At 67.3% G+C, this 57671-nt stretch carries 43 protein-coding genes and 1 tRNA gene (2 of these 44 running past the window's edge); 22 read left to right on the forward strand and 22 right to left on the reverse strand.

The annotated features are described in order from the left end of the window. Window positions 1-1280: the 5' portion of a dolichyl-phosphate-mannose--protein mannosyltransferase gene (locus AC3A4Z_RS09625; protein ID WP_498711380.1), read on the reverse strand. Its footprint begins 448 nt before the window's first position; 1280 of the gene's 1728 nt are visible here — the first part of the coding sequence; the start codon lies at window positions 1278-1280; its stop codon lies off the left edge, out of view. Between the two features lie 45 nt (window positions 1281-1325). On the opposite strand from AC3A4Z_RS09625, the gene rsmI reads away from it, so the two are divergent. Further along, window positions 1326-2264 (forward strand): 16S rRNA (cytidine(1402)-2'-O)-methyltransferase, encoded by a 939-nt coding sequence (gene rsmI, locus AC3A4Z_RS09630; protein WP_498711381.1) that lies wholly within the window; start codon window positions 1326-1328, stop codon window positions 2262-2264. A gap of 184 nt (window positions 2265-2448) precedes the next feature. After that, window positions 2449-3948, forward strand: a complete 1500-nt coding sequence (locus AC3A4Z_RS09635; RefSeq protein WP_142061812.1) for an NAD-dependent succinate-semialdehyde dehydrogenase — start codon at window positions 2449-2451, stop codon at window positions 3946-3948. Between the two features lie 66 nt (window positions 3949-4014). Here AC3A4Z_RS09635 and AC3A4Z_RS09640 read toward each other — a convergent pair whose 3' ends face one another. Genes AC3A4Z_RS09640 through AC3A4Z_RS09650 form a run of 3 tightly spaced genes read right to left on the reverse strand, consistent with a single transcriptional unit; the run spans window position 4015 to window position 9060 of the window. Continuing rightward, a complete protein-coding gene (locus tag AC3A4Z_RS09640; RefSeq protein ID WP_498711382.1) occupies window positions 4015-6510 on the reverse strand; it encodes a transglutaminase TgpA family protein in 2496 nt (831 codons plus the stop codon). Beyond that, on the reverse strand, window positions 6507-7925 hold the full coding sequence (locus AC3A4Z_RS09645; RefSeq protein WP_498711383.1) for a DUF58 domain-containing protein: 1419 nt from the start codon (window positions 7923-7925) through the stop codon (window positions 6507-6509). The genes AC3A4Z_RS09640 and AC3A4Z_RS09645 overlap by 4 nt, the downstream gene beginning before the upstream one ends. 10 nt (window positions 7926-7935) lie before the next feature. Then, a complete protein-coding gene (locus AC3A4Z_RS09650; protein ID WP_498711384.1) occupies window positions 7936-9060 on the reverse strand; it encodes an AAA family ATPase in 1125 nt (374 codons plus the stop codon). Between the two features lie 164 nt (window positions 9061-9224). Here AC3A4Z_RS09650 and AC3A4Z_RS09655 point away from each other — a divergent pair, with 164 nt between their 5' ends. The 14 genes from AC3A4Z_RS09655 to sufU all read left to right on the forward strand — a co-directional run bounded on the left by AC3A4Z_RS09655 (window position 9225) and on the right by sufU (window position 27470). Beyond that, window positions 9225-10130 carry a TatD family hydrolase gene (locus AC3A4Z_RS09655; RefSeq protein ID WP_498711385.1) on the forward strand — a complete coding sequence of 302 codons (906 nt, stop codon included), beginning with the start codon at window positions 9225-9227 and terminating at the stop codon, window positions 10128-10130. A gap of 281 nt (window positions 10131-10411) precedes the next feature. Continuing rightward, window positions 10412-11584: a resuscitation-promoting factor gene (locus tag AC3A4Z_RS09660; RefSeq protein ID WP_498711386.1), complete on the forward strand. Its 1173-nt coding sequence runs from the start codon at window positions 10412-10414 to the stop codon at window positions 11582-11584. A gap of 122 nt (window positions 11585-11706) precedes the next feature. Next, entirely contained in the window at window positions 11707-12579 is an 873-nt protein-coding gene (gene rsmA, locus AC3A4Z_RS09665; protein WP_498711387.1) for a 16S rRNA (adenine(1518)-N(6)/adenine(1519)-N(6))-dimethyltransferase RsmA, read from the forward strand. Continuing rightward, complete coding sequence (locus tag AC3A4Z_RS09670; RefSeq protein ID WP_498711388.1) at window positions 12576-13538, forward strand: 4-(cytidine 5'-diphospho)-2-C-methyl-D-erythritol kinase; 963 nt, start codon at window positions 12576-12578, stop codon at window positions 13536-13538. The genes rsmA and AC3A4Z_RS09670 overlap by 4 nt, the downstream gene beginning before the upstream one ends. Window positions 13539-13573: 35 nt before the next feature. Further along, a complete protein-coding gene (locus tag AC3A4Z_RS09675) occupies window positions 13574-15406 on the forward strand; it encodes an ABC-F family ATP-binding cassette domain-containing protein (protein WP_498711389.1) in 1833 nt (610 codons plus the stop codon). Between the two features lie 84 nt (window positions 15407-15490). Then, window positions 15491-15562, forward strand: a tRNA-Gln gene (locus tag AC3A4Z_RS09680). A 106-nt stretch (window positions 15563-15668) separates the two neighbouring features. Continuing rightward, a complete protein-coding gene (glmU, locus tag AC3A4Z_RS09685; protein ID WP_498711390.1) occupies window positions 15669-17150 on the forward strand; it encodes a bifunctional UDP-N-acetylglucosamine diphosphorylase/glucosamine-1-phosphate N-acetyltransferase GlmU in 1482 nt (493 codons plus the stop codon). Continuing rightward, window positions 17150-18130 (forward strand): ribose-phosphate diphosphokinase, encoded by a 981-nt coding sequence (locus AC3A4Z_RS09690; RefSeq protein WP_050055844.1) that lies wholly within the window; start codon window positions 17150-17152, stop codon window positions 18128-18130. The genes glmU and AC3A4Z_RS09690 overlap by 1 nt, the downstream gene beginning before the upstream one ends. A gap of 240 nt (window positions 18131-18370) precedes the next feature. After that, window positions 18371-18967, forward strand: a complete 597-nt coding sequence (locus AC3A4Z_RS09695) for a 50S ribosomal protein L25/general stress protein Ctc (protein WP_493970403.1) — start codon at window positions 18371-18373, stop codon at window positions 18965-18967. A gap of 85 nt (window positions 18968-19052) precedes the next feature. After that, complete coding sequence (pth, locus tag AC3A4Z_RS09700; protein WP_498711391.1) at window positions 19053-19643, forward strand: aminoacyl-tRNA hydrolase; 591 nt, start codon at window positions 19053-19055, stop codon at window positions 19641-19643. Window positions 19644-19766: 123 nt separating this feature from the next. Next, a complete protein-coding gene (locus AC3A4Z_RS09705) occupies window positions 19767-22502 on the forward strand; it encodes a helix-turn-helix transcriptional regulator (protein ID WP_498711392.1) in 2736 nt (911 codons plus the stop codon). A gap of 52 nt (window positions 22503-22554) precedes the next feature. Then, a complete protein-coding gene (locus AC3A4Z_RS09710; RefSeq protein WP_498711433.1) occupies window positions 22555-25158 on the forward strand; it encodes a helix-turn-helix transcriptional regulator in 2604 nt (867 codons plus the stop codon). A 512-nt stretch (window positions 25159-25670) separates the two neighbouring features. After that, a complete protein-coding gene (locus tag AC3A4Z_RS09715; RefSeq protein WP_498711393.1) occupies window positions 25671-26996 on the forward strand; it encodes a cysteine desulfurase in 1326 nt (441 codons plus the stop codon). 24 nt (window positions 26997-27020) lie between these two features. After that, window positions 27021-27470, forward strand: coding sequence for a Fe-S cluster assembly sulfur transfer protein SufU (gene sufU, locus AC3A4Z_RS09720; protein ID WP_493970407.1), 450 nt, complete (start codon window positions 27021-27023; stop codon window positions 27468-27470). 101 nt (window positions 27471-27571) lie between these two features. Here the strand turns inward: sufU and AC3A4Z_RS09725 are convergent, their stop codons facing one another. Genes AC3A4Z_RS09725 through AC3A4Z_RS09735 form a run of 3 tightly spaced genes read right to left on the reverse strand, consistent with a single transcriptional unit; the run spans window position 27572 to window position 29853 of the window. Next, a complete protein-coding gene (locus AC3A4Z_RS09725) occupies window positions 27572-27793 on the reverse strand; it encodes an SCO4848 family membrane protein (RefSeq protein WP_498711394.1) in 222 nt (73 codons plus the stop codon). Window positions 27794-27797: 4 nt separating this feature from the next. Beyond that, complete coding sequence (locus AC3A4Z_RS09730; protein ID WP_493970408.1) at window positions 27798-28295, reverse strand: DUF2505 family protein; 498 nt, start codon at window positions 28293-28295, stop codon at window positions 27798-27800. Window positions 28296-28338: 43 nt separating this feature from the next. After that, the gene (locus tag AC3A4Z_RS09735) at window positions 28339-29853 is read right to left on the reverse strand and encodes an SDR family oxidoreductase (protein WP_498711395.1); all 1515 of its coding nucleotides are present in this window, start codon (window positions 29851-29853) and stop codon (window positions 28339-28341) included. 180 nt (window positions 29854-30033) lie between these two features. Between AC3A4Z_RS09735 and mfd the strand changes: the two genes are divergently transcribed. Further along, the gene (gene mfd / locus AC3A4Z_RS09740) at window positions 30034-33738 is read left to right on the forward strand and encodes a transcription-repair coupling factor (protein ID WP_498711396.1); all 3705 of its coding nucleotides are present in this window, start codon (window positions 30034-30036) and stop codon (window positions 33736-33738) included. A gap of 6 nt (window positions 33739-33744) precedes the next feature. Further along, window positions 33745-34557, forward strand: coding sequence for a metal-dependent hydrolase (locus AC3A4Z_RS09745; RefSeq protein WP_498711397.1), 813 nt, complete (start codon window positions 33745-33747; stop codon window positions 34555-34557). Between the two features lie 118 nt (window positions 34558-34675). On the opposite strand, the gene AC3A4Z_RS09750 is transcribed toward AC3A4Z_RS09745, so the two are convergent. From AC3A4Z_RS09750 to nirB, 6 genes are all read right to left on the reverse strand, one after another. Next, window positions 34676-34939 (reverse strand): hypothetical protein, encoded by a 264-nt coding sequence (locus tag AC3A4Z_RS09750; RefSeq protein WP_307610689.1) that lies wholly within the window; start codon window positions 34937-34939, stop codon window positions 34676-34678. A gap of 51 nt (window positions 34940-34990) precedes the next feature. Next, window positions 34991-35716: a deoxyribose-phosphate aldolase gene (gene deoC / locus AC3A4Z_RS09755; protein WP_498711398.1), complete on the reverse strand. Its 726-nt coding sequence runs from the start codon at window positions 35714-35716 to the stop codon at window positions 34991-34993. Window positions 35717-35839: 123 nt separating this feature from the next. Then, on the reverse strand, window positions 35840-36706 hold the full coding sequence (locus AC3A4Z_RS09760; RefSeq protein WP_498711399.1) for an FAD-dependent oxidoreductase: 867 nt from the start codon (window positions 36704-36706) through the stop codon (window positions 35840-35842). A gap of 212 nt (window positions 36707-36918) precedes the next feature. Further along, window positions 36919-38067, reverse strand: coding sequence for a uroporphyrinogen-III synthase (locus AC3A4Z_RS09765; protein ID WP_498711400.1), 1149 nt, complete (start codon window positions 38065-38067; stop codon window positions 36919-36921). 14 nt (window positions 38068-38081) lie between these two features. Next, window positions 38082-39116 (reverse strand): uroporphyrinogen-III C-methyltransferase, encoded by a 1035-nt coding sequence (gene cobA, locus AC3A4Z_RS09770; protein ID WP_498711401.1) that lies wholly within the window; start codon window positions 39114-39116, stop codon window positions 38082-38084. Window positions 39117-39118: 2 nt separating this feature from the next. Beyond that, window positions 39119-41749: a nitrite reductase large subunit NirB gene (gene nirB, locus AC3A4Z_RS09775; RefSeq protein WP_498711402.1), complete on the reverse strand. Its 2631-nt coding sequence runs from the start codon at window positions 41747-41749 to the stop codon at window positions 39119-39121. Window positions 41750-42018: 269 nt separating this feature from the next. Here nirB and nirD point away from each other — a divergent pair, with 269 nt between their 5' ends. Next, window positions 42019-42405, forward strand: coding sequence for a nitrite reductase small subunit NirD (nirD, locus tag AC3A4Z_RS09780; protein ID WP_498711403.1), 387 nt, complete (start codon window positions 42019-42021; stop codon window positions 42403-42405). Between the two features lie 89 nt (window positions 42406-42494). On the opposite strand, the gene AC3A4Z_RS09785 is transcribed toward nirD, so the two are convergent. Next, on the reverse strand, window positions 42495-44258 hold the full coding sequence (locus AC3A4Z_RS09785; RefSeq protein WP_498711404.1) for a phospho-sugar mutase: 1764 nt from the start codon (window positions 44256-44258) through the stop codon (window positions 42495-42497). Between the two features lie 102 nt (window positions 44259-44360). Then, on the reverse strand, window positions 44361-45179 hold the full coding sequence (locus AC3A4Z_RS09790; protein WP_498711405.1) for a purine-nucleoside phosphorylase: 819 nt from the start codon (window positions 45177-45179) through the stop codon (window positions 44361-44363). A 105-nt stretch (window positions 45180-45284) separates the two neighbouring features. On the opposite strand from AC3A4Z_RS09790, the gene AC3A4Z_RS09795 reads away from it, so the two are divergent. Next, window positions 45285-46700: an NAD(P)H-quinone dehydrogenase gene (locus AC3A4Z_RS09795; protein WP_498711406.1), complete on the forward strand. Its 1416-nt coding sequence runs from the start codon at window positions 45285-45287 to the stop codon at window positions 46698-46700. A gap of 151 nt (window positions 46701-46851) precedes the next feature. Further along, on the forward strand, window positions 46852-47037 hold the full coding sequence (locus AC3A4Z_RS09800) for a PspC domain-containing protein (protein WP_498711407.1): 186 nt from the start codon (window positions 46852-46854) through the stop codon (window positions 47035-47037). A 40-nt stretch (window positions 47038-47077) separates the two neighbouring features. On the opposite strand, the gene AC3A4Z_RS09805 is transcribed toward AC3A4Z_RS09800, so the two are convergent. The 3 genes from AC3A4Z_RS09805 to AC3A4Z_RS09815 are packed head-to-tail and all read right to left on the reverse strand — an operon-like array spanning window position 47078 to window position 52321. Further along, window positions 47078-48634, reverse strand: a complete 1557-nt coding sequence (locus tag AC3A4Z_RS09805; protein ID WP_498711408.1) for an FAD-dependent oxidoreductase — start codon at window positions 48632-48634, stop codon at window positions 47078-47080. Beyond that, window positions 48631-50850 carry a molybdopterin oxidoreductase family protein gene (locus tag AC3A4Z_RS09810; RefSeq protein WP_498711409.1) on the reverse strand — a complete coding sequence of 740 codons (2220 nt, stop codon included), beginning with the start codon at window positions 50848-50850 and terminating at the stop codon, window positions 48631-48633. Before AC3A4Z_RS09810 ends, AC3A4Z_RS09805 begins: the two co-directional genes overlap by 4 nt. A 1-nt stretch (window position 50851) precedes the next feature. Continuing rightward, window positions 50852-52321, reverse strand: coding sequence for an MFS transporter (locus AC3A4Z_RS09815; RefSeq protein ID WP_498711410.1), 1470 nt, complete (start codon window positions 52319-52321; stop codon window positions 50852-50854). 275 nt (window positions 52322-52596) lie between these two features. Here AC3A4Z_RS09815 and AC3A4Z_RS09820 point away from each other — a divergent pair, with 275 nt between their 5' ends. Beyond that, a complete protein-coding gene (locus AC3A4Z_RS09820) occupies window positions 52597-54009 on the forward strand; it encodes an MFS transporter (RefSeq protein ID WP_498711411.1) in 1413 nt (470 codons plus the stop codon). Window positions 54010-54149: 140 nt separating this feature from the next. Here the strand turns inward: AC3A4Z_RS09820 and AC3A4Z_RS09825 are convergent, their stop codons facing one another. From AC3A4Z_RS09825 to AC3A4Z_RS09840, 4 genes are all read right to left on the reverse strand, one after another. Continuing rightward, window positions 54150-54881, reverse strand: a complete 732-nt coding sequence (locus tag AC3A4Z_RS09825) for a glutamine amidotransferase (RefSeq protein ID WP_498711412.1) — start codon at window positions 54879-54881, stop codon at window positions 54150-54152. Window positions 54882-54963: 82 nt separating this feature from the next. Further along, complete coding sequence (locus AC3A4Z_RS09830; RefSeq protein ID WP_498711413.1) at window positions 54964-55404, reverse strand: YybH family protein; 441 nt, start codon at window positions 55402-55404, stop codon at window positions 54964-54966. A 15-nt stretch (window positions 55405-55419) separates the two neighbouring features. After that, entirely contained in the window at window positions 55420-57231 is a 1812-nt protein-coding gene (locus AC3A4Z_RS09835) for an acetyl/propionyl/methylcrotonyl-CoA carboxylase subunit alpha (protein ID WP_498711414.1), read from the reverse strand. A 129-nt stretch (window positions 57232-57360) separates the two neighbouring features. After that, window positions 57361-57671, reverse strand: partial view of a Maf family protein gene (locus AC3A4Z_RS09840; RefSeq protein WP_498711415.1) — the final stretch only. It continues 334 nt past the right edge of the window; 311 of the gene's 645 nt are visible here — the last part of the coding sequence; its start codon lies beyond the right edge, outside the window; it ends in the stop codon at window positions 57361-57363.

Genomic DNA, 57671 nt, shown 5'->3' on the forward strand with positions numbered 1-57671 from the left:
GGGGATTCATAGAAGAACGACGTCGGCCGGCCCATCACCAGCCAGCTCCAGGCGCTTGCCTCGTAGGGATGTTCCGAGCCCAGGCCCTGGTGGAACTTGTACGCCTCGAGGTGGTAGTGCGCGAGGGAACGGACGGAATCCGGCAGCCACCCCCATTCCGCCGAAGGGTTGCTTTGCGCCCAGCGGCGGAAGTAGGCGTCATCAGACCGGAACCAGCCCGCCCAGCTCACCGCATAGGTGACGGCGGCAACCGGAACCATGCTCAGGAACGCCGGAATACCGTCCTTGATGATGCCGCCGCTGATCCAGCCGCGGATCCCCGCGACCCGGCGCGCGCTCAGGTCCCACAGCACGGTCAGGATGCCGAAGCCGGCCAGGAAGAACAGGCCGGACCACTTGGTGCCCACTGCGAGCCCCAGGCAGAGCCCTGCGGCGATCCGCCACCAGCGGATTCCCAGCCAGGGCCCGGACAACAGCTCCGCCGGAGTTGGACGCCCCCCGCTGGCCTCCGCCGCCCGGGCAACCCGGGCGGCCAGCCGGCGTCGTCCGTCATCCCGGTCCAGCAGCAGGGCGCCGAAAGCCGCGAGGACCCAAAACATCAGGAAGATGTCCAGCAGCGACGTCCGCGACATCACCAGATGGTGGCCGTCCACGGCCAGCAGGAGCCCGGCGGCCCCCGCCAGTGGAAGGGATCCGAAAAGTTTCAGTGCGATGAGGGACAGAAGCAGGATGGACAGGGTGCCTGTCAGGGCGGCGGAGAAGCGCCAGCCGAAGGAACTGTCCGGGCCGAAGATCCCCATGCCGGCGGCGATCATCCACTTTCCCACCGGGGGATGGACCACATATTCGGGAGAACCCAGGAGCACGCCCGGGTTGCCGGCGTTGAAGGAATCGTTGGCTTTGTCCGGCCACGCCCGTTCGTAGCCGCTGACCAGGTATGAGTAGGCATCCTTGACGTAGTACGTCTCGTCGAAGACCAGCTTGTGCGGGGTCTCCAGGCGGATGAACCGCAGCACACCGCCCGCGACGGCCGTCAGGACCGGAACCAGCAGGAACCACAGCCTCAGCGACGGCGGATAGTCCCGCCATTGCTGCCGGCCGCCCAGCAGGCGGGCGCGGAGGGACTCAACAGTAAATGCCTCGGCCGGCCGGATGATCCAGGGCCGGGCCGGGACGGCTCCCGGCTGGCCTCCGGCTGCTGGAGTGCTTGTACTGGACGCCCCAGGTGTGGCGTGTCCGGCCCCGGCTGGCCGCGTCGAGGTCTGCGTCACGAGCCCCATGCTACCTTTTGCGGCCGGCAGTGCCCGCAGCAGTAGGCTGGTGGCGTGGACCCTAACCCCAGACCCTTCCCTGATTCCGGCACTGTAACCTCCAGCCAGGCTGGTGGAGAGCCCGCCGAGGACGGGGGAGCGGCCGCGGCGCCAGGGCAGGCGGCCGGGCGGATCGTGCTCGCAGCCACGCCCATCGGCAACACCGGTGATGCCTCCGCCCGGCTGGTGGAACTGCTGGGCACGGCGGACATTGTTGCCGCCGAGGATACCCGCCGGCTGCACCGCCTGGTGCAGAGCCTGGGGGTCACCGTGGCCGGCCGCGTCATCAGCTACCACGAACACAACGAGGCCGCCAAGACTGCTGAGCTCCTCGACCAGGTCAAGGCAGGCAAGACCCTGGTGATGGTCACCGATGCGGGAATGCCGTCCGTGTCCGACCCCGGCTTCCGGCTGGTCGAAGGTGCCGTGTCCGCCGGCCTCACCGTTACCGCCGTTCCGGGACCCTCGGCGGTGCTGACGGCGCTGGCGTTGTCCGGCCTGCCCACCGACCGTTTCTGCTTTGAAGGGTTCCTGCCGCGGAAGGCCGGCGAAAGGGCTTCGCGTCTGGCCGACCTTGCCCAGGAGCGGCGCACCATGGTGTTCTTCGAAGCGCCGCACCGGCTCGAAGCGATGCTGCGCGCCCTGCGGGAACGTTTTGGACCTGAGCGGCGCGTCGCCGTCTGCCGCGAACTGACCAAAACCTACGAGGAAGTGATCCGCGGTTCCCTGGGCGAACTCCTGCAGTGGGCCGAAAGCACCGAGGTCCGGGGTGAGATTGCCGTTGTCCTGGCAGGCGCACCCGAGCAGGCCGCCGGAACACCGGAGGACCACGTGGCCGCGGTTAATGAACTGGTGGCGCAGGGCATCCGGCTGAAGGAGGCCGTGGCCGCCGTCGCCGAGGATGTCCGGGTGAGCAAACGGGAGCTTTATTCAGCGGTTTTGGCCGCCCGCTAAGCACGCCTCGTTCAACGACGAAACGGCTGTGCAGGTGCACAGCCGTTTCGTCGTCGAGTAGTGCGTAAAGGCGTAGACCGGGCGGAAGCCCGGCAGTAGTCTGGCAACTAATCAGCCCGTATCACCGCGGCCATTCCGGCCGCTTGCCCGTGGCTGCAACAACCCTACTGACGAGGGAGTCATCGTGACTGTCACTGCACAGCCGGCCGTTTCCGCAGAACGCGAAAGCGCCCTTTTGGCCTCTGTTCCCACCGGCCTGCTTATCAATGGTGAGTGGCGGGCTGCCGCTTCCGGCAAGACCTTCGACGTCGAAGATCCGGCCACGGGCAAGGTGCTGTTGAGCATTGCCGACGCCGGGCCTGAAGATGGTGCCGCGGCCCTGGACGCCGCTGCTGCCGCGCAGGAGTCCTGGGCGAAGGTCCCGCCGCGCGAACGCGGTGAAATCCTGCGCCGCGCCTTTGACCTGGTCACCGAGCGCGCTGAGGACTTCGCGCTTTTGATGACCATGGAAATGGGCAAGCCCCTGGCCGAGGCCCGCGGTGAGGTGACCTATGGTGCCGAGTTCCTGCGCTGGTTCTCCGAGGAGGCTGTCCGTGCTTTCGGCCGCTACTCGGTCTCCCCGGACGGCAAGTCCCGGCTGCTGGTCACCAAGAAGCCCGTGGGTCCCTGCCTGCTGATCACCCCGTGGAACTTCCCGCTGGCCATGGCCACCCGCAAGATCGCCCCCGCAGTCGCCGCAGGCTGCACCATGGTGCTGAAGTCCGCGAACCTCACGCCGCTGACCTCCCAGCTGTTCGCCGCCGTCATGATGGAAGCCGGCCTGCCCGCCGGCGTCCTGAACGTCATCCCCACCTCCACGGCCGGCGCCACCACTGGCCCGCTGATCAAGGACTCCCGGCTCCGCAAGCTCTCCTTCACCGGCTCCACCGAGGTGGGCCGCCGCCTGCTCTCCGACGCCTCCGAGACCGTGCTGCGCACCTCCATGGAGCTCGGCGGGAACGCCCCGTTCGTCGTCTTTGAAGACGCCGACCTGGACGCCGCCGTCGCCGGCGCCATGCTCGCCAAACTGCGGAACATGGGCGAGGCCTGCACCGCGGCCAACCGGTTCATCGTGCACGAATCGGTCGCTGCCGAGTTTGCGGAGAAGTTCGCCGCGAAGATGCGGGAGATGACCACCGCCAGGGGCACCGAGCCGGAATCCAAGGTGGGTCCGCTGATCGATGCCAAGAGCCGGGATAAGGTCCACGAACTGGTCTCCGACGCCGTTGCCTCCGGCGCCACGGCCGTTGTGGGCGGCGGACCGGTGGAGGGCCCGGGCTACTTCTACCAGCCCACCATTCTCTCCGGCGTCACCGAGGGCACCCGGATCCTGTCCGAGGAGATCTTCGGGCCTGTCGCCCCGATCACCACCTTCAGCAGCGAAGACGACGCCGTACGGCTGGCCAACAACACCGAATACGGGCTCGTGGCCTACGTCTTCACCAAGGACCTGAACCGCGGCATCCGGATGGGCGAAAAACTCGAAACCGGCATGCTGGGCCTGAACGCCGGCGTCATCTCCAACGCCGCCGCACCCTTCGGCGGCGTCAAGCAGTCCGGCCTGGGCCGCGAAGGCGGCCTCGAAGGCATCGAGGAATACCTCTACACCCAGTACATCGGCATCGCCGATCCCTACGCCGGGTAGCCTTCGCCCTCCGGTGAAAGCCGCCGCCTGCCCTGGAACAGCAATGCCCGCATCGGAACTCCTGCCCTAGGAGTGTCCGGACCAGCGAGCTGACCAGGTGCGCGCGGCGGCTTTCGCGTTCTTGCCTGCTGCTACGGCAGCACCAAAGGCGATCCTGAAAGGTGTACCAAGCAGGCGTCCCAGCCGGGCAACAACCGACGGCGGCAGCCAGACGGCGCGGAGGCGGCGAAGAGCGCCGGCGTTGCCGCGCAAGGCTGTTTCGAGGGCGGCGACGCGGGCACCTGCCACCTGGCCGGCCCGGGACGCCTTCCTATCAATGTCCGCCGGATCCGCCTCGGGGACACCCTCCACCAGGGGCGGACCGTACTTTTGGCGTTCGAAGTCTGACGTCAACGCGGCCGCGGCCGAGTGGGCGGCGTCGTCCATTCCGCCCGGATCCCCCAGCAAAGCGGAACCCCGGAGCCGGGCCGAGTAGGCCCGCGGCGTTTCGCTCGGCTCGGGCGGCAGGCCGTAGTCCGTCCCCAGGTCCACCATTTCGCTCCATGCCAGCGGCACGGCAGCGGCCGGATCAGCCGCCCTGAGCCGCCGCGCCCGGATCGCTGCCCGGACCAGGCGGGGCGAGGCGGCGAGCAGCGCGGCACCCAGGAGCGCTCCCGCACCCAACAGCCAGGGCAGGAGCTGGGATCCGGTGTCAGCGGTTCCGCCCGCGCCCGGACCGGGCAGCGGGGCGGCGCTCGGCGCCGGGGCCGGGGCGGGGGTGGCGTCCGGGACCAGGTCGTCGTTGTTTTCGATCGAGCCGGGGGCTGAGGCGGTGGAACTTTCGGTGGCATAGTCCGGCACCACGCCGCGGGACGGCGTTGGTTCGAACGGGACCCAGCCCAGGCCCTGGAAGTAGAGCTCCGGCCAGGCGTGGGCATCGCGCGCATCCACCTCATATTCGGGCAGGGCGCCCTGGCCGGCCACGGACACCGTGGCACCGGTCAGCCTGCCCGGCGCATACCCCACGGCGATCCGGCTGGGGATCCCTTCAAGCCGGGCCATCACGGCCATGGCCGAAGCGTAGTGGATGCAGTACCCGCTCTTCTGCTCCAGGAAGTCGGCAAGGACCGAGAGTCCGTTCCCGTCATAACCGCCCTGCACGGGGGACTGCAGCGAGTAGGTGAATTGGGCGGACCGCAGGTACTTCTGGATGGCCATCGCCTTGTCATACGGCGAGGCGCCCGAACCGGCCACGGTGTCCGCCGTGGTCCGGACGATGTCCGGAACGTTGCCTGGGATCCTGGTGAAGTCGTCCGCGATGCCCTGCACAGGAGCTGAAGACGTGGCCAGCAGCCCGGCGGTCAGCTTCGGAACCGTGGACGTGACCAGGTACTCCTGCCGGCGTGAGGTGGTGTCGGTCCCCTTGATGCTCAAGGTGGCAGGATCCCAGGTCCACCGCCCCTGAAGCCCGCGCACGGACTCTGGGGCGTACGGAACCGGAAGGTAGGGGCTGGTGAACGTTCCGGTATCTATGGCTGTAACCAGCTGCTGCTCGTCGGACACGGTGTAGCCGGGGTCGATCAGGTTGCCCAGCGGGCGACGGGAGGCGTTGCGGTCGTCGGGGCCCCAGGAGTCGCCGTCGAAATTGTCCACTGTGACAGAGCGCAGGTACAGCGGGGCGGGGGAATTGGTGGCATAGCTGATGCGGCCGCTGCCGGCAGGGGTGCGCAGGCTGTTGCCCAGCGTGATCATCGGGTTCAGGCCGGTGGACGTGCCCCAGGGGTTGATCCGCGAGCCTTGCGGGAAGGTGCCCTGGTCAAATCCGGGGATGGCCAGCGGCAGCACCAGGGTGGCGGCCACCGCCACGGCGCCGGTGAGGACAGCCCTCCGCCCCTGGCCGGGGTTGCGCGCCGAATCCGCCGGAGTCCGCGCGTCCGGAACGTACCACTGGCTGCAGGCCAGGATCATCAGGTAGCCCGCAACGGTGGCAGCGAATCCCCAGAAGCCCACGCTTTGGGGTTTGATCATCGCCGGCACCACCAGGATGGCCAGCAGGCCCACTCCGGTGGCTGCCGGCATCCCGAGCGGGACGGCCAGCGCGTCCACCAGGATCACGGCCAGGCCCAGGACGGCGCAGATCACCATCACGATGCCCACGTTGGGCGCCACGGGAGCGGTTTCGGAGAGCACGGTTTCGCTGGCGCGGCGGATCAGCCGGTCAAGTTCCGCGAGGCTGCCGGCCGTGGGAATGATGCCCGCGAAACTGGTGCTGCGGAAGAACGTCAGGGTCAGGATGGCGCCGAGGGAAAGGAAACCGCCGGCAGTCACCAGCAGCGGCTGCGCCCGGACCGCACGCAGCACGGCGAGGGTGAGGCTGACGACCAGGACGGTGGTGAAAACGGGCCAGTACCAGGCCCAGCCCCGCAACACTCCGTTCAGCGACAGGGCAGCCCCGGCCACTGCCAGGGCGATGGCCGCAGCCATCACCCACGGGTAGGCGCCTACGCGGGCGCGTCCTGCCGGGGTTCCTGCCGCCGGCTGCTGCTGGCCGGTTCCGGGTTTCCTGGCGGGTGCGATGGTCATCGGGCCACCCCCGCTCCGCGCCGGACCTCCGCAGCCGGTGGTTCCGGTACGTCAAGGTCCTGGTCGAACTGGTTCCAGGCGGCAGCCACGGAGACGCTTGGTGCCACCGCCGCAGCCCGCCAGCCTCCCTGCCGGAGCTTCTCCAGGGCATCCTCGAACTCCGCCGGGCGCTCCGCCACCAGGATGGCAAAGGCGTTGGTGCCGTAGCCTGCGGCGGGGGCAAGGGACAGCGCCTCCAGTGCGGAGATCCTGCCCAGGACGGCAATGACCGGGCCCCGCATGCGGTGGGCGGAGAGCTTGTCCATGAGGTTGTCATCAAAAGGCGGGGGTCCTGCCTCCTGGCCGTGCGATTCCCTGCTGCCGAAAAAGTCCCTGCGCGTGGCGTCCCCGCGCTGGTGGTGGGGGCCCGTGAGCTGGATGGCGGCGAGGCTCTCGGCGATGGACTGGAGCCCGGAGGCTCCGCTGTACTCTTCCAGCTCCGGCTCGGGAGCCGACGGCGAACGCAGAAAAGCCGGTTCCCCGCGTGCATCCAGGAGACGCAGGGCGTAATTGCGTTCGGAAAGGTGGGCGCTGATGGACATGGCGGCCACCACGGCCCACTCGAAGGTTTCGCTGCTGACCATCGTGTGGCCGTCCTGGGCGGCGCCGGAGCCGCCGGAGAACGCACCGAACCGGTGATCCAGGATGATAGTGGCCTCCGGCGTGGTGACGGATTCCTCCTGCCGCACCATCAGCTCGCCGTGGCGCGCGGTGGCCGCCCAGTGCACCCGGCGCATCGGGTCCCCGTGGCGGTATTCGCGGGTCATCACATCGTCATCGCTGGGATTGGCCCGGATCCGCGTGGCCGTGACGCCGTCGTTGCCCCGGGCACCCGCCAGTCCCGTCAGCGGAAGGACGACGGCGGCGGGCGTCACGGTGAGGGTGTCGCCGTCGTCAATGGCCTGCCTGTGCAGCGACAGGCCGAACGGGTCGGTGAACTCCGCCGTCACTGGTCCGATCAGGAACTGGCCGCGCTGGGCGGAGCGCAGGCGGTACTCGTACCTGCTGGTGCCGCCGCTGGCAGAGCGCGAGGGGAACCGGAAGGCGGGCGACTCGCCAAACCTTGGCGGCAGCCGTTCCTCCATGGTGGCGCGGCCGGTTGCTGCTCCGGTCCGTGCCACCGCAAGTCTGACCGTGGTGGGCGCGGACGTTTCCACCGGGGAGGGATTGAATTCGCGGTAAACCTGGAAGCGGGGTTTCACCAGCCGGATTCCGGCGAGGGAAACCAGCGGAAGGACAAAGAGGAGCACAGCCAGGCTCAACAGGTCCCTGCGGCCCATGACCTGCGCAGCGGCAAGTGCTGCTGCCCCTGCGGCCAGCATTCCCCAGCCGCGTTGGGTGAAGAGGTGTCGGGGCAGTCGGTCCGGCAGTGCCATGGAAGTCCGCCTAGTGGTTCCTGCTCATGCCTGCCACGGGGACACTCCGGCCGGCAGGCGCGGAAGCCCTGGCCCCGGTATCCGCCTGCTTCTGGGCCACGGGCAGCCGGGACAGGATGCCGCGCAGGACGCTGTGTGCCGTTTCCCCTGCACCCGCCGCCTTCCGGTCCAGGATGATCCGGTGCGCCAGGACAGCTTCGGCAACATCCACAACGTCGTCCGGCAGGACGAAATCGCGGCCGTCCAAAGCCGCTGTCGCCTTTGCGGCGCGCAGCAGCTGCAGCATGGACCGGGGGCTGGCGCCGAGGCGAAGAAGGGGGCTTTCCCGGGTGGCCCGGCCCACGGACACGGTATATTCCTTGACCGCCTGCGAGACGTAGACCTGCTGGACGGTGGCGATCATGGCAGCCACGTCGGCGGTGCTCACCACAGGCGACACTTTGGCCAGCGGGGAAGCCGACTGGTGGGTCTCGAGCATCTCGATCTCAGCCTCCTTGTCCGGGTAGCCCATGGAGATCCGCGCCATAAAGCGGTCCCGCTGGGCCTCGGGCAGGGGATACGTTCCCTCCATCTCGATGGGATTCTGCGTGGCCACCACCATGAACGGCTCGTCCAGCCGGTAGGAATTGCCGTCCACCGTCACCTGGTGCTCCTCCATGCACTCCAGCAGCGCCGACTGCGTCTTCGCTGATGCCCGGTTGATCTCGTCGCCAATAACAATGTTGGCGAAGACCGCACCGGGCCGGAACTCAAAGAGCCTGGAGGACTGGTTGTAGATGGACACGCCCGTTACGTCGGAAGGAAGCAGGTCCGGGGTGAACTGGATCCGGTTGACAGTGCAGTCGATGGTCCGGGCCAGCGTTTTTGCCAGGAGTGTCTTGCCGACGCCCGGCACGTCCTCCAGCAGCAGGTGGCCCTGGGCGAGCAGTACCGTCAATGCGAGCTTCGCGGCGTCCGATTTGCCGTCGATCACCGTATTAACAGTCGTCAGGATCCGCTGGCTTGCATCGTGAAAGGAGGGGGCATCCATGGCAGCGGTCCGGTGGCCGTTCAGGTGGCTGACCGGCTCTGCGACTCCCGCCAGGTTGCGGTTCGCAGCGCTCACATCGTTGGCAGTGCGTCGGTGGGATTCCATCGGCAACCTTTCAGCCCGGGGTACTCCTGGACGGGACAGCTGGCCCTGCCTTCGCCCGTCGGTGGGCGTCCGCATGTGTTCGTACCAGACTACTAACACAACTGCCGCAGCAGACAGAGAGTTCCAACAAATATGGGGCCCCACTGTCGGTTTAGGCTTGATGGATGTGCAATCCGCTGATCCCTGCCGCCTACCGTGCTCCCGGCGCCGCCAGTGCACCGGAATCCGGAAGTTCCCGGCAGCGGGATTTTCCTCCCGCTCCTGAGCCCTTGCCGGTGCCCGTTATGGACAACCACACGCACCTCGACTTTCCGGACGGACAGGCGCCGGTGGGGGTCAAGGAAGCACTCGACGCCGCTGCGGCGGTAGGTGTCCAGGGTGCCGTGCAGGTGGGCTGCGACCTGGAATCATCCCGGTTCACGGTCCAGGCGGTGGACCTCGATGAGCGGCTGCTGGGGGCCGTGGCACTTCACCCCAACGATGCTCCCCTCTACGCGGCACGGGGCCAGTTGGAAGAGGCACTGGCGGAAATCGAACAACTGGCCGCCCATCCCCGGATCCGCGCCATCGGCGAAACCGGCCTTGACTTCTTCCGCACCGAGGGGGAGGGTCTGGCCCACCAGCGCTATTCCTTCCGCCGCCATATCGACATCGCCAAGCGGCTGGACCTCACCCTGCAGATTCATGACCGCGACGCCCACAGCGACGTGGTGCAGGTCCTCAAGGAAGAAGGAGCCCCGGAACGGGTGGTTTTCCACTGTTTTTCCGGGGACGAGGAACTGGCGGCCACCTGCAACCGGGAAGGCTGGTATATGTCTTTTGCCGGGACCCTGACGTTCAAGAACGCGGCGAACCTGCGGGCCGCGCTCGCGGTCGCCGACCCCGGACTCCTCCTGGTGGAAACGGACTCCCCGTTCCTGACTCCGCATCCCCACAGGGGGAAGCCCAACGCCAGCTACATGGTTCCCTACACGGTCCGCGCGATGGCTGAATTGACAAACCGGGACCTTGCGGGGCTGTGTGCCGGAATCAGTGAAAATACCGTGCGCGCCTACGGGAAATGGGATTAAGAACACGTTACCTGTCGCAGGCGAACCGAATACCTGGTATGCAAATTTCTTGGCGGCTTTATAACGCTACGGTTACAGTGGGAAACTACTAGCCGGGGTCGGGGAAGGCCACCGGGTAAATTCACCCTTTCTGCAGCAGGATCTGCCGGGCTTCTCCCGGCCTGTCCGCTGCGCAGGGTGTGGCGGCGCAACGGTGCCCGGACTACTCCTCTTTGAGGCGGTGCCCGGGCATTTTATTGCGCTCTCCCCGTGCCCGGACGGAGCTAAAGTTACGGGCAATCGTGGTCAAGTTCTTCACAACGGACGGCAAGTTCAGCTTTTTCAAGGTTGGAACCCAGCTTCTGGTGCTGTGTGCGCTGGTGGTCGGGCTCGTAGCCTTCGTGGGCAATAACAAAACCATCACGCTCAACGTTGATGGCAAGGTAACTTCCGTCCAAACCTTCGGTGGCACAGTGGGGCAGGTCGTCAAAAGCGCCAACCTTGAACTGAAGCCGGCGGACCGGGTTTCCCCGGCCATCGACTCCACCGTCCAGAACGGCACGGTTATCAACGTCAACCAGGCCAAGGAAGTCAAAGTCAGCCTGGACGGCGCCGAAAAAACGGTGAACACCACCGCCCAGGACGTTGAAGGACTCGTCACGGAACTCGGTGTCGCAAGCGCCTCTTCCGTCTCGGTCCCCAAAGACGCCCAGCTCGCAGTGGCAGGCTCTTTCGTTTCGATCTCCACTCCCAAGGCCGTGAGCATCGTCGCCGACGGCAAGGTGCAGACCGCCACTACCACCGCCGCTACCGTGGGCAACGTCCTGGAAGACGCCGGCCTGACCCTCGGAGCCAATGACCGGTCATCCCAGCCGGCCAACGCCCACGTGGTCAACAACATGGTGATCAAGGTTTCCCGGGTTGACACCGGCCAGACCGCCGTGGCCACCGAGGACGTCCCCTTCAAGACCGAAACCGTCGAAAGCGCCGAGCTTTTGAAGGGTGAAAAGGAAGTCACCCAGGCCGGTTCAGCCGGCAAGCTGGAGAAGACCTTCAAGCTGGTCCTGGTGGACGGCCGCGAAGCGTCCCGCACCCTGGTCACCGAGTCCGTCACTGCACAGCCCGTGACCGAGAAGATCACCGTGGGCACCAAGCCCAAGCCGGTGGCCCAGGCCGCGCCCGCCGCCCCCACTGCCGGTGCCAGCACCGGTGCCGCCGCCCCGGCGATGATGAACGAGGCCATGTGGGACAAGATCGCCCAGTGCGAATCAGGCGGAAACTGGTCCATCAACACCGGCAACGGCTACTACGGCGGCCTCCAGTTCAACATCCAGACCTGGATCGGAGCAGGCGGCGGCGCGTACGCCCCGAACGCCAGCCTCGCCTCCAAGGCCCAGCAGATCGACATCGCCAACCGCGTTTACGCACAGCGCGGCCTGCAGCCCTGGGGCTGCGGCTGGGCTGCCAGCAGCTGACGCAAGGCACAGCTGAACCACACCGCCTGACGGCCGGGCCCGGATCTTCCGGGCCCGGCCGCGGCCTTTAACCGCGTCTTGGCCGGGCAGGGCGGCAGCGGCATGCGGGATAGGATACCTAGGTGACTGAACCCATCCCCGCCGCGCCCGCACCGCTGTTTGGTGCCTCCGACATACGCCGGCTGGCGGAAGAGATCGGTATCCGCCCCACCAAGACCCTCGGCCAGAACTTTGTGATTGACGGCAACACTATCCGCAGGATCGTGGCCGCTGCCGGTGTTGGACCGGACGAGACAGTGCTGGAAGTGGGGCCCGGCCTCGGGTCGCTGACCCTGGGCCTGCTGGACGCGGCCGCCGCAGTGGTGGCGGTGGAGATTGACCCCGTACTGGCGGCGAAGCTCCCGGAAACCGTCAAGGAATGGCGCCCGGCCGCCGTCGGCAGCTTCCACCTGGTCCAGGCAGACGCGATGAAGGTGACCGAACTCCCCGTCCAGCCCACCGCGCTGGTGGCCAACCTGCCGTACAACGTGGCCGTGCCCGTGGTGCTGCACCTCCTGCAGCATTTCCCCAGCCTCCAGCACGGCCTGGTAATGGTCCAGGACGAAGTGGCTGACCGGCTGGCAGCCGTGCCGGGGTCCAAGATCTACGGCGTTCCGTCCGTGAAGGCCGCCTGGTACAGCCACATGCGCAAAGCCGGCGTCATCGGCATGAACGTCTTCTGGCCCGCACCCAAGATCCACTCCGGGCTGGTGTCCTTCACCCGGCATGAGCCGCCCGCCACCACCGCCACCCGCGAGCAGGTCTTCGCCGTGGTGGACGCCGCCTTCGCGCAGCGCCGCAAGACCCTCCGCGCAGCCCTTGCCGGCTGGGCCGGCAGCGCCCCGGAGGCGGAGCGCTGCCTCGTTGCAGCCGGCGTCGACCCCACCGCCCGTGGTGAAGTGATCGACATTGCAGACTTTGCGAGGATCGCCGAAGCACGCGAGGCCCGCCCGTGAACGCCCTCCCGGGACGCTTCGCCGCCAGGACGGTCCGGGCCAAGGCGCCCGGCAAGGTGAACGTCTCCCTGGACGTCGGTCCGCTCCGGCCGGACGGCTACCATTCGGTGGCCAGCGTCTACCTCGCCGTGTCCCTGTACGAGGAGGTCACGGCCACCAGCACCGAAACGCCGGGGATCACCGTCAGCCTCAGCCCGGACAGCACACTTGACCTGGACGCCGTCCACATCCCCCTGGACCAGAACAACCTGGCGTACAAGGCGGCGGCCATCATGGCTGACGTCTCCGAGCGCCCAACAGGAGTCCACCTGGAGATCACCAAACGCGTGCCGGTGGCAGGCGGCATGGGCGGCGGCTCAGCGGACGCCGCCGCGACGCTCCTGGCCTGCGATGCACTCTGGAACAGCGGCCTCTCCCGCGAGGAACTCGCCCACCTGGCCGCCGAGCTCGGCGCCGACGTCCCCTTCTCCCTGCTGGGCGGAACCGCCGTTGGCCTTGGGGTGGGCGACGAACTTTCCCCGGCCCTGGCCAAGGCGCAGACGGACTGGGTCCTGGTCACGGCGGACTACGGACTTCCCACGCCGGAGGTGTACCGGACGTTGGACCGGCTGCGGGCCGCGGAAGGCATCGACGGCGCCGAACCCACCGGCGTGGATCCGCAGGTCCTCACCGCCCTCCGCAGCGGGGACGCGGAAGCGCTGAGCCGGGTCCTGGTGAACGACCTCCAGCGGGCCGCCATCGAACTGGCCCCCTCATTGCGCGATACGCTGGGAATCGGCGAAGCGCACGGTGCCGTTGCAGGCATCGTCTCAGGTTCGGGCCCCACCGTGGCCCTGCTGGCCGATGATCCCGTTGCCGCCGAGGGCCTGGCGGAAAACCTGCGGCGCTACGGCCTGACGGCCCTTGCCGTGCACGGCCCCGTTCCCGGGGCGCGCATCATCTCCGACACCCTTCTCTAAGACGTACAGTTCCCGGCAGCAGAAAGCAGTTCCCTTTGGCACACCTTCTTGGCGGCGAGAACCTCACCGTCGCGTACGCAACCCGCACCGTCCTGGACGGCATCACCCTCGGGCTTGAGGAGGGCGACCGGATTGGCATGGTGGGACGGAACGGCGACGGCAAGTCCACCCTGATGCGCCTTCTGGCGCTGCGGTCCACCCCCGACTCCGGCAGGGTCACCAAGCGCGGCGATGTCAACGTGGGGTACCTGGACCAAAGCGACGTGCTCGACGGCGACCTGACAGTGGGTGCCGCGATCGTGGGTGACCAGGCGGATTACGAATGGGCGCGGAACCCGCAGATCCGCGAGATCATGGGCGGGCTGGTGTCCGACGTCGACTGGCACGCCAACGTTCACGCCCTGTCCGGCGGGCAGAAGCGGCGCGTGGCACTGGCCAAGCTCCTGATTGAGGACCATGACGTCATCATGCTGGACGAGCCCACCAACCACCTGGACGTGGAAGGCGTCGCCTGGCTGTCCCGGCACCTGAAGACGCGCTGGCGGGCGAACCAGGGGGCCTTCCTGGTGGTCACCCACGACCGCTGGTTCCTGGACGAGGTCTGCAACAAAACCTGGGAAGTCCATGACGGCGTCGTGGACCCCTTCGAGGGCGGTTACGCGGCCTACGTGCTGGCCCGCGCCGAGCGGGACCGCGCGGCCTCGGTAATGGAAAGCAAACGCCAGCAGCTGGTCAAGAAGGAACTCGCGTGGCTGCGCCGTGGTGCCCCGGCGCGGACCGCCAAGCCGAAGTTCCGGATTGAAGCGGCGAATGCCCTCATCGCCGATGTCCCTGAGCCCAGGGACTCCACCGCCCTGAGCAAGATGGCCACCGCCCGCCTCGGCAAGGACGTGCTGGACCTGGAGAACGTCTCGCTGGACTTCCTCGGCGGCAGCGAAGGGCAAAAACTCTTTGACAACATCACCCTCCGCCTTGCGCCGGGCGAGCGGCTGGGGCTGGTGGGTGTCAATGGTGCAGGCAAGACCACACTGTTGAAACTGCTCAACGGCCAGATCGAGCCGACGTCCGGCAAACTCAAGCGCGGCAAGACCGTGGTCACCGCTGTGCTGACCCAGGAGGTCAAAGAGCTCGACGACGTCTCGGACCTGCGCGTGATCGAGGTCATCGAACGTGAGAAGCGATCCTTCAACGTGGGCGGCAAGGAGTTTTCGGCGGGCCAGCTCGTGGAGCAGCTTGGCTTCACCAACGAAAAGCAGTGGACCCCGGTCAAGGACCTCTCCGGCGGTGAGCGGCGCCGCCTCCAGCTGCTGCGCCTGCTGGTAGGGGAGCCGAACGTGCTGATGCTTGATGAGCCCACCAACGACCTCGACACCGATACCTTGGCGGCCGTGGAGGACGTCCTGGACGGCTGGCCGGGAACACTTGTGGTGGTGAGCCACGACCGCTACCTGCTGGAGCGGGTTACCGACCACCAGATGGCACTGCTCGGCGACGGCAAGATCCGCGCCCTGCCACGCGGTGTGGACCAGTACCTGGAACTCAGGGAAGCCACCCTGGCCGGCTCAACTATCACCGGCGGCGGCAACCCCGTCACCGGCGCAGGCTCCGGAACGGGCGCCGCAGCCGCTCCCGCCGGGCCTTCCGAAGCACAAAAACGCGACGCCCGGAAAGCACTGAACAGAATCGAGCGGCAGCTCAACAAGCTGGAACAGCAGGAAAAGAAGCTCCACGACCAGATGGTGAAGAGCACAGAGAAGTCCGATTTCGACGCCCTGGCCGAACAAAACAGGCAGCTTAAGGACCTCGCCGACGAAAAGGACGCCCTCGAACTCGAATGGCTGGAAGCCTCCGAGGTCCTGGGCGAATAGGCCGCCACGGGTGCCGTGTCGCGCGGCGCCCCGAACCCGTGGCAAAATAGGGACTTGTGCCCGGGGCTTAGGCCCACGGCACGGTCCGCTCTGGTGTAACGGCAGCACCCCGGCCTTTGGAGCCGTGGAGTATAGGTTCGAATCCTATGGGCGGAACTGCTGTGCCAGGAGCTTCAGTAGCATCACCATCGGTGCCCCCGCCGGCTGGAGGCCGGGCGGGCACCCGCAAGCGCCAGCGTAACCAAGCAAGGAGAGCCCGTACGTGATCCCCGAGAAAACCGGTCCGGCCGCAGTCATCGTTCTGGCGGCAGGCGCCGGTACCCGGATGAAATCGCGTACCCCCAAGATCCTGCATGAGATCGGCGGCCGGTCCATGGTGGCCCACGCCCTCCTGGCCGCCCGCAGCATCAACCCCCGCCAGCTTGCCGTGGTGGTCCGCCACGAACGCGACCTGGTGGCACGCCACCTCGCGGACGTCGATCCGGCCGCCGTCATTGTGGACCAGGACGAGATCCCCGGCACCGGCCGTGCAGTGGAGGTGGCCCTGCAGGCCCTCGACGCCGAGCAGAAGCTCACCGGAACCGTGGTGGTGACCTACGGCGACGTGCCGCTTCTCTCCGGCGCCCTGCTGGCCGAACTCGTGTCCGCCCATGAACGCGACGCCAACGCCGTCACCGTCCTCACCGCGGTCCTGGACGACGCCACCGGCTACGGCCGGATCCTCCGCGGCGAGGACGGCACCGTCACCGGCATCCGCGAACACAAGGACGCCTCCGACGCCGAGCGCCTCATCCGCGAAGTCAACTCAGGGATCTACGCCTTTGACGCCGCCGTCCTCCGCGACGCGCTGGCCCACGTCACCACAGACAACTCGCAGGGCGAAAAGTACCTCACCGATGTCCTGGCCCTGGCCCGGCAGTCCGGCGGCCGCGTGGCCGCCGTGGTCACAGCGGACCGCTGGCAGGTGGAGGGCGCGAACGACCGCGTCCAGCTCGCCGCCCTTGGCGCCGAACTGAACCGCCGCGTGGTGGAAGCCTGGATGCGCGCCGGCGTCACCGTGGTGGATCCGTCCACCACCTGGATCGATTCCACCGTGACCCTGGACGAGGACGTCCGGCTCCTGCCCAACATCCAGCTGCACGGCTCCACGAGCGTGGCCCGGGACGCCGTGGTGGGCCCGGACACCACGCTGACTGACGTCACGGTGGGTGAGGGCGCCAAGGTTGTCCGCACCCACGGTTCCGGCGCGGTGATCGGCCCGGACGCCGCCGTCGGCCCCTTTACGTACCTCCGCCCCGGCACCGTCCTGGGCGAGAGCGGCAAGATCGGCGCGTTCTACGAGACCAAGAACGTCACCATCGGGCGCGGCTCAAAGCTGTCCCACCTCGGCTACGCCGGCGACGCCGAGATCGGCGAGGACACCAACATCGGCTGCGGAAACATCACTGCCAATTACGACGGCGAGAAGAAGCACCGCACGGTCATCGGCTCAGGCGTCAGGACCGGCTCCAACACAGTCTTTGTTGCCCCGGTCACCGTGGGGGACGGCGCGTACAGCGGCGCCGGCGCGGTGATACGCAAGGACGTTCCGGCGGGCGCGCTCGCCCTGACAGTGGCGGCGCAGCGCAACACCGAGGGCTGGGTCCCGGCCAACCGGCCCGGAACCCGCTCCGCCGAACTGGCCCAGGCAGCCACCACAAATTCCTCAAGTACCCCGGCATCTACAGAAGAGGGCAAGCAATAATGAGCGAAATTACGGCGCGCGGCGAAAAGAAGCTGGTGCTGGCCACCGGCCGTGCCCACCCCGAGCTGGCCCGGGAGATCGCCAAGGAGCTGGGCACTGAGCTGCTGCCGGTGGACGCCTACGACTTCGCCAACGGCGAGATCTATGTGCGCGCCGGCGAAAGCGTCCGCGGAACCGACGCCTTCGTTATCCAGGCGCACCCGGCCCCGCTGAACAACTGGCTGATGGAACAGCTGATCATGATCGACTCGCTGAAGCGGGCCTCCGCCAAGCGCATCACCGTTGTTTCCCCCTTCTACCCGTACGCCCGGCAGGACAAAAAGGGCCGCGGCCGCGAGCCCATCTCGGCCCGCCTGGTGGCAGACCTCTACAAGACCGCCGGTGCGGACCGCATCATGAGCGTGGACCTGCACACCTCCCAGATCCAGGGCTTCTTTGACGGCCCCGTGGACCACCTGATGGCTATCCCGCTGCTGGCCGATTACATCCGGACCCGCGTGGACGCCGAGAACATCACCGTGGTTTCGCCGGACACGGGCCGCGTCCGGGTAGCCGAGCAGTGGGCTGAGCGCCTGGGCGGCGCCCCGCTGGCGTTCGTGCACAAGAGCCGGGACCTGACCGTCCCCAACCAGGCCGTTTCAAAGACAGTGGTGGGCCAGATCGAAGGCCGCACCTGCGTCCTGATCGACGACATGATCGACACCGGCGGAACCATCTCCGGCGCGGTCAACGTGCTGAAGAACGCCGGAGCCAAGGACGTCATCATCGCTGCCACGCACGCGGTCTTCTCCGAGCCGGCCGCCCAGCGGCTCTCGGAGTCCGGCGCCCGTGAGGTTGTGGTCACCAACACCCTCCCGCTCTCCTCCGCGCAGCGCTTCCCGCAGCTGACGGTGCTGTCCATCGCGCCGCTGATCGCCCGCGCCGTCCGCGAAGTGTTCGACGACGGCTCCGTCACCAGCCTGTTCGACGGCAAGGCCTGACCGCAACCACCGGCGCCGGACCGTTTTAAGGAATCTGGTCCGGCGCTGGTAGACTCTTCAGCGATACCTTGGCGAGGGAGAGCCCCGGTAACCGCACGTGCGGGAACCGGACCGCAGTCTCCGTTATCGACTGGGTCTGAATCTCCCTTCGAAGTGGGCGGCCTCCGGGCCGCCTGGCGTTGAAGGTCGCAACAGACCTCCGCCCTTGCTGAACACCGTTTAGTTTTCAAGGAGATATCCATGTCTGAGCAGAAGCTCGCAGCAGAAGTACGCACCGAATTCGGCAAGGGCTACGCCCGCCGCGCCCGGATGAACAACCAGATCCCCGCCGTCATCTACGGCCACGGCGCAGAGCCCATCCACATCACCCTCCCGGCCAAGGCAACCACCCTGGCTGTCCGCACCGCCAACGCCCTGCTGTCCCTGGACATCAACGGCGAAGGCCACCTGGCCCTGGTGAAGGACGTCCAGCGCGACCCGATCAAGCAGATCATCGAGCACATCGACCTGCTGACCGTCCGCCAGGGCGAGAAGGTCACCGTTGACATCCCCGTCCACGTTGTTGGCGAAGTTGCCCCCGGCAACGCCTACAACCAGGAACTGACCGTCATCTCGCTCGAGGCCGAGGCAACCCACCTGCCCACCGCCGTCGAGGTTGACATCGAAGGCCGCACCGCCGGACAGCACATCCACGCTTCCGACCTGGTCCTGCCCAAGGGAGCAGTCCTGCTGGCCGACGCTGAGGCACTTGTGGTACACATCTCCGAGGCTACCGAGGTCTCCGAGGAAGAGGCCTCGGCCGACACCACTGAAGGCTCCTCGGTCGCAGCTGAGTAGTCTCCTCCTTTTTTCTGTGGCCGGGTCCCTCTGGGGCCTGGCCACAGCCGTATCACGCCCAACCTGCCCAACTTAGGATGGACCCATGACTGACACCTGGCTGATCGTCGGCCTCGGAAACCCCGGCGCCCAGTATCAAGGCAACCGGCATAACGTCGGCCAGATGGTGCTTGACGAACTCGCCGGGCGGGTGGGGGCGGCTTTCAAGACCCACAAATCGCGGGCCCAGGTGGTGGAGGGGCGGCTTGGAATCGGCGGCCCCCGCGTGGTGCTGGCCAAACCGATGAGCTACATGAACGTTTCAGGCGGCCCGGTCTCGGCCCTGGCCAATTTCTACGGCATCGAACCGGATCACGTGGTAGCAGTCCACGACGAAATCGACATCCCCTTCAACACGGTCAAGCTCAAGATTGGCGGGGGAGAAGGCGGCCACAACGGGCTGCGCGACATCTCCAAAGCGCTCGGCACCAAGGACTACTACCGTGTCCGCGTAGGAGTGGGCCGGCCGCCCGGCCGGATGGACACCGCCGACTTCGTGCTGCGGGATTTCGGTACTGCCGAGCTCAAAGAGCTGCCCTTCCTCCTGGATGAGGCCGCTGATGCTGTGGAGTTGCTGGTGCGGGACGGGCTGCTGCAGGCGCAGCAGAAATTCCATCCTGCCAAGGCCGGGCAATAACAACACAAAAAACTTAAAGTCGCCCGGACCTGTTTCCTTGTCTGTCCCACGAGGTACTCTGTCTCCAAGGCGGGGGAGCAATGGGGCTACATCCCGCTATCAGGGGACGTAGGGGATAAGTTCATGTCAATCGAGCCACTCAGCTGGGGACGTGGGTCAACACCTCCGGGCGCTGGGCTGCAGAAGGAAACCTCCGGGATACCCGAAGGTCAGCATTGGTCTGCCCCTGCCCGCAGCGCAAACCTTGAATCCGTCCGGGCAGCGCTGACCACCGAAAATTCCCTCGGCGTTGTGATCACCGGCGGCCGCGGCGTGGGGAAGTCGTCACTGGCCCGGGCTGCCGTGGCTGACCTTGGCCCCGATGCCTGGTCCCTTCAACTCCGCAGCGGCCCGGCCGGCGCCAACACGCCCTACGGTTGCCTCTCCTTCCTGCTGGCCCGCCTCCCACAGGCCTACATGGGCTCACCCACGGCCATCCTGCGCGGCATCACGTCGCTGATCCGGAGCGATGCCGCCGGACGGCCCTGCGTCATTACCCTTGATACTTCCGGAAGCATCGACGACATGAGCGCCGGGGTGCTCCTGAACGTACTCCTGACCGGGACCGCCAGGATCATCGCCGTAGCACCGAAGATCAGCGACCTTCCGCCGGACTTCCACTGGCTGCTCACTGACCGGCGTCTCACCGAGGTCCGGCTGAGCAACCTGAACGAGTTGCAGACCCGGCAGGTGCTGTTGTCCCTGCTGGGCCACCGGGTCTCCGCCTCGTTGGTCAACACGTACCACCACACGGTGGGCGGCAACCCGCTGCTGCTGAAGGCACTGGTCACCGAGCAAAAACTCTCCGGAAACCTGGTCCTGTCCGACTCCGTCTGGACCCTCCGCGACAAAGTGGTGCTCGACGGCGCCGCCAGCCTTGATGACATCGTCCGCTCGCGCTGGTCAAGGGAGACTCCGGAAACGCGGGAAGTCATCGAAATGCTCTCCTGTGCCCGGCGGGTGGAACTCTCCAGGCTCACGGCCATCTACAGTTCCGACGTAGTGGCTGACATGGAGGACGGGGGCCTGCTGGAGATCGACGACTCCGACCACCGCTGGGTGTCCTTGCGGGAGAAATACATCGGCGATGTGGTGCGCTCCTGGTTGAGTATTGCCCGGCGGCGTGAGCTCCGCAGCGAGCTGCTCGGCGGGACGGAACCCGATCCCGCGGAGATGACAGTCGACGAGCTGATGGCCTTCGCCGCCTGGACCCATGAATGCGAAGCCGAGCTCAGCCCTGCCCTTGCCCTCGCCGCCGCTGAAGCTGCCGTCCAGCTTTTTGACCCCCGCTTCGCCCTGGCCTACGCGGACATGCTCAAGAGGACGGACGCACAGTGGGTGCCTGCCCAGCGGCACAAAGCCGCCGCATACCTTCAGCTCGACCTCCCCGTCCAGGCCCTGGCAGCCCTGGATGACATCTCGCAGCCCGAACTGGACAGCGTGGGCGTCGAAGAATACGCGCAGGTCGTTGCGGCCAAGGCCCGCGTTATGCTGTGGCTGCCGGAGCACGCAGGCAAAGTTCCTGACCTTCTTGCCGACGCACGGGAAAGGCTGGATTCGGCCGGGAGCCAGGCCGCCTGGCCGCACCCGGCAGTATGTGCGGCAAACCAGGTAGCGCTGAGCGGATTCGAATACCGCGCCTTCGCCGGTGACTATGCCGCCATGATTCCGGAGCTTGAAGCCGCAGCGGATCCCGCCCGCAACCCGGACATGTCCTACCGCATGCAGGCGTCCGTCATCCTGATGACCGCGCTGTCCCTGACAGGCCGGGAAATGGATGCATTGAGCCTGATGCGGCGGCTGGGCGGGCAGATCACGGATGCATCGCACGTGGTGGGCCTGCGCGAGCAGTACACCAGGGAGGCGTTCGTGGTGCTGCTGATGGCCGGGCAGTGGCGGCGCTGCATTGATCTTGTGGGCCCGCATGTCGACGGCGGATCGGACCGGATGCCTTACCGGAGCGCAGCGTCTGAACTTGCCGCAGGTGTGGCCTATGTCTATTCCGGCCGTGGCGGTGCCGCCCTGGATCCTCTGATTTCGGCGGTGGCCCAGCTGGAACTCCAGCCTGCCCAGGCCGCCCTGCGCACGGCGTATGCGGCTACGGCCCTGGCGTACGCCCAGACGGGCAACGCGCCCCAGTCGCGAAAGTACCTGGCAAAGCTGCAAAGGACCGCCGGCACATCCAGTTTCGCAGCCGAGAACATCATTGAGTTCTGTGCCCTGGTTGCCGGGCGCTGGCTGGGTGACTCCGAATCGGTTGCCGGACTCAAGCAGTCTGCCCAACGGAACATCAAAGCAGGCTCCTACACACTGGCAGGGATCAGCCTCCTCGCTGCGACGGTCAACGGCAGCGATGCCGACTTCCGCCTGCTGGAGGACATCGCCGGCCACCGCCAGGGCCCGTTGGCAGAAGTCTCCCGGCTCGTTGCCGTGGGCAGCAGGACCAAGGACGCCAAGACCCTCCTCGCGGCCGGCGAACTGGCGGCCACGCTGGAACTGGACGCTGTGGAGGCCCGCTGCATGGCACTGGCCGTGGACTTCGCCCGGCAGGACGGGGATGCGGTCTCGGCCCGGACCGCCCAGGCCCGGCTGGACATCCTCGCTGCCACCGTGGCAAACCTGCCCATCGTGCCCAGCAGCGGCAGCCCGCTGCTCACCGCCCGGGAGCGCCAGATCGCGCGGCTCGCCGGCCGGGGCGCCTCAAACCGTGATATCGCCCTGGAAATGGGCGTATCAGTCCGGACAGTTGAAGGCCACCTGTACCAGGTCTTCACTAAGCTCGGCGTAACTTCCAGGGGTGATCTGACTGGACTCGTCTAACGGCCACAAACCGGCAACGGCCCACCGCGCCCTCACCGGACGGCGGGAGCCGCTGGAACGGATCTGCAACATTGTCAGGAACGGCACCAGCCACGCGGTATTCCTCATGGCCGGGCCCGGCATCGGGAAAACCTCCCTGACGGAGGCGATCGCCGAGCGCCTGGCCGGGCAGTTGAACATTTTGCAGATCCACGGCAGTTCGGCCCTGGCAGCCGTGCCCTTTGGCGTCCTCACCCCCTACACGGGAGACCTGACCGCTGAAGAGTCTGTGTCACCGGTAGCGGTCCTGCGGTCCATGTGGACCTACTTTGAAAAGCTGAAGGCCGGAAGCGGTGCCCCGGTCCTACTGGTGGTAGACGACGCGCACCACCTTGACGAGGCCTCCGCCGGCGTCCTGGCGGACCTCATCTCTGCCGGCTGGGCCACGGTGGTGGCCGCTGCCAGGCCCCGGCCCGGCCTCCCGCAGCCGCTGGACCAGCTCTGGTACGACGGCCTTGCGGAACGGGTGGACCTCCGGCCCTTGAACCGGGAACAGATCGAAGAGGTGCTGGCCCACGTCCTGGACGGGACCGTCCCCCCAGCCACGGTTGACTCCGTCTGGCATGCCTCCGGCGGCAATCCGCGGATCCTGGACGCACTGCTGCACGATGCCGCCGAATCCGGTGTCCTGGCAAAGCGCAACGGCATCTGGGTACTGCTGGGCCCCCTGCCGGCTGACGGACCGCAGCTCACGGCCGTGGTGACCAAGGACCATCTCCGGCGGTCACCGGAGGAGCAGGAAGCGCTGAAGCTCATCGCCCTCGCCGGACCCGTAGGCCGGAAGGTGATCGAGGAAATCAGCGGGGCCGCCGTGGTCCGGTCCCTCATCGACCAGCAGATGGTCTCCGAGAGTTCCGGCGTTCCTGTGGAGCTCTCCATCTGGAACTCCCTGTTCGCCAAGGCCATCAGGAACACCCTCTCAGTGTCCCGGAGCCTGCAACTGCTGGAGCGGATCCGGGCCCACCAGGACAGCACAGCCCTGCGCGGCGAGGGCATGCTCCGCTCCGTCGAGTGGGCTTTTGAGGTTGGCCTGCGGATCCCTGACCAGGAGATGCTGCAGGCCGCACGCGAAGCCTTGCGCCGGTTCCGCAACGACAGTGCGAGCACTATTGCCGCGAAAGTCCGGGACCCCGCACTGGTACCCCTGGCCAAAGCCGTCCAGGCCCGGGCGCTGTACAACGAGGGCGTGTACGGGCAGGCCGCCAATCTTCTTGACGCCTGCTGGCGGGAACTGTCCGGTACTGCGGAGGGTCCCGCCGTCGTCCTGCTCCGTGCAGCCGCCCACCAGGCACAAGGCGCCCCGCTCAATGTCCTCATCGAGGACATGCGGGAACACGTCCAACAGCCCGTAGAGGGGGACCGGTCCGCGCATGACCAACTCCTGCGCCTCCTCCGCCTCCTGGAGCTGGGCGCGGAAGTGGACGCGGAAGCGCTGGCCGCCGAGGTCCGGGAGATCAGGAACACTGCCTCCCCGGACGGTGGAGGCGAACCCGTACGGACACTGGGGGAGGCGCTCCTGGCGCACGCCCTGGCTGCTGCCGGCCGCGCTTCCGAAGGCCTGGATTCGGCGCTGCTGGCCGCTTCCGAGCTGCCCCCGCTGGAGGACAGCCTGTTCTTCTACACGGAGTTTGTGCTGGGCCGGCTGGTGACCGATTACCTTGCCATGGGCGAGTGGGAATCAGCGGAGCGCGAACTCGACAATTACGGGAGCAGCCACTCGCTTGGGGCCGCCACCTTCAACGGCAGCCTCCAGGTGCTGCGAGGATACTCCCTGCTGCGGCAGGGCCGGATGGAGCGTGCATACCAGGTGCTGCTCCCGGCCGTGGAGGCGCTCCGGCTGAACGATCCGCTGCAGCTTTTCCGCTTGGGTTCGGCCTTGGGCTTTTACGTTGCCGCGCGGCTGGGGGATACCGCCCAGGGGCAGCGCCTGGAACAGGACTACAGCGATGCTGCCACAGGCGGCCCTGCCCACGAGCTGCTCGCCGCGGCCTACAGTGCTGCTGCCGCAGAATACCTGTCCAGGGACGGCAAGGGCCTGGCCGCGCTGCACACGCTGGCCACCACCCCTGACGCCACCGCCAGGGCCGGAACCCTGCTCGAACTCCTGGCCATCTGCTGGGACCTGGGCGACCCCTCGGTCATCCCGATGGTGCAGACGGTTGCGAAGACTGTCGAGGGCCGGTGGGCGCAGGCGATGCTGGTCCTGGCCGCCCGGTGGGAAGAAGCTGACGGGGACGCCCTGATGGAAACCGCCGCCGGCCTCGAAGAATCGGGGTTCGTGAATCTGGCCCGGGAAGCTTACGCCCGCGCCAGCACCCTCCTGGAGCAGGCGGGGGAACGCCGGCGCTCCCGGCAGGCCGTGGCCCTGCGCGAGAAATGCGACCACGAACTGGGCGAGAGGTTCCGGGAAGGCCGCTTCATCGCCGCGGCTCCCGCCGTCCACCTCACCCGCCGTGAACAGGACATCGTAGGCCTGGCTGTCCAGGGCCTCACGGACCGCGAAATCGCCCAGCGGCTGATGGTGTCAGTGCGAACGGTGGAGGGCCACCTGTACCGCACCTACGTCAAGCTAGGCGTGCGGAGCCGGGACGAGCTGGAGTCCGCCCTGCCCAAGTAGGCCCCCTGGAGCGGCGCCCGGTCAAAGCTTCGCCGAAGCACCGGCGTGGCCCGCCATGCCCTCTGCCGGCACACCCGCCTGGCCTACCCATGCCCTCTGCCGGCACACCCGGCAGGCACGCCACAGCCGCCCGGCCTTACTTTCGGAGCCTTCCGGGTATCTGCGGCCCACAGGTAGTGGCCCGCAGGCGAATTCGAGTACACCCTACTCGTGTGCAGGGTGGCGCCGGAGTATTTACTTATGGAAGCAAAGCAAGCGGCACGAAAGAAGCCAGAGCAGCGCGAACAACAAGGCCTCTGTATCCAACAACTTCCGGTCCCTCGGGACCGGGCTGGACGGGGCCGGCGACGTCAGAGTCTTCTGAGACCGAGACTCTCCCCCCAGCCGTCGCCGGCCCTCCACTCCGCGGGCTGAAGCCCGGAACGACTGTGGCGGCTGCCCCTCCGGGCGGCCGCCACAGCCGTGCTGTGGGACAATTGAGTGTCATCCGTTGGCATTTCAAGGAGTTTGTTTTGGCCGTAGTATCAACGCCAGCCACACTGGAACGTGCCGTGCCGGTCATGGATGACGCCGAAGTGCAGCGCATCCGCAACGACTTCCCGGTCCTCAACCAGCAGGTCAACGGACGCCCGCTGATCTACCTGGACTCCGGAGCCACCTCGCAGAACCCGCTCAGCGTCATCGAAGCCGAGCAGGAGTTCTACGAACAGCGCAACGCCGCGGTCCACCGCGGCGCACACCACCTCGCCGTGGAAGCCACCGAAGCCTTCGAGGACGCCCGGCAGACCGTGGCGGACTTCGTTGGCGCCGACTACTCCGAGATCATCTGGACTTCCAACGCCACCGAGGGCCTGAACCTCCTCAGCTACGCCCTGTCCAACGCCGGGCTGTGGGCTGCCCAGGGCAGGGGCGACGCCCGGCTCAAGGAGCTGGCCCTGAACCCGGGTGACGAAATCGTGGTGACCGAAATGGAGCACCACGCCAACCTCATCCCCTGGCAGGAGCTGGCCTTCCGCACCGGGGCGACCCTGCGGTACATCCCGGTGGACGACGACGGCAGCCTCCGCATGGACCTGGCGCGGGACACTGTGAACGGCCGGACGAAGGTACTTGCCTTCACGCATGCCTCCAACGTCCTGGGCACCATCAACCCGGTCCGTGAACTCGCGGCCCTCGGCCGGGAAGCCGGCGCCCTGGTGGTACTGGACGCCTGCCAGTCCGCCCCCCACATGCCGCTGGACGTCAAAGAGCTGGACGTGGACTTTGCCGTATTCTCCGGGCACAAGATGCTCGCTCCCACGGGAATCGGCGTGTTCTACGGGAAACAGGACCTCCTGGACATCCTGCCGCCGTTCCTGACCGGCGGTTCCATGATCACCACGGTCACCATGGAGCGGGCCGAATACCTCCCGGCCCCGCAGCGCTTCGAAGCCGGCACCCAACGGATTTCGCAGGCGGTGGCGCTGGCCGCGGCCGTGAACTACCTGACGGAAACAGGGCTGGACCGGATCCACCGGTGGGAGTCTGAGCTTGGGCAGCGTATGGTCGCCGGGCTGGAGTCCATCCCGGGCGTCCGGGTCCTGGGCCCGGCCGCCGGGCAGGACCGGATCGGCCTCGCCGCGTTCGACGTGGACGGGGTGCACGCCCACGACGTGGGGCAGTTCCTGGACTCCAGGGGCATCGCCGTCCGTGTTGGCCACCACTGTGCACAGCCGCTGCACCGCAGGCTTGGGCTGACAGCGACTACCAGGGCGAGCGCCTACCTGTACAACACCACCGGCGACGTGGACCAGTTCCTCGAAGCCGTGGCCGGCGTGCGCGCCTATTTCCGCGCCTAAGACACCACCCTGAAGGGTAAAACCATGAGCCTCGACCAGCTGTACCAGCAGATAATCCTCGACCACTCCAAAGCCCGGCACGGCAGCGGGCTGGCCGGCACCGAGGCACCTGACGGCGCCACCACCGGCCAGTCGCACCAGCTCAACCCGGTCTGCGGCGACGAAGTGACACTGCGCCTGGCAGTCAGCGACGGAAAAGTGGCACAGGTTGCCTGGGATGGCGCGGGCTGCTCCATTTCCATGGCGTCCGCCTCCGTCCTCACGGACCTGGCAGAGGGAATGACGGTGGCGGAACTTCACGAGGTGATCGACAACTTCCGCGAGGTCCTGAGGTCCCGGGGAAAGATCTCCGCAGACCCGGAGCTGCTGGGCGATGCGGCAGCTTTTGAGGGAGTGGCCCGGTACGCGGCACGGGTCAAGTGCGCCATGATTTCGTGGGTTGCTGCCGAGGACGCGCTCAACCAGGCTGCCTGACAACCCGCGGCAACCTTCCCGGCCGCACATTTCCTCACTGCACAAAAGGCTCCGGCCCTCCTCCCGCAGGGAAGAGGGCCGGAGCCTTTTAGGCAAGGGGCCTAACTGACCAGGCCCATAATTCCGATCACGGCCGTGGCTGCGCCAAGCACCATCGAGATGCTCACCAGCACCACATGCACGGTGAGGAACTTCGTGGCCTTGCCCGCGGCGTCCCGGGCACGCGGATCCTTCATGACCCGGCGCAGGAACTGCGGCCAGACCACCAGCGACCAGATGCCGGCAACAACCAGGACCAGCGCGGCAAAGACGGGCAGTTCCACGCGACTAGTGGCTTTCCAGCCAGGCCTGTGCCTGCTGGGCCTGCAGGTTCAGGGCCTTGGCAACCATCGGCTCGGCGGCGTCGGCGATCTTTCCGCCCAGGAACGGCACCGAGGACTTAACAGCGCCTTCAAGCTCCACGCGGGTGCCGCCGTCGGCAGCTACCAGCCGCTGCACAGCGGTGACATCGACGGGGGCGCCGGCGATCTTCAGGGAGATGTTGCTCTGCCGGGAACCGTCCGCGGCGGGAGCGTCCCAGTTCTCCACCTGCGTCACTTTCAGGTGCTCGCCCACAAACTTGCGGGCGATCTCCGGCAGGCGGGTGGTGGGCAGGGTCCGCACGGACGTGGCGCTGAACGCGCCGGCAATGTCGCCGTCAACGGTGAAGGATTCAAGGCTGCCGCCCACCAGCTGGCTGACGTGGCGCTGGAAGTCCTCGTTCACCAGGACAGCTGCAACGCTGGGGACGGAGTGCGGAAGGGTGGTGGTTGCGCTCAGGGCCATGGGTCCTCCTGGGACGTGGGGGTCGGATTAGGCTCCAAACATCCTACGGGGTCCGGGCGCCCGGCTCCGCATCCACCAGCTTCCGCGCCGCCCCGGTGATGTTCCTGGCCATGGCCGGGAAGATCAGGCTGTGGAACGGCAGGACAGCGAGCCAGTACAGCCGCCCGCTCAGTCCCTTGGGGAAGAAGATGGCCCGCTGCCGGTAGCGGCTGCCGTCCCCGTCAGACTCCACTGACAGTTCCAGCCAGGCGCGTCCAGGGGCCCGCATCTCGGCCCGGAGCCGCAGCAGCTTCCCGCGCTCAATCCGTTCCACCCGCCACCAGTCCACCACCTCACCGGTGGCCAGCGTGTGCGGGTGCCTGCGTCCCCGGAGCAGTCCGGCCCCGCCCGTCAGCTTGTCCAGCCAGCCGCGCACCTGCCAGGCCAGCGGCAGGGAGTACCAGCCGTTGCGTCCGCCGATGCCCTCGATGACCGTCCAGACATGCGCCGGATCGACGTCGCCATGGAAAGTCCGTTCGTCGATGTACACCTTGTGCCCGGCCCAGTCCGGGTCACTTGGCAGGGGATCGGAGGAAGCGCCGGCGCTGGCCCACGTGGTCTCCACCTGGCCGTCGCGTTCCTTCCCGAGAGCAAGGGCGACGGCGGTGCGGTAGGCGGTCAAGCCGCCGTCGGGCTGCGGAATGTACCGGTCGATATCCTGCTCGTTGGACACGGCGTCGTGCTGCAGTGACTGGACCAGCGGAACGGCCATGGACAGCGGAATGGGAGTGGTCAGGGCCACCCACATGCCCGCCAGCTTGGGTGCCGGAACAGGCAGGGCCAGCACCGGCCGGTAGGGCAGGCCCGCTTCCGCGGCGTACTCCTGCATCATGCCGGCGTAGGTGAGGACCTGGCGGCAGCCGACGTCGAAGGTGCGGTTAAGCGGGCCGTCCAGGGACGCCGCGGAGACGAGGTAGTACAGGACATCGCGCACCGCGATGGCCTCGATCCGGTTCCGGACCCAGCTTGGCGCAGGCATCAGCGGCAGCGTTTCGGCGAGGTGCCGGATCATCTCGAAGGAGGCCGAACCCGAGCCGATGACCACCCCGGCCTGGAAGACCACCGCATCCACCGGGCCGTCCAGGAATACCTGGCCCACGGCCTCCCGGGAACGCATGTGGGTGGAAAGCTCCACGCCCTTGGGGTGGAGCCCGCCCAGGTAGACAATCCTGTCCACGCCCGCGCCCGCGTCCGCGGCGGCGTCGGCGGCCGTGCGCGCCATGGCCCGCTCCTTCTCTTCGAAGCCGGCCCCGGCAGCCATCGAATGCACCAGGTAGTAGAAAACGTCCACGCCGGCCAGCGCCGCCCGCAACGCGCCGCCGTCGTCCAGGCTGCTCTCCACCACCTCCACCCTGTCCCGCCAGGGGACACCCGCAATCTTGCCGGGGGAGCGCACAACGACTTTGACGGTGTGGCCCTCATCGAGGAGCCTGGGCACCAGGCGCCCGCCGATGTAGCCGGTGGCGCCCGTCACCAGGACAGTCTTCGGTGATTGCGGCGTTCCGCTGGTTCCGCTCATGCTGTGCCCTCTCGTCCTGTTTCACTTGCGTGTGTCTCCCTGCAGGGGTTCGGAGCGGCCCCGGCTGCGGACGGGCTGCCATGTCGCCGGCTGGGGGTAGGCTGGGATCACCCGGGATTCGCAGCGAATTTCGGGTTTTCGCGTTGCCTGCTTTCCCGTAACACCACAGGAGCTTCTGCCATGAGCCTTCCCGGCCCGTCCACCGCCGGCACATCCAGGACTGCAAAGTCCAGCGCCGGTAAATCCAGCGTAGGCCCTTCGCTGGAGGGACTGCGCAGCGCCCTGGCCGCAGACCGGACCTTCGCCCGGGTCCGGGCCGAGGCTGCGCGCGGCTTCGACGCCCGGGGCCAGGACTACCAGATCAGTGCGCCGGCCGGGCTGCGTCCGGTGCTGCTCGCCGAGATGGCCGACGGCGTGGCTGCCGCCGACGAGGGCGGGAACGGCGCCCCCGGCGGCGTGGTGCTTGCCGTCACCGCCACCGGCCGCGAAGCCGAGGACCTCACCGCCGCCCTCCGCGCCTACCTGCCGGCTGATGCCGTGGCCGAATTCCCCAGTTGGGAAACGCTCCCGCACGAACGGCTTTCGCCGCGCTCGGACACCGTAGGGCGGCGGCTGTCCGTGCTGCGCCGGCTGGCCCACCCGGAAAGTTCGGCGGCGGGCCCCCTCCGTGTGGTGGTGGCGCCAGTCCGCGCCGTGGTCCAGCCGGTGGTGGCCGGCCTGGGTGAGCTGGTTCCCGTCACCCTCAAAGTGGGCCAGGAGAAACCGTTCACCGAAGTGGTCCGCAGCCTGGCCGACGCCGCCTACGCCCGGGTGGACATGGTGACCCACCGCGGCGAGTTCGCTGTCCGCGGCGGCATCATCGACGTTTTCCCGCCCACTGAGGACCACCCCATCCGGGTCGAATTCTTCGGCGACGAAGTGGACCAGATGCGCTGGTTTGCCGTGGCCGACCAGCGCTCGCTGTCCTCACCCGGACTGCACCACCCCACCGAACTGCATGCACCGCCGTGCCGCGAAATCCTCATCACCCCGTCCGTGATGTCCCGCGCCGCCACGCTCAAGGCGCAGCTTCCGGCGGCAGCAGACATGCTCGAGAAGATCGCCGGCGGCATCGCCGTGGAAGGCATGGAATCCCTGGCTCCGGTGCTGGTGGACGCCATGGTCCCGTTTGTGGAGCAGCTGCCCGCCGGTTCCATCTCCGTGGTCATCGAACCGGAGAAGGTCCGCACCCGCGCCCACGACCTCGCCGCCACCAATGAGGAATTCCTGGAAGCGGCCTGGTCCACGGCATCCGACGGCGGGACCGCGCCGCTGGACCTCACCTCACAGGCAAGCGCTGCCCTCCATTCCGCCAGCTTCCGGTCGCTCACGGAAACCCGCATCTCCTCCCTGGAGCACGGGGTTTCGTGGTGGTCCATCACGTCGCTGGCCCAGGACGAGGAACTGCTGCCTGAGATCGACGTCCTGAACCTGCACGCCCGCGAACCGCGCGGCTACCAGGGCGACGTCGCGGAAATGATGGATTTCATTGGGTCCCACGTGCGGGACCAGTGGCGGATCGTGGTGGCCACCGAAGGTCCCGGCCCCGCCCAGCGGCTGGCCGAACTGTTCCATGACGCGGACATCCCCTGCGCCCGGGTGGACAGCCTGGACCACGAACCCCAGGCGGGCATCATCGAGGTGACCACTGCCGCCGTCGGACGCGGTTTTGTCCTGGACGGGCTGAAGCTGGGCCTCCTCACCGAAGCCGACCTGCTGGGCCGGACCTCCGCCGGTTCCACCAAGGACATGCGGCGCATGCCCTCCAAACGGCGCAACGCGGTGGACCCCCTGCAGCTCGTTGCAGGCGACCATGTGGTGCACGAACAGCACGGCATCGGCAAGTTCGTGGAGCTGATCCAGCGCAAGGTGGCCGGCGGCGGTGATGGAGTCCGCGAGTATCTGGTCCTGGAATACGCACCGTCCAAGCGCGGCGCCCCGGGCGACCGGCTGTTTGTCCCGACGGACCAGCTGGACCAGGTGACGCGCTATGTCGGCGGCGATACCCCGGTGCTCAGCAAGATGGGCGGCGCGGACTGGGCCAGCACCAAGTCCAAGGCCCGGAAGGCCGTCAAGGAGATCGCGGGCGAGCTGATCCGGCTGTATTCGGCCCGGATGGCCTCCCGCGGGCACGCCTTCGCCCCGGATACCCCCTGGCAGCGCGAGCTCGAGGAAGCCTTCCCCTACGTGGAGACGCCGGACCAGCTGACCACCATCAACGAGGTCAAGGCGGACATGGAGCGTGAGATCCCCATGGACCGGCTGGTCTCCGGCGATGTGGGCTACGGCAAAACGGAAATCGCGGTCCGTGCCGCGTTCAAGGCGGTCCAGGACGGCAAACAGGTGGCCGTGCTGGTTCCCACCACCCTGCTGGCCCAGCAGCACTACGAGACGTTCACCGAGCGGTTCTCCGGCTTCCCCCTGCGTGTGAAGGCCTTGTCCCGGTTCCAGGGGACCAAGGAAACCAAGGAGACGGTGGAAGGCGTCAAGAGCGGATCGGTGGACGTGGTCATCGGCACGCACCGGCTGCTGTCCAAGGACTTTGCGTTCAAGGACCTCGGCCTGGTGATCGTGGACGAGGAGCAGCGTTTCGGCGTCGAGCACAAAGAGGCGCTGAAGAAGATGCGCACCAACGTCGACGTGCTCGCCATGAGCGCCACACCCATTCCGCGCACCTTGGAGATGTCGCTCACCGGCATCCGGGAAACGTCCACCCTGGCCACCCCGCCGGAGGAACGGCACCCTGTCCTGACCTACGTGGGCCCGTACACGGACAAGCAGACCTCGGCTGCCATCCGGCGTGAGCTGATGCGCGAGGGCCAGGTGTTCCTGGTCCACAACCGGGTGTCCACCATTGAGCGCACCGCAGCGAAGATCCGCGAGCTCGTGCCGGAAGCACGGGTGGAGGTGGCCCACGGGCAGATGTCCGAAAGCCGCCTGGAGCAGATCATCGTGGACTTCTGGGAAAAGCGGTTCGACGTGCTGGTGTGCACCACCATCATCGAAACCGGCCTGGACATCTCCAACGCCAACACCCTGATCGTGGACGGCGCGGACAAGTACGGCCTGTCCCAGCTTCACCAGCTCCGCGGCCGCGTGGGCCGCGGCCGTGAGCGTGCTTACGCCTACTTCCTTTACCCGTCCGAGAAACCGCTGGGCGAAGTGGCACTGGAGCGGCTCAAAGCGGTGGCCACGCACAACGAACTGGGAGCCGGCATGCAGCTGGCCATGAAGGACCTTGAAATCCGTGGTGCCGGCAACCTGCTGGGCGGCGAACAGTCCGGGCACATCCAGGGCGTGGGCTTCGACCTTTACATCCGCCTGGTGGGCGAGGCCGTGGCCGACTTCCGCGGCGAGTCCGAGGAGAAGGCCGCCGAGATGAAGATCGAACTGCCGGTCAACGCCCACCTCCCGCACGACTACGTGCCGGGGGAGCGGCTCCGGCTGGAGGCCTACCGCAAGCTTGCGGCAGCCCTCACCAACGAGGCCATCGACGAAGTCCTGGCCGAGCTGGTGGACCGGTACGGTGAGCCGCCGCTTCCCGCCCAGAACCTGGTGGCAGTGGCCCGCTTCCGGGTGGGGGCGCGGGAAGCCGGCCTGTCCGACGTCGCGCTGCAGGGCAACTTCATCAAGTTCTCGCCGGCCACCCTCCCCGAGTCCAAGGTGATGCGGCTGAACCGGATGTACCCCGGATCCCAGTCCAAGCCCGCCCTTGACGCCGTCCTGATCCCCAAGCCGAAGACGGCGAAGATCGGTGGCCGGGACCTGCAGGACGCGGAGATCCTGGAATGGGCCAACGGCGTCATCCGGAACATTTTCTCGGACGCACCGCTGGCGGTGGGTTAGGACTTGATGGGAGGACATCACGCCGCGTCGGGAGCCGCGGCGTGGGTAGCTATTGCCTCAACGGGGCCGTACACCCTTGGCTGGTATCCCCTGGACGCCACCGGGATCCTGATCGGCGGGATGGCGACGGCGGGCACCGCCCTGGTGTGCGACTGGGACCACCGGCACAGTACGGTGGCCAATTCCCTGCCGCCGCTGTCCAATGTGATCGCCGTCGGGATTGAAAATGCGAGCGGCGGGCACCGGCAGGGGACGCACTCCGTCCTTGGCGCCGCCTTCTTTGTGCTGCTGGCCACCTTGGCCGGACAGATCCAGGTGCAGACCCAGTGGGGGCTGCTGTCCGTGGGGGCCGGGCTGCTGTGCATGTTTATGATCAACATTGCGGCCAAGGCGCTGAAGCTTTTCCCGAAGGCGGGGTTCATCAGCAACTGGATCTTCGCGCTGGCCATGGCCGGGCTGGTCACCTGGTTCGCGCCGGACCAGTGGACCTGGCTGCCCGTCTCGATGCTGACGGGCGTGGTGGTCCATATTGTGGGGGACCTCATCACCACAAACGGGGTGCCCCTGCTGTGGCCCCTGGTGATCCGGCCGCCCAAGGTGCTGCGCCGGCTGCCGCTGCTGCGCCAGGTGTGGCGGCCCAACGGCGCACTGTCCCTGCCATTGCTGGGCCGGGCGGGGTCCAAGCGTGAATGGCTGCTGCTCATTCCCGTGAGCGCTTATGCGATGGTGGGGTTGTGCGTGGCCGGCTGGGCGCTGGCCCGGACCCACTGGGCCGGCGCGGCGGCCGCAGCCGAAGCCTGGACCCGCATCTGGTTCTAAAAACGCGGAAACCCCCGGGACAGCGGTCCCGGGGGTTTCGTTGGCTTGTTACCCGACTGGGTAGCACTAAGTGTCGCTATGGGCGTTCAAAACGACAGTTGCTGCTGCTTACTTGGGATTAGTGCTCGCCGGCGGAGTCCGAGCGGCCCAGGATGGTCTGCGGGATCCAGTACGCCAGGGCGAACAGCGCCAGGCAGGCGGCCATGGGCCACGGGTTGCCGAGCGTGAGGAAGGACAGCGAATAGATGGCGCCGAGGAAGAGGGCCATGCAGACCACAAAGAGGATGATGCTGGTGCCGAGCTTGTTCTCGTTCTGCGGGGTCTGGAGTGCCCCTTCGTGAGACGCCGGGCCGTGGCTGGAAGCCGTGATCTTGCTGGACATTCATTCCTCCTTGGCCGCGGGGGCCTCAATCTGTGGCGGCTCCGGTTGCCGTCAGTAGGAGGATGAACCCTGTTCACCCTTGACGATGGCGATGCCGGAGCTGGCACCAATACGTGTTGCACCTGCAGCAATCATAGCCTGCGCGTCCTCAAGCGAGCGCACACCGCCGGAGGCCTTGACGCCGAGCCCCGGACCCACTGTGCGGCGCATCAGGGCGATGTCCTCGGCGGTGGCGCCGCCGCCGTTGAAGCCAGTGGAGGTCTTAACGAAGTCAGCGCCGGCCTCCACGGCGGCTTCACAGGCCAGGACCTTCTGGCTGTCCGTGAGCAGCGCCGTTTCGATGATGACTTTCAGGATGGCGCCGCTGGCGTGGACAGCTTCCGCCACCGACGTAATGTCCTCCACCAGTGCACCCTTGTCCCCGGCACGGGCAGCGGCGATGTTGATGACCATGTCCACTTCGTCGGCGCCGTCCAGCACGGCCCCGCGGGCCTCGAACGTCTTGACGTCCGTGGGTGTGGCGCCCAGCGGGAAACCCACCACCGAGCAGGTGAGGACGCCGGAACCCCGGAGGGCCTTCTTCACGGTCTTGACCCAGACGGGATTCACGCACACGGACTTGAAGTGGTATTCGGCAGCTTCCGCACAGACCTGGAGGACGTCGGCCTCACCCGCTTCGGGCTTCAGCAGCGTGTGGTCGATGAATGACGCGATGCTGCCGGAACCGGGGGCGCTGGTTGCGGCTGTTTGAACTGAAGGGGTGGCTTCGTTGCTCATGTTGGTCCTCTCCAAGGGGCCGATGGGCCAGGGCGTTGTGACGCCCTGCCTCGTTTCGGAACCATCTTGCCACACCCCTGTGCCCCAAAAGCCGGGCGAGCGGCCGGCCGCGAAAAGTGCTGCCTAGGCGGCGGCCGGAAGGGCGGACGGCACGGACGGAGCTGACGCGGCGGACAGGAGCTGCGTGGCGCAGGCACCCGCCGCGGAAGCCGCCGCGACCAGTAAGCCCAGGCGGACGCCGTCGAACGCTGCTGCGTCACCGATGGCCCAGATCCCCGGGACGGAGGTGCGGAAGTCCTTGCTGATGACAATCCCGCCGGTGGCGGCGGTGGGCAGGCCCGCGCTGGCGGCAAGGCCGTCCCGGGACACCCGTTCTTCGGCCAGGACCACCAGGTCGCCGTTCATGCTGCTGCCATCCTCGAAAACAACGCTGGAGGCTGCGAGCCCGGCTGAGGTGCCGGGAACCACCGCGGCCGGCCGGGCCGTAGTGCGGACGGGCCGCACACCCCTGGCACGGAGCACGGCCTCAGCCTGCCCGGCTGCGGCACCCGTGCCAACCAGGATCCCCAACGGCCGACGGCCCAGTTCCCGGGTGACTTCGCGGACGGCCTCGCCAATCCGGGCGGCGTCGTCGATGGTGGAGTAGCTCAGGCACCGGCTGGCGCCCTCCACCGGGCTGGCCACCGGTGCTGACCCGGTAGCGATGACCAGCTGGTCGTAGCTGAATTCCATGCCGTCCGCCGTTGCCACGGTCCGGTTCTCCGGGTCGATGTGGCTCGCCGGCTGGCCGAACCGGACCGAAACCTGGGGGAGCAGCGCCAGCTCCAGCAGCTCCTCGGGAGTGTCGTCCCGGTTGCTCAGCACGGTGATGGTGCCCGTGAACGGTGCACGGTTGAGCTGGCTGACCAGCGCCTGGGCAGCAGGTCCCGCCCCCGCAATGACGATGCGGGTGGCGGGAACGGTGGAGGTGGAGGGTGCCGGAGCGGACATGTGCTGGCCCTTTCGCTGGTGGCCGGTGAACGGCCGGAACTTCGTGATGGACCCAGCGTAGGACCCTGCTTTTTCCGGGGTGTTTCCCCTCAGTTGCCGTTTACCGGGCCTGCGTTCGCCAGTTTTTACCGGCCGGTAACAGAACCCGTGATGCGCCTCTCATTCAGGCCGAGATGGACACATTAGGCTCCGCTGCGCTCGTTGAACACGCCTCAGACGCGGATGCGGTAGCCGCGCTTCACCACTGTCTCCACCAGGCGGCCGTCCGGCAGCGAGGAACGGAGCCGGCTCACGGTCATGTCCAGCGCGTGGACCGAACCGCGCAGTTCCAGCAGGTCGGACAGGGATTCGCGGGACAGGACCGCCCCGCCTGCCCCCAGCAGCGCACGGAGCAGCAGCAGCGGGGCCGGTGCCAGTTCCACGGGCTGGCCGTCGATGCGCAGGCTCCTGCCGCGCAGCTCGATCTTGCCGGATCTGGTGTCCAGCCGCCGGACGTGGTTCAGTGCGAGGTGCTCACACACCAGCCGGATGAGCGCGCCCATCCGGAAGCGTTCCGGAATCAAGGGTGTGATGCCGGCGTCCAGCAGCGGCTGCGCGGTCACCGGACCCACCACGGCCGTGGTCACGTTTGTCTTCAGGCTCTCGATCAGCTGCTTGTATACACCCATTTCGTGGGCCGTGCTCCACAGGGCGTCGACGGCGGGAGCGCTGGTGAAGGTGAGCACGTCCAGGTTCCCGCTGACCACGGCCTCGATGAGGCGCGGAAGCTTGTCCTCGCCGTCGGGCTTCACCCAGCGGTACGGGGTGACGGTGAGGACGGTGGCGCCGGACATGCGCAGGCGTTCCAGCTGCCGGACGTCCGTGTAGCCGTGGAGCTGCACGGCCACGGTCTTGCCGCGCACGCCTTCGGTGAGGAGCATGTCCACCAGGGTGGCGGTGGTTTCGTCGCTGCTGATGCCGACGTCGGCAAGGCCGGCCGCGCGGACGGCGCCCCGGGCTTTGGGTCCCCGGACGAACATCCGGCAGGCACCCAGGGTTTCCAGCAGTTCTTCGCCGATGCCGAACGAGTCCGCGGCTTCGCACCAGCGGCGCATTCCGTAGGCGGTGGTGGCGATGCACAGGTCCGGCTTGGCGGCGATGATGGCCCGGGTGTCGTCGATGAGGCGCATGTCCTCCTGGACCGGGGCGATCTTCAGTGCGGGGGCGTGCAGCACCTCGGCGCCGCGGCGTTCGAGGGCCTCGATCAGGTCCTGGGACCGCCTGTCGGAGGTGACACCGATGCGGAAACCCTCCAGCGGTGCTTCGGCCGCCTCGGGCGTTTCGTCGACCTGCGGTGTTTCGGCCGGTGCAAGTGCATTCATGGAGGTCAATCCTTTCACGAGCCCAGCAGCGAGGCCGCCAGCCTGTCCAGATCGGCGGCGGCCTCAGCATGCCCGCGGTTGGCTTCCGCCACCCGCACCACCTCGCCGATGACCAGCACAGCCGGGTTGCTGCAGCCGGCGGCGGCAGTGGTGATGGTGCCCAGGTCCGCGATGGTGGTGCGCTGTCCGGGGCGGTAGCCGCGTTCCACCACGGCCATGGGCATGTCCGTGCGCATGCCTGCCCGGCGAAGGCCTGCGGCGAGCTGGTGCAGCGTGCCGATCCCCATCAGCACAACGATGGTGCCGCCCAGGCCCGCCAGGTGCTGGTGCTCCTTTTCGGTCAGCGGGGCGTGCCCGGACACCACGGTGAACATGTGGCTGACTTCGCGGTGGGTGACCGGGATTCCAGCCGCTGCGGGGACGGAGATGGCACTGGTGACACCCGAAATGACGCGGACCGGGACGCCGGCTGCAACGCAGGAGGCAACCTCCTCGCCGCCGCGGCCGAAGACGTACGGATCGCCGCCTTTGAGCCGGACCACGTTGTTGCCCGCGAGGGCGCTTTCCACCATCAGCTTTTCGATGTCGCCCTGGCTGACCTTGTGGTGCCCGGGCTTCTTGCCCACATCCACGAGTTCGGCCGAGGTCAGCTGCGGCAGGTCCTGGCAGGGGGCCAGCCGGTCATAGAAGACGACGTCGGCATCGCGCAGCGCCTTGACGGCACCGACGGTGAGCAGCTCGGTGGTTCCGGGTCCGCCGCCCACCAGGGTGACATGGCCGACCGGCCCGGCGGCGGGTTCCGCGGCCACGGGGATGCGGGCCGTGCGGCACCGGTCCAGCAGCGACTCCCAGCCGGGCTGGCCGTCGTCCACCGCTGCCACCAGGAAGGGGCGCTCGGGCAGGGGGCCGTCATGGCCGGCGCCCTGCGGGGTGCTCAGGCGGTAGACGACGGCGCCCGCGGCTTCGTAGCGGCGCACCGCCTGGCGCGCGGCGTGGTCCGAGCCGGTGACCAGGACCTCGCGGCCGGTGAGATCAATGCTGAGCTGCATGCCTATACCTCGTTCTCGTTGCTGGACCGGACGGGGATGGAGGCGCCGATGAGGACCTTGCCCTTTTCCTCGGGCGTGGCGGGGCGCATCTGGCCGCGCTCGTCCGGGACGAAGGTGATGGAGTCGTCCTTCTGGTCGGGGGCGTTGACGAAGGAGCGGAACCGGCGCAGGCGCTCGGGGTCCTTGAGCGTGTCGGCCCACTCGTCCACGTAGGTGTCCACGTGCTTGGCCATGGCGGCTTCGAGGTCCGCAGCGATGCCCAGGGTGTCCTTGACCACCACATCCTCAACGTGCTTAATGCCGCCGTCGAGCTCTTCCTGCCAGCGCGCGGTGCGCTGGAGGCGGTCCGCGGTGCGGATGTAGTACATGAAATAGCGGTCAATGTACTTGATCAGTGTTTCGTCGTCGAGGTCCTTGGCCAGCAGCTGGGCGTGGGCCGGGGTGGCGCCGCCGTTGCCGCCCACGTACAGGTTCCAGCCGTCGGCGGTGGCAATCACACCCACGTCCTTGCCGCGGGCCTCGGCACACTCGCGGGCGCAGCCGGAGACGCCCATCTTGAGCTTGTGCGGGCTGCGCAGGCCGCGGTAGCGGAGCTCCAGCTGGATGGCCATGGCCACCGAATCCTGCACGCCGAACCGGCACCAGGTGGAACCGACGCAGGACTTCACCGTGCGCAGGCTCTTGCCGTAGGCCTGCCCGGACTCGAAGCCGGCATCCACAAGTTCTTTCCAGATCTCCGGGAGCTGTTCCAGGCGGGCGCCGAACATGTCGATCCGCTGGCCGCCGGTGATCTTGGTGTACAGGTTGTACTTTTCAGCCACCGCCGCGATGACGCCCAGCTTCTTGGGGGTGATTTCGCCGCCGGCAATGCGGGGGACCACCGAGTAGGTGCCGTCCTTTTGCATGTTGGCCAGGGCGCGGTCGTTGGTGTCCTGCAGTGTGCCGCGGCCGGCGTCCAGGACGTAGGCGCTGTTCTGGCTGGCCAGGATGTTGGCGATGGTGGGCTTGCAGATGTCGCAGCCGGCGCCCGTGCCGTACTTGGCCATGATCTCTTCGAAGGAGGTCAGTTCCAGGACACGGATGGCGTCGAACAGTTCCTGGCGGGACAGTTCGATGTGCTCGCAGAGGGCCTTGGAAACCTCGACGCCGGACTTCGTCAGTTCGGTCTCGAGCAGCTTCTTCAGCATGGGAACGCAGGAACCGCACTGGGTGCCGGCACGGGTGCAGCCCTTCAGCTCACCAAGTTCCTGGACGGGAGCGTTGCCTTCGCAGGCGCCGCAGCCGTTGATGGCGTCGCGGATGGTTCCGGCAGTGACGTTGTTGCAGGAGCAGAGGGTTGCGTCGTCCGGCAGTTCGGTCTCGGGAGCTTCGCCGCCGCCGGCGGCGCTGAGGAATGCGCCGGGCTCGGCCGGAAGTTCGCGGCCCAGGAGCGGACGCAGGCTCATGTACGGTGAGGCGTCTCCGACGAAGATGCCGCCGAGCAGCGTCTTGGCATCATCAGTGGTGACAATCTTCTGGTAGACGCCGCGCGCGGGGTCCGCGTATACGATTTCCAGGGCGTGTTCGGTCTTGGCGAAGGCGTCGCCGAAGCTGGCAACATCCACTCCGGACAGCTTGAGCTTGGTGGCGGTGTCGAAACCGGGGAAGGTGGCGTCTCCGCCGTGGAGGCGGTCGGCGACGATTTCGGCCATAGTGTTGGCCGGGGCGACGAGGCCAAGGCACATGCCGCCGTAGTTGGCCACTTCGCCGATGGCCCAGATGCCGTCCACCTCGGTGGCGCAGTAGTCGTTGATGACCACACCGCCGCGCTGGCCCAGGCTGAACACCTGATCCTCGCCCTCGGCAGCGCGGAACAGTTCATCGCGGGGCCGCACGCCAATGGCGACAATCACGATGTCCGCATCGATGACCCGGCCGTCGGCCATCAGGACCCCGGTGACCTGGCCGTCGTCGTCTGACAGTACTTCCGAGGGGAAGACGCCGCCGTGGACCTCGAAACCCTTGCCCTTGATGAGCCGGCCCATGGCCTGGCCGGCGCCCTCATCAAGCTGCGTGGCCATCAGCCACTGCGAACCGTCGATAACAATCGGATTGGCACCCAGTTGCTCGGTGCCCGCGGCGGATTCGAGTCCGAGGAGGCCGCCACCGATGGTGACGGCATTGACCTTGCGGCCCAGCTTCTCCGTGAGGCCGGTGATGGCCTCGTTGATGGCCCACACGTCTTCAAGCGTGCGGTACACGTGGGTGTGCTCGGCGCCGGGGATGGGCAGGCGCGCTGCGTTCGAGCCGGTGGCCACCACCAGTTCGTCGTATTCGAAGACGTTGCCGGCAGCGGTTTCCACCGACTTGGCTTCGGCGTTGATCTTGACTACGCGCTCACCGGTCTTCAAGTCCAGGGAAGGGTGGTCCCACATCGAAGCGGTGCCCAAGGTGAGGTCCACGTCTTTTTCGGTGAGGGCTTTGGACAGCGCCACACGGTCGTAAGGGAGGTGGGCTTCTTCAGTGAGGACCGTGACATGCCAGCCATCGAGGCCGCGGGCATGCATGGCGTCCGCAAAACGGTGGGCCGCTGGGCCGCCGCCGGCGACGACAATGCGGCGCGGAGTCTCGGTGCTTGAAGTCTGTTCGGTCACTGTGGGCCTTTCGCATGGGCCGCAGTGTTTCCTGCAGCCTTCTGGTGACGAGTGTCCATCCAGACTAGGGAGACGCAGTTTCGCTTCAGTTTCCCAATTGTTTCGTCAACTTAACTTCTGCATCACGGGCACATTTCCGGCCGGGTGAGGTGTCTTTTACGCACTGGACACATTCACTGCACCCCTCTGAAACACCGGCGGCCTAGCGTGGAACACGGCCGCAGAGGCAGCCAAAGGCAAGGAAATCACGCACAGGAAGAGGAGCCGACATGACGGCAACACTGGAACTTGGGGCACTCGCAGCAGCCACCGACGAGGCCGCACCGGGCAACACCCCCGCCTGGCACCGCGTCTGCCTGGTGGACGACCTGGAACCCGCCTGGGGCGAAGCCGCCCTTGTGGCAGGACGCCAGATTGCCCTCTTCCGCACCGGACCGGCCGAGGTTTTCGCCGTGGCCCATGAGGACCCCGCCACCGGCGCGCACGTGATGGCCCGGGGAATCCTGGGATCACGCGGGACCCGTCCCACCATCGCTTCCCCTTTGCACAAAGAGGTCTACGACCTGGAAACCGGCGAATGCTTCAGCACCCCGGGCCTGAGCATCGCAGCGTTCAGCACCCGCGTGGTGGACGGCTTTGTCGAAATCGAGCTGTAGGAACGTGCAGCAGTAAGCCAGGACAGAAGTTCCAACAACGATAAAAGGGCGCCCGGCCGGGCGCCCTTTTCGGGTTGTTGGGGGTCCTGCTACAGCCCCAGTGCCTCGCTGACGTCCCGGAGTACTGCGTCCAGCGCGGCCCGCACGGCCTGCCTGGCTTCCGGCAGTTCGGCTGCGGACCCAACCTGGTGGATCACCTCGAGGTAACACTTGAGCTTGGGCTCGGTGCCGCTGGGCCTGATGATCACCCTGGTGAGGTCGCGGGTGAGGTACAGGAGCCCGTCGGTGGGAGGAAGCTTGTCAGTCCCTTCGGCCAGGTCGGTGAAAACCTCCACGGCGGATGAGCCGAAGGATTCGGGAGGGCTCACCCGGAGCCGGTTCATCATGGCATCCAGCAGGCCCAGGTCGGCCACCCTGATGCTGAGCTGGTCGCTGGCGTGCAGGCCGTGCTGCAGGTACAGCTCGTCCAGGGTGTCAAAGACGGTTTTCCCGTCAGCCTTCGCCGCGGCCGCGAGTTCCGCGATCAGCACCGCGGCCGAGATGCCGTCCTTGTCCTTCACCAGTTCCGGCGCGACGCAGTAGCCCAGCGCCTCCTCGTAGCCGTACAGCAGTCCCGGGACGCGCGAAATCCACTTGAATCCGGTCAGCGTCTCCTCATGCGCGTAACCGGCTGCCGCCGCGATCCGGGCCAGCAGCCGCGAGGACACAATCGAGTTGGCGAACACCCCCTCGCTGCTGGCGGCGGCACTTCCGCCGCCCGCCTTTTCGTCCGCCGCGGCCAGCCGCGCCGCCACGTGGGCGCCGAGCAGCGCACCCACTTCGTCCCCCCGGAGCATGCGCCAGGCACCCGTGTCAGGGTCCTTCGCCGCAACTGCCGCCCGGTCGGCGTCGGGATCATTGGCAATAACAATGTCCGCGTCCAGCCGCCCGGCCGTTTCCACGGCCAGGTCCAGCGCCCCTGGTTCCTCCGGGTTCGGGAAACTGACCGTGGGAAAGTCCGGGTCCGGCTGGGCCTGTTCCGCCACCAGCGTGACGTCGGTGAAACCGGCCGCGTTCAGCACGGCCAGCGCAGTTTCGCCGCCGACGCCGTGCATCGGGGTGAGCACGATGCGCAGGTCCCGGGCGGGAAAGTACTCAGGGAGGGCCAGCCCGGCCGTTGCCTGCTGGTAGCCGGCGGCCACGGACGCGTCGAGCACCGTCCAGCCCCCGGGGGCAAGGGCAATGGTGTCGAGCGGGCCAACGGCGTTGATCCTCGCCGCGATTTCGGCGTCATAAGGTGCCACGATCTGGGCCCCGTTGCCGCTGTCCGTTACGGCGTGGCGGCCCAGATAGACCTTGTAGCCGTTGTCCTGGGGCGGGTTGTGGCTGGCGGTGACCATCACGCCGCCGTCGCATCCCAGTTCCCGGACGGCATAGGCCAGCAGGGGAGTGGGCAGCGCCGAGGGCATCAGGAACGTCTCAATACCCGCCGCCGTGAAGATCGCCGCAGTTTCCGCAGCGAAGATGTCCGAGTTGTACCGGGCGTCATAGCCGACGACGGCGCGCGGCCGGGTTCCCGGGGACGCTCCGGCCACCGCACGGAGCAGGAAGTCCGCCAGCCCGGCAGCAGCGCGCCTCACCACCACGCGGTTCATCCGGTTGGGGCCGGGCCCCAGCGCCGCGCGGAGCCCGGCTGTGCCGAACTGCAGCGTTCCGCGGAAGCTGTCTTCGAGTTCCTGGCGGGCGGCCGGCGATCCCTCTTCGACCAGCCGGACCAGCTCAAGGAGGGCCGCCGATGTCTCGGGATCGGGGTCTTGGGCAGCCCATTCGCGGGCTTCGGTGAGCAGGCGGAAATCGGCATCGGAAGACGTCATGGGCACAAACCTATCGTCATTGCTCCCTCACTTCTCGCAACGCGGGGTCAGATGCAGCCCAAAGAACGCGACGGATGGGGCCTGAAGTGACCCCGCGTTGCTTTAGAGTTTGGCGATGATTTCTGCGAGCAGTTTGGAGATCCGCGGGCCCGCTGCCTGCCCTGACTCAATGACTTCCTGGTGGCTGAGCGGCTGTGGGCTGATGCCCGCAGCAAGGTTGGTGACCAGGGAGATGCCGAACACTTCCATACCCGCGTGCCGCCCCGCGATCGCTTCCAGGGCGGTGGACATTCCCACCAGGTGGGCGCCGATGCGCTTGGCGTACTGGACCTCGGCGGGGGTCTCGTAGTGCGGGCCGGGGAACTGTGCATAGACGCCTTCGTCCAGCGTTGCGTCCACTTCCCGGGCGATCCCGCGGATCCGGGCCGAGTAGAGATCTGTCAGGTCAACAAATGTGGCGCCCTCCAGCGGTGAGGCCGCGGTGAGGTTTATGTGATCACTGATCAGCACCGGAGTGCCCGGCGCCCAGTCTTCGTTCAGGCCGCCGCAGCCGTTGGTGAGGACCAGGGTGCTGCACCCGGCGGCGGCCGCGGCCCTGATCCCGTGGACTACGGCGCGGACGCCCTTGCCCTCGTAGTAGTGGGTGCGGGCACCCAGCACCAGGGCGCGCTTGCCCTCCTTGGTCAGCACCGAACGGATGGTGCCAACATGGCCTGCCACTGCCGGAGCGTGGAACCCGGGGACTTCTTCGGCCGAGAGGGTGGCTGTGGTCTCGCCGATGAGGTCGGCCGCTTCAGCCCAGCCGGAACCGAGTACCAGGGCCACGTCATGGCTGTCCACGCCCGTTTCCTCGGCAATGTAGTCGGCGGCGGCGCGTGCGGCAGCGAAGGGATCCGTGTTCAGGAAGTCTGTTGTACTCACTGGTACAAGTTATCCTGCCGCTCCTGTTGGGCCCAGCCTTTGGCGGTTTTCGCCAGAGAACGGTTTCTTTGGCGGACCGGCGGGGATGCGGGACAATGATTGTTTGTGACTACGCATCCAGATTTCAGTTCACCCCGGATCGCAATCCTGGGAGGTGGTCCGGGCGGATATGAGGCCGCCATGGTGGCCGCCTCGCTTGGAGCGCAGGTCACCATCATCGAGCGCGCCGGGATCGGCGGCTCCGCCGTGCTGACCGACGTCGTCCCGTCCAAGACCCTGATCGCCACCGCGGACCTGATGACCCGCGTGGCCGAGGCGGGGGAGCTGGGCGTGAAGTTCGACGTCGACGGCGGCGACTTCGTGCCGGTGATGCGCGCAGACCTCAAGCACATCAACGACCGCCTCCTCAACCTGGCGCGCAGCCAGTCGAAGGACATCTCCGACGGCCTGGCACAGCAGGGTGTGCGCATCCTGGCCGGATCCGGCCGCCTCCTGGACGACCACACCATTGAGGTGGTCACTGCCGAGGGCACTGAAACGGTGGAGGCCGACACCATCCTGCTGGCAGTCGGTGCCCACCCGCGCGAGCTGCCCACTGCCCGGCCCGACGGTGAGCGGATCCTGAACTGGACCCAGATCTACAACCTGGACGAACTTCCCGAAGACCTGATCGTGGTGGGCTCCGGCGTGACCGGAGCGGAGTTTGCGTCCGCCTACAACGGCCTCGGTTCCAAAGTCACCCTGGTTTCCAGCCGTGACCGGGTGCTGCCCGGCTCGGACGTGGACGCGGCCGTGGTTCTCGAGGAGGTTTTCGAACGCCGTGGCGTTCGGGTGCTGTCGCGGTCCCGCGCCGAGCAGGTGGAGCGCACGGACGACGGCGTGGTGGTCACCCTCAGTGACGGGTCCAAGGTGACCGGCAGCCATTGCCTGCTGTGCCTGGGCTCCATCCCGAACACCGCCGGTATCGGGCTGGAAGAAGCCGGCGTTGCGGTCAGCGAGAGCGGCCACATCAAGGTGGACGGTGTCTCCCGGACCACCGCTCCGAACATTTATGCCGCCGGCGACTGCACCGGTGTCCTGCCGCTGGCTTCCGTGGCGGCCATGCAGGGCCGGATTGCCGTTGCGCACTTCATGGGTGATGCCGTTACCCCGCTCAAGCTGCACCAGGTGGCATCCAACATTTTCACCTCACCCGAGATCGCCAACGTGGGCGTGTCCGAGGCCGAGATCGACTCGGGCAAGTACCAGGGCGACGTGGTGAAGCTCTCGCTCCGCAGCAATGCACGGGCCAAGATGCGCAACAACAAAGACGGCTTTGTAAAGATTTTCGCCCGGAAGGGCTCCGGAACGGTGATCGGTGGCGTAGTGGTGGGTCCCAACGCTTCCGAGTTGATCTTCCCGATCTCCATCGCCGTCAAGCAGAAGCTGCACGTGGACGACGTCGCCAGCACCTTCACCGTATACCCGTCCCTCACGGGCTCGATCTCCGAGGCTGCGCGCCGGCTGCACGTCCATATGTAGCACCTGCAGCAGCAGGAAAGCTGTACCGGCGGGAGTCTGGACCCCGCCGGGAAGTGCTGCATAGACTCCTCCCAGGACCGGCCGGGAATTTCATCGCGAAATTTTCCGGCCGTCCCTGCATCAGCAACCAACCCAAGGAGGAGTGGCAGACATGGCAACAGACCTCGTTCGGCCGCGCAGCGGCAAGATCATCGGCGGGGTCTGCGCGGCCCTGGCCGCCCGGTTCGGACTCCCGAAATTCCTGGTCCGGCTGGGCTTCGTGATCTTCGGCCTGGTGGGAGTCGGTGAGCTGGTCTACATTGCGCTGTGGATCCTGATCCCGAAGGCGCCGGTGTAAGCCGTGGGCCACGGCCGGTTCCCTGGCCGGCCCCGGGATGTCAGGGGGCGACTGGGGAGAAGTGTTTCTCGATGAGCCCCTTGATGTCCTCGTGGCAACCGCCGCAGCCGGTGCCGGCCCGGGTGGCTTTGGAAACCTCGGCCACCGTTGAGCAACCTTCTTCCACGGCGCCCTGGATGGTTGCCCCGCTGACGCCGGCGCAGCGGCACACGGTGCCCTGTGGATCGGCGGCCGCCCCGGGCAGCTGGTCCGGCCCGTCCAGGCGCAGCAGCAGGGACCTGTCCGCGGGCAGTTCCGCTCCGCGTTCGAAGAGACCCACCAGCTCCGCAGCCGTGCGCGGCATGCCCACAGCCACGAGTCCCTCCAGGACCCCGCCGCGGGTGGTCATCTTGACGTAGCGGCCGTGCTCCGGGTCCGCCCACTGCGCAATCTGCAGCCGGGCGCGGCCGTTCCCTGCCCCGGCGGTGAGGACTTCCTCATCCCACGGCTCGGCCGCGTTGTTCCCGGCCACGGCCATGTTCATACCCCGCGCCTTGAGGACAACAACCCCTGCCTGCTCGGCGGGAAGCTCCGGAAGCGCTTCGGCTTCTGCCGGCGCCTCCGATGCCAGCAGGGTCAGATATTCGGCCAGCCACTCGGCCTGCCGCCAGCCCGGGCCCACCAGCCCGGACGGGCCCTTGGCGTTGCGGCACCGCGCGCAGTCCGGCTCGGGGCAGCGCACCTCGGCGCAGTCCCCGACGGCGAAGATATGCGGTTCGTGGTGCGCCCGCAGCCGGTGGTCCACCAGGATTCCGCTGGCGGTGGAAAGCCCGCAGCCTTCGGCCAGTTCGGTGCGGGGGCGGACACCGCAGGAGATGACCAGGAGGTCGCCGTCGATCGCTGACCCGTCATCGAGCAGCAAAGCCGAGAATCCGCCGTCGGCCGCGTTGTGCTCAACGCCGGTGGAGCGGGCGTTGCCGGCCATCCGCACGCCGCAGCGGCGCAGGCTGGCGGCGAGGACGGCGCCGCCGCCGCGGTCGATGTTGCGGCCCAGCGGGTGCGGCCCGTTGTGGACCACGGTGACGGTGGCGCCTTCTTCAGCCGCGGCCAGCGCAGTCTCCAGGCCCAGGACGCCGCCGCCCAGGACCACTACGCGCTTGCCGCCGTCCACCGCCTGGCGCAGCACCTCGGCGTCACGCAGGTCGCGAAGGGCTGTGACCCCGGCCGGCAGGACCGGCGAGGTGGGATCCGGGTTGATGCCGGTCAGGTTGGGAATCACGGGACGGGACCCGGTGGAGAACACCAAACGGTCGTAGCGGGCCACGGAGCCGTCGGTCAGCAGGACCTGCTGCCGTGCGCGGTCCACCCGGCGGACGCGGATGCCCAGCCGCACGTCCACGCCTTCTGCGGCCAGCGCGTCAGCATCAGCCAGCGCCAGGGCTTCTGCCGTGGTGCGCCCGACGCCCAGATCGGCCACCAGCACCCGGTTGTAGGCTGCTTCCGCTTCCGCGCCCACCACCGTGAGGTGCACCTGGCCGTCCCGGACGGCTGGCAGGAGCTCGTCAACCAGCCGGGCGGCCACCGGGCCGAATCCCACAATGACAATCTGCTCGCTCATGAGGCCTCCGTCGTTTGCAGCACGCTGGTTGACAGGGGGGTGGCGGCAGGCCGGACCCACACCTTGTTGAACTTGAACTCGGGCATTCCGGACGTGGGGTCCGTGGCCGCCTCCGTGAGGCGGTTGGCGCTCTCGAGTTCAGGAAAATGGAAGGGCAGGAACACTGTGTCCGTGCGGATCTCCGTGCTCAGCTCGGCCCGGCACAGCACCTCGCCGCGCTCGTTCGCCACAGAGACGAGCATTCCTTCGGTGATGCCCATCGAGGCTGCGGCGGCCGGATGGACCTGCAGTTTGGCCTCCGGCCGGGTTTCCAGCAGCTCGGCAACGCGGCGGGTCTGGGCGCCGGACTGGTAATGCTCCAGGAGGCGGCCGGTGATGAGCGTCATGGTCGTCGCGGCCGGATCAGGGTTGGCAGCAGGAGCACGACGGCGGCGGGGCGCCACCGGGACCATCACGGCTTTGCCGTCGGCGTGCGCGAAGGTTTCCCGGAACAGTCGCGGGGTTCCGGTGCTGCCTTTCGGGTACGGCCAGTAGGCGGCTTCGCCGCGGTCCAGCATGGCGTAGTCGATGCCTGAGTAGTCGGCCAGTCCGCCGGCGGAGGCCAGCCGGAGTTCCTCGAAGACCGTTTCCGGGTCCTCGCTGTAGGTGGACGGCGCCTCGAGGGCCTCGGCCAGCCGGGCCATGATCCACAATTCGCTCCGGGCGCCGGCCGGGGGCGTGAGGGCGCGGCGGCGGCGCAGTACCCGGCCTTCAAGGTTGGTGAGTGTGCCTTCCTCCTCGGCCCACTGGAGCACCGGAAGAATGAGGTCTGCCTCGGCGGCGGTCTCGGACATAAAGAAGTCGCAGACCACCAGGAAGTCCAGGCTGCGCAGTCCTTGAATCACGGCGTTGGCGTCGGGGGAGGCCACGGCGATATTGGAGGCGTGGACGAAAAGGCAACGGACGCCGTCGGGCTGTCCCAACGATTTGAGCAGCTGGACGGCCGGCAGTCCCGGCCCGGGAATCAGCTGCTCCGGGACACCCCAGACCCTTGCCACGTGCGCACGGGCGGCGGGGTCGGTGATCTTGCGGTAGCCGGGGAGCTGGTCGGCCTTCTGGCCGTGCTCGCGGCCGCCCTGGCCGTTGCCCTGGCCGGTGAGGGTACCGTAGCCGCTGCGGGCCGAACCCGGCAGGCCCAGCAGGAGGCTGAGGTTGATGGCAGCGGTGGCGGTATCGGTGCCGTCCACGTGCTGTTCCACGCCGCGGCCGGTGAGGATATAGCTGCCACCGGCCCGTGCGCCGGACGCGAGCCGGCGGGCGGTTTCGCGGATGAGTTCTGCGGGCACGCCGGTGATGGACTGGACGCGTTCGGGCCAGAAGGAGTTCACGCTGCGGACCACGGCGCTGTAGCCCGACGTGCGTTCTTCGATGTAGGCGGTGTCCACCAGGTTCTCGTGGATGACCACGTGGGAGATGCCCAGGAGGAGGGCGAGGTCGGTGCCCGGCAGGGGCTGGAGGTGCAGGCCGCCGCCGTCGGCCGTAAAAGCCGCCGTGGCGGAACGGCGCGGGTCCACCACAATCAGCCCGCCGGCGTCGCGCGTTCCCTTCAGGTGCTGGACGAAGGGAGGCATGGTTTCGGCAACATTGGAGCCCAGCATCAGGATGGTGCTGGCGGTGTCCAGGGCTTCGAGCGGGAACGGCAGGCCGCGGTCCACGCCGAAGGCGCGCATTCCGGCCGCCGCGGCGGAGGACATGCAGAAGCGTCCGTTGTAGTCGATACGGGAAGTCCCCAGGGCTAGCCGGGCAAACTTGCCCAGCATGTAGGCCTTTTCGTTGGTGAGGCCGCCGCCGCCGAAAACGCCCACGGCGTCACGGCCGTAGCGGGCCTGCGCGTCTTTCACCGCGCCGGCCGCGAGCTCCAGGGCCTGGTCCCAGCCGATGGGGCGGTGGACGCCGTCGGGCCCCTTGAGCAGGGGCTCGGTGATCCTGCCAGGGTGGTTCAGCAGCGTTGCGGAGGTCCAGCCTTTGCGGCACAGGCCGCCGCGGTTGGTGGGGAAGTCGCGTCCCTGGACGTCAAGGGGTGCGGCAGCGGGAGCCGCGGCGGGGGAATCCGCGGCCGGTGCGGACACGGGGACTGACCCCGGCTGGACGGCCGGGGTCAGTTCCGCTGGAGACGTGAGCGTCATGGCGCACTGCAAAGCGCAGTAAGGGCAGTGCGTGTCGGCGCTTTTGGTCATGTTAGACGTGTCCCATCGCATTTCGGTTGGCGTTGCGGATGTAGCAGAACCAGCAGACGGCCAGCATCAGGACGTAGGCTCCGACGAAGCCGTAGAATGCCGGGGTGTAGGAGCCGCTGGCCGTGTTGGAGACGTTCAGTACCTGCGGGATGACAAACCCGCCGTAGGCGCCGATGGCCGAGATCAGGCCGAGCGCCGAGGACGCGAGGCGCTGGGTGGCCACCGAGCTTGCCCCCTTGCGGGCGGCCCGGCTGGAGGTGGCGAAGATGACCGGGATCATCCGATAGGTGGCGCCGTTTCCGAACCCGCTGGCGGTGAAGAGCATCAGGAAGAGGACCAGGAACAGCCAGAAGTTCTTCAGCGGCAGGGTCCAGATCATGGTGAGGGTGATGACTGCCATGGAAGCGAAAGCGGCCACGGTCATCCGGGCACCGCCCATGCGGTCGGCCATGCGTCCGCCGTACGGCCGGGCCAGGGAGCCCACCAGCGGGCCGAGGAAGGCCAGCGACAGTGCCACGGTGCCCACTCCGATGGAGGAGAACGCGGGGAAGTAGTCCTTGATCAGCTTGGGGAACACACCGGCGAAGCCGATGAACGATCCGAAGGTGCCGATGTACAGCAGCGCCATGATCCACAGGTGCGGTTCCTTCAGGGCTGCCACGGATCCGGCGATGTCACCCTTGGCGCTGGTGAGGTTGTCCATGTACTTGAAGGCGCCAAAGGCTGCCACGAGGATGAACGGCACCCACATCCAGCCGGCCAGCGGCAGGTTTACGGTGCCCGCGGCGAGCAGGGTGATGGCAATCGGCACGGCGAGCTGCGCGACGGCGGCCCCCATGTTTCCGCCGGCGGCGTTCAGGCCCAGGGCCCAGCCCTTTTCGCGGGCGGGGTAGAAGAAGGTGATGTTGGCCATGGAGCTGGCGAAGTTGCCGCCGCCGAAACCGGCCAGGGCTGCCACCAGGAGCATCACGCCGAACGGTGTTTCCGGGTTGGAGACGCACAGCGCCAGGCCCGTGGTGGGGATCAGGAGCAGCAGCGCGGACACGATGGTCCAGTTCCGGCCGCCGAAGCGGGGGACCATAAAGGTGTAGGGGATGCGCAGGGTGGCGCCCACCAGGCTGGGCATGGAGATCAGCCAGAAGATTTCCGAAGTGGAGAAGGTGAAGCCTGCGGCGGGGAGCTGGACCACCACGATGGACCAGAGCTGCCACACAACGAAACCGAGGAATTCGGCGAAGATTGACCAATTGAGGTTGCGGCGGGCGATGGTGCGGCCGCCGGATTCCCACTGATCCTTGTTCTCGGCATCCCAGTTGGCGATCCAGCGGCCGGGGCGGAATTCAAGGGCGGGGGCAACGGTACTGCGGGTAGAGCCGGGCTGTGCGCTGGCGGATGCGTCTTCGGGCCTTGCGGTCTCGTCAAGATCAAGGGAATTGCCGGGGCCGGCATCAGCGGTGCGGTCAACAGTCACGGGGTACCTCCTTCGGGGGATGTTGTTCCTCCAAGGTAGGTAAGGCGCGTTTCACAGACCGACGCGGTGTGTTAACGGGCTGTCACATTTGCCTATCGGAGCCTTTTGGGGACCGTTAGGCTTGGGGGAGCCCTCAAAAATGAGACGCACCGCACAAGTCCGGATAGTGGACCTTTCGTCCATTGACTGGACCGCGGGAACTAAGATTGAACTCTAACTATTTCAAACCGGACCCCTACGCGTGGTCCGCCAGGTTTCCATGAAAGCGTTTACCTATGTCTTCCACCGATACCTCCACGGTGCCCGGATCCCCGCGGCCGGTGAACTCACGCGGGCGCGTGATCGTTGCCAGCCTGATCGGCACCACGGTTGAGTTCTACGACTTCTACGTTTATGCCACCGCTGCCGTGCTGGTGTTCCCGCAGTTGTTCTTCCCCAACCAGAACGAAACAACCCAGCTGCTGAGCTCGTTTGCAGTTTTCGGTGTGGCCTTTGTGGCCCGCCCGCTGGGATCCATCATCTTCGGCCACTTCGGCGACAAGTTCGGCCGCAAGGGCACCCTGGTGGCCTCCCTGCTGACCATGGGCATCGCCACCTTCCTGATCGGCTGCCTGCCCACGGCGCTGGTGCCGGGCTGGGAATTCCTGGCTCCTGCCCTGCTCGTGGTGATGCGCTTCGCCCAGGGGCTCGCCCTCGGTGGCGAGTGGAGCGGTGCCGCGCTGCTGGCCACCGAAAACGCACCGGCCAACAAGCGCGCCATCTACGGCACCTTCCCGCAGCTGGGCGCACCCATCGGCTTCATCATCGCCAACGTTATCTTCCTGGTGTTCAGCTACGCGCTGAGCCCGGCTGACTTCCAGGCCTGGGGCTGGCGCGTGCCGTTCCTGCTCAGCGCAGTCATGGTGATCATTGGCCTCTACGTCCGGCTCAAGCTGATTGAGACCCCCGCTTTCACCAAGGTGCTGGAGTCCAACGAGGTGGCAAAGCTGCCCCTGGGCCGGGTCTTCAAGACCAGCTGGCGCCAGCTGATCCTGGGCACGTTCATCATGCTGGCCACGTACGTACTCTTCTACCTGATGACCACGTTCACCCTGACGTTCGGCACCCGTCCCTCGAGCCTCGAGGCCGCCAGGGCCGCGGCGGAGAAGGCCGGCAAGCCGATGTCCGAGGCGGCAGCCGCGGCGTTCGTTCCCGGCCTGGGCTACACCCGCAACGACTTCCTGTGGATGCTGATTGCCGGCGTCGTCTTCTTCGGCATCTTCACACTGGTTTCCGGACCGCTGGCCGAGAAGTATGGCCGGCGCAAGATGCTCATCGCCGTCACGGCGGGGATCTTCGTCTTCGGCCTGTTGTTCGTCCCGCTGTTCAGCGGCGGATTCGTGGGCACCATGGCCCTGCTTATCATCGGTTTCTCGCTGATGGGCCTCACGTTCGGTCCCATGGGTGCGCTGCTGCCTGAGCTGTTCCCCACGAACGTCCGCTACACAGGGTCTGCCGTGAGCTACAACTTCTCGAGCATCCTCGGCGCTGCCGTGGCCCCGTTCATCGCTGTGGCACTGTGGGAACTCGCGGACGGCAGCCCGGTGCTGGTGGGTGTTTACCTGACGGCCATGGCCGTGCTGACCCTCATTGCGCTTTTCGTCAGCAAGGAAACCCGGGACCTGGACTACGAGAACAACGTGGCCTGAGTCCGCGGGCTGTTCCTTCCAGCCCGGTTGGCGGCAGAGGCGCCCGGCATAATCCCCGTAAGTGTGGCGGATTGTGCCGGGCGCCTTTCTGCTTCTGCGGGAGTAACCGGGCGGGAGCGCACGACGGCGGGCTGCCGCGGCTAGCGTGCGTAGCGGGCCACGAAGTTCTTGAGGATGTTCATGGGTTCGGTGACGGTAAACCGCCGTGCGCTTTCCATCAGGTCTTCTGCGGACTCCGGCGGGAAGTAGCCCGCATGGCGGTAGATGTCGATGCGGGTGCAAAGGCCTTCGGCGTCCAGCTCGGGGTGGAACTGGGTGGCGTACAGGTTCTGCCGGATGCGGAACATCTGCACCGGGCAGGCCGCCGACCCCGCCAGGAGCACGGCCTGCGGCGGCAGGACGGTGCAGGCTTCCTTGTGGCCGGTGAAGGCGGTGAACCTGCGTGGCATCCCGCTGAGCACGGGGTCCTCCAGGCCGGCGTCAGTGAGTTCGATTTCCGCCGCGCCCAGCGGCTCGCCGTAGGTCCTGTCGATGACGGCGCCCTGGTGTGTCCCCAGCGTTCCTACCCCGTAGCAGGCGCCCAGGAAGGGGAAGTCGCGGGCCACCAGCTCGTCCAGGAGCCCGGCCAGCTCACGTTCCACGCGGTGCTGCGTGGGCGTCTTGTGCTCCGGCGGGTCGCTGGAGGTGAACGGGCTGCCGCCCACTATTACCCCCGAATAGGAGGACAGGTCCAGCTCGGGCAGGGGAGCGGCTTCCAGCCTGATGCGCCGCAGGCCCGAGGGCTCCAGGCCGCCGTACCTCAGGTAGGCGGCATATTCGTCCTCGGCTGCGGCGTCCTCGGCACGTGATGCAAGGAGCAGGAAAGGCAACATGTGCTAAGTGTGCCTTTTTCGCACTGGCCTGTCAGCCTCCCGGCACGGCTCATCGTCCCGTTGGTACAGCCGGACAGCCCCGTCAGCTGCTGGCGGGCTGGCTCAGCGACCGGCGGGACTGGGGACGGGCAGCCGGGTCTGCGTGCCGGTGCACCAGCTTCCAGTACCCTTCCTCGCGCCGGAAGACGCTGGTCACGCGCAGCGCGAATTCCTCCGCAGCGCCGGCGCCGTCCAGGCGGGCACGGAAATGTTCCGTTTCCACCAGGAAGGCGGTGTCCCGGGCGGTGTAGGAGCTGACAGTGTCAAACCCCAGCAACTCGCCGTCCTGGAACTGGCGTGCCGCCTGGTCCAGCCGGGCTTCCACCTGCGCCCATCCGCGGGCAATGCCGCCGAACGGGTTGGCGAGGGTCACGTCATCGAGCCGCGAGTACAGCTCCTTGACCGGTTCCGGGTTGCCCCGGGTGATTTCGGGGACGGCAAGGTGGTAGCGGTCCACTTCTTCTTCAAAGCTGGGTGCGAGCACGGGGAACCTCCGGCGCTAGTCTTCGATGGTGGCGATGACGGCGCCTGCTGACACCGTTTCACCGGCGGTTGCGGTGAGGCCGGTGATGGTTCCGGAACGGTGCGCCGTCAGCGGCTGCTCCATCTTCATTGCTTCCAGGACCACCACAAGGTCACCTTCGGCCACCACGTCACCGTTGGCAACGGCAACCTTGACGATGGTGCCCTGCATGGGAGAGGTCAGGGCATTGCCCGTGGCCGCAGCAGTGCCGCCGGAACGGGAGCGTTTCTTCAACTTGCCCGGCTTGGCCGTGGCGCCGGCAGCGCCAACAGCCACGGAACCGAGCGATGCCGGCAGGACCACTTCAAGCCGCTTGCCGCCCACCTCAACCACCACGCGCTGCCGGTCTTCGGCCGGGGCCTCAGTGCCTGCGCCGTCGGGGGTCCAAGCCGGGAGGTTGTTGACGAACTCGGTCTCGATCCAGCGGGTGTGGACCCGGAACGGGCCCTCGGCTGGCGCGAACGCGGGGTCCGAGACCACTGCGAGGTCGAACGGGATCACGGTGGGGATGCCCTCCACCACCATCTCCTCGAGGGCGCGGCGGGCCCGCTGCAGGGCCTGCGGCCGGCTGGCTCCGGTGACGATGAGCTTGGAGAGCATGGAGTCGAAATTGCCGCTGATGACATCGCCTTGTTCCACGCCGGAATCGATGCGGACGCCGGGGCCGGTGGGGTTTTTCAGGACCCGGAGGGTGCCGGGGGCGGGCAGGAAGTTACGGCCCGGGTCTTCGCCGGTGATCCGGAATTCGAAGGAGTGCCCGCGTACTTCGGGATCGTCGTAGCCGAGTTCCTCGCCGCGTGCCAGCCGGAACTGTTCGCGCACCAGGTCGATGCCGGTGACTTCCTCGGACACACAGTGCTCCACCTGCAGGCGGGTATTGACCTCGAGGAAGGAGATGGTGCCGTCCTGGCCTACGAGGAATTCGCAGGTGCCGGCGCCGAGGTAGCCGGCCTCTTTGAGGATGGCCTTGGAGGATTCGTAGAGCCGGCGGTTCTGGTCTTCGGTGAGGAAGGGAGCGGGGGCTTCTTCCACGAGTTTCTGGTTGCGGCGCTGCAGCGAGCAGTCACGGGTGGAGACCACCACCACGTTGCCGTACGCGTCCGCCAGGCACTGGGTCTCCACGTGGCGGGGCGCATCCAGGAACCGTTCGATGAAGCACTCGCCGCGGCCGAAGGCGGCGGTGGCTTCACGGACGGCCGATTCGTACAGTTCGGGGATCTCGTCCCGGGTGCGCGCCACCTTGATGCCGCGGCCGCCACCACCGAAAGCGGCCTTGATGGCCACGGGCAGCCCGTGCTGGTCCACGAAGTCGAGGATTTCCTCGGCGGATTCCACGGGATCGGCAGTGCCGGGGACGAGGGGTGCGCCGACTTTTTCCGCGATGTGCCGGGCCTGCACCTTGTCGCCAAGGGCGGAGATAGCCTCGGGGGAGGGGCCGATCCAGGTGATGCCGGCTTCAATCACGCGGGCAGCGAACTGGGCGTTCTCGGCCAGGAAGCCGTAACCGGGGTGGATTGCGTCGGCTCCGGACTGGCGGGCGGCGTCGATGATCTTGTCCATCACCAGGTAGGACTCCGCGGCGGTGTTCCCGCCCAGCGCGTAGGCCTCGTCAGCAAGGCGGACGTGCAGGGCATCCCGGTCCGCGTCGGCATAAACGGCAACCGAGGCGATCCCTTCATCACGGGCGGCGCGGATGATGCGCACCGCGATTTCGCCGCGGTTCGCGATCAGCACCTTTGTGAGGGTCGACTGCGTGGGATGTGCGGACTGCTCCAAATTTGCTGACAAGGCGTCTCCTTCTTTCCTTCAGGGAGCCTAGCGCGGTTTTGAGGGTTCCGCCGATATTACTTGCGGATTCCGCGTGTAAAGCGCCAAGGCTTTGTAGGGAAGCTACAAGAACAGCCGAAATCGGAGCCTTTAGGACGCCGGCCAGAGTTCGGTGATCCGGACCTGGGCCTGGGCGAGCAGGCTGCGCAGCGTGGACACCGAAAGTCCCACGACCGTGTGCGGATCGCCGTCGACCTTCCGGATGAAGGCGCCGCCCAGTCCGTCGATGGTGAAGGAGCCGGCGCAGTGCAGAGGCTCACCCGTGGCGATGTACGCGTCGATCTCTGCCGCGTCCATCTGGAGGAAGGAGACCTCTGCCGAGGCCACTGTCCCCAGGGTGGCACCCGTGCCCGGCGCGTCACCGCCGTCCGGCTCGGTATCGCGGCAGTCCACCAGCCAGT

Source organism: Arthrobacter sp. Soil_C_49 (genome assembly GCF_057656635.1).

Bases quoted from the DNA above. Each gene is read 5' to 3' on its own strand.
- AC3A4Z_RS09640 (WP_498711382.1), bottom strand. From the start codon at position 6,510: ATGACCATCGCACCCGCCAGGAAACCCGGAACCGGCCAGCAGCAGCCG.
- AC3A4Z_RS09645 (WP_498711383.1), bottom strand. From the start codon at position 7,925: ATGGCACTGCCGGACCGACTGCCCCGACACCTCTTCACCCAACGCGGC.
- AC3A4Z_RS09650 (WP_498711384.1), bottom strand. From the start codon at position 9,060: ATGGAATCCCACCGACGCACTGCCAACGATGTGAGCGCTGCGAACCGC.
- AC3A4Z_RS09655 (WP_498711385.1), top strand. From the start codon at position 9,225: ATGTGCAATCCGCTGATCCCTGCCGCCTACCGTGCTCCCGGCGCCGCC.
- AC3A4Z_RS09690 (WP_050055844.1), top strand. From the start codon at position 17,150: ATGAGCGAAATTACGGCGCGCGGCGAAAAGAAGCTGGTGCTGGCCACC.
- AC3A4Z_RS09695 (WP_493970403.1), top strand. From the start codon at position 18,371: ATGTCTGAGCAGAAGCTCGCAGCAGAAGTACGCACCGAATTCGGCAAG.
- pth (WP_498711391.1), top strand. From the start codon at position 19,053: ATGACTGACACCTGGCTGATCGTCGGCCTCGGAAACCCCGGCGCCCAG.
- AC3A4Z_RS09705 (WP_498711392.1), top strand. From the start codon at position 19,767: ATGTCAATCGAGCCACTCAGCTGGGGACGTGGGTCAACACCTCCGGGC.
- sufU (WP_493970407.1), top strand. From the start codon at position 27,021: ATGAGCCTCGACCAGCTGTACCAGCAGATAATCCTCGACCACTCCAAA.
- AC3A4Z_RS09730 (WP_493970408.1), bottom strand. From the start codon at position 28,295: ATGGCCCTGAGCGCAACCACCACCCTTCCGCACTCCGTCCCCAGCGTT.
- AC3A4Z_RS09735 (WP_498711395.1), bottom strand. From the start codon at position 29,853: ATGAGCGGAACCAGCGGAACGCCGCAATCACCGAAGACTGTCCTGGTG.
- mfd (WP_498711396.1), top strand. From the start codon at position 30,034: ATGAGCCTTCCCGGCCCGTCCACCGCCGGCACATCCAGGACTGCAAAG.
- AC3A4Z_RS09745 (WP_498711397.1), top strand. From the start codon at position 33,745: ATGGGAGGACATCACGCCGCGTCGGGAGCCGCGGCGTGGGTAGCTATT.
- AC3A4Z_RS09750 (WP_307610689.1), bottom strand. From the start codon at position 34,939: ATGTCCAGCAAGATCACGGCTTCCAGCCACGGCCCGGCGTCTCACGAA.
- deoC (WP_498711398.1), bottom strand. From the start codon at position 35,716: ATGAGCAACGAAGCCACCCCTTCAGTTCAAACAGCCGCAACCAGCGCC.
- AC3A4Z_RS09760 (WP_498711399.1), bottom strand. From the start codon at position 36,706: ATGTCCGCTCCGGCACCCTCCACCTCCACCGTTCCCGCCACCCGCATC.
- AC3A4Z_RS09765 (WP_498711400.1), bottom strand. From the start codon at position 38,067: ATGAATGCACTTGCACCGGCCGAAACACCGCAGGTCGACGAAACGCCC.
- cobA (WP_498711401.1), bottom strand. From the start codon at position 39,116: ATGCAGCTCAGCATTGATCTCACCGGCCGCGAGGTCCTGGTCACCGGC.
- nirD (WP_498711403.1), top strand. From the start codon at position 42,019: ATGACGGCAACACTGGAACTTGGGGCACTCGCAGCAGCCACCGACGAG.
- AC3A4Z_RS09785 (WP_498711404.1), bottom strand. From the start codon at position 44,258: ATGACGTCTTCCGATGCCGATTTCCGCCTGCTCACCGAAGCCCGCGAA.
- AC3A4Z_RS09800 (WP_498711407.1), top strand. From the start codon at position 46,852: ATGGCAACAGACCTCGTTCGGCCGCGCAGCGGCAAGATCATCGGCGGG.
- AC3A4Z_RS09805 (WP_498711408.1), bottom strand. From the start codon at position 48,634: ATGAGCGAGCAGATTGTCATTGTGGGATTCGGCCCGGTGGCCGCCCGG.
- AC3A4Z_RS09810 (WP_498711409.1), bottom strand. From the start codon at position 50,850: ATGACCAAAAGCGCCGACACGCACTGCCCTTACTGCGCTTTGCAGTGC.
- AC3A4Z_RS09820 (WP_498711411.1), top strand. From the start codon at position 52,597: ATGTCTTCCACCGATACCTCCACGGTGCCCGGATCCCCGCGGCCGGTG.
- AC3A4Z_RS09825 (WP_498711412.1), bottom strand. From the start codon at position 54,881: ATGTTGCCTTTCCTGCTCCTTGCATCACGTGCCGAGGACGCCGCAGCC.